Here is a 57,671-nt window from a genome sequence, read left to right as displayed (position 1 = left end):
CTCAAGGAATACTTCCGTGAAGTCGACGCCGGCCCGGAAATCCTGCAGGAGAAGATTCGCCGCGAGGCCTCGACCTGGCAGTGGAAGCTGCTGCGCATGTACGCCAAGCCGACCATCGCCATGGTCAACGGCTGGTGCTTCGGCGGTGGCTTCAGCCCGCTGGTGGCCTGCGACCTGGCCATCTGCGCCGACGAAGCGACCTTCGGCCTGTCGGAAATCAACTGGGGCATCCCGCCGGGCAACCTGGTGAGCAAGGCCATGGCCGACACCGTGGGCCATCGTCAGTCGCTGTACTACATCATGACCGGCAAGACCTTCGGTGGGCAGAAAGCCGCCGAGATGGGCCTGGTCAACGAGAGCGTGCCGCTGGCGCAACTGCGCGAGACCACCATCGAACTGGCGCGTAACCTGCTGGAGAAGAACCCGGTGGTGATGCGTGCGGCGAAGATCGGCTTCAAGCGTTGCCGCGAGCTGACCTGGGAGCAGAACGAAGACTACCTGTACGCCAAGCTCGACCAGTCGCGCCTGCTGGACAAGGAAGGTGGTCGCGAGCAGGGCATGAAGCAGTTCCTCGACGACAAGAGCATCAAGCCGGGCCTGCAAGCCTACAAGCGCTAAACGTGTGCTCGGGGCGGTTGCGTGGCCGCCCCTGAATAACAATCACAAGATGGAGCCAGACCATGTTCGAAGTGCCTTTGCTGATCGCCGGGCAGTCGCGCCCGGCCACGGGCGGCGCAGTGTTCGAGCGCCGTAGTCCCTTCACCGGCGAGGTCGTCAGCCGCGTCGCCGCCGCCACCCTCGAAGACGCCGATGCCGCCGTCGCTGCCGCGCAGGCGGCCTTCCCGGCCTGGGCCGCGCTGGGGCCGGGTGAGCGCCGCGCGCGCCTGCTGGAAGCCGCCCGTTTGCTCGAGGCCAACCGCGAGCGCTTCATGGCCATGGCCGTGGAGACCGGCGCCACCGCCGACTGGTATGGCTTCAACGTCAAGCTGGCGGCCAACATGCTGCGCGATGCCGCCGGCATGACCACGCAGATCAAGGGCGAGGTGATCCCTTCCGACGTACCCGGCAGCTTCGCCATGGCGCTGCGTCAGCCCTGCGGCGTGGTGCTGGGCATCGCTCCGTGGAACGCGCCGATCATCCTCGGCACCCGCGCCCTGGCCATGCCGCTGGCCTGCGGCAATACCGTGGTGCTCAAGGCTTCGGAAAACAGCCCGGCGGTGCATGCGCTGATCGGCGAGGTGCTGCAGCAGGCCGGCCTCGGCGATGGCGTGGTCAATGTCATCAGCAACGCCCCGGCCGATGCCGCCGCCATCGTCGAGCGCCTGGTGGCCAACCCGGCGGTGCGCCGCGTCAACTTCACCGGCTCCACCCATGTCGGGCGCATCATCGGCCAGCTCGCCGCGAAGCACTTGAAACCGGCCGTGCTGGAGCTGGGCGGCAAGGCGCCGCTGCTGGTGCTGGACGACGCCGACCTGGAGCAGGCCGTGGCCGCTTCGGCTTTCGGGGCCTACTTCAACCAGGGGCAGATCTGCATGTCCACCGAGCGCCTGGTGGTCGACGAGCGCGTTGCCGACGACTTCGCCGCGCGCCTGGCCAGCAAGGTTGCCACCCTCAAGGCCGGCTTGCCCGGCGAAGCGGTGCTCGGTTCGCTGATCGATGCCGCTGCTGGCGAACGCATCATGACCCTGGTGCAGGACGCCGTGGACAAGGGCGCCGTGCTGCTGGCCGGCGGGCAGATCGACGGCAGCGTGATGCAGCCGGTGCTGCTCGACCGCGTGACCCCGGCCATGCGCCTGTACCGCGAGGAGTCCTTCGGCCCGGTGGCGGTGATCCTGCGCGGGCAGGGCGATGAGGAACTGCTGAGCCTGGCCAACGATTCGGAGTTCGGTCTGTCTTCGGCGATCTTCAGCCGTGACGTGTCCCGCGCGCTGAACCTGGCGCAGCGGGTGGAGTCGGGCATCTGCCATATCAATGGGCCGACCGTGCACGACGAGGCGCCGATGCCGTTTGGCGGCGTGAAGTCCAGCGGTTACGGCAGTTTCGGCTCCAGCGCGAGCATCGACCACTTCACCCAGTTGCGCTGGGTGACGATGCAGAACGGCCCGCGCCATTACCCGATCTGAACGATCAGAAACGCCTTGCACAGCTCCAGCCCGTGAGTCTTTGAACGGGCTGTGAGCGCCCCGAATCGAGTTTGCCGGAAAGCCCCGGCGTCGCGTCGTGCCCGAACCGGCACGACCGGAGGTGATAACAAGTGAACAATGCACCCTCCCAATCGCTCGCTGCCCGCTATCGTCCGGTAGCCCTCGGCTCGCCCGACGTGCACATCGAGGAGCGGGCCGGCAGCGTCTATCTCAATGCCCGCGAACCCCTGGCGACCTTGCCCGCACGCCTGCTCGACCGCCTGCTGCACTGGGCCGAGGTGCGCGCTGAGCACACCTTCGTCGCCCGCCGTGGCGGCGATGGGCAATGGCAGCGCATCAGCTACCGCGACATGCTGGCACGCGTACGCTGCATCGCCGCGCACCTGCTCGAGCATGACCTGAGCGAACAGCGCCCGCTGGTGATCCTTTCCGGCAACGATCTGGAGCACCTGCAACTGGCCCTGGCCGCCATGTACATCGGCGTGCCCTATTGCCCGGTGTCGCCAGCCTATTCCACCGTGGCCCGCGACTACACCAAGCTGCAGCACATCTTCGACCTTCTGCGTCCGGGCCTGGTGATGGCGGCCGATGGCGCCGCCTTCAGGCGTGCCATCGAGGCCGTGGTGCCGGCTGAGGTGCCGCTGCTGCTGGTGCAGGGGGAGGTGGCGGGGCGCCAGGTTCTGCGCTTCGAGGATCTGCTGACGCCGCGTGACCTGACTGGTGCCGATGCCGCTTTCGCCCGCACCGGGCCGGACAGCATCGCCAAGTTCCTCTTCACCAGTGGCTCGACCAAGCTGCCCAAGGCCGTGGCCACCACTCAACGCATGCTTTGCGCCAACCAACAGATGCTGCTGCAGACCTTCCCGGTGTTCGGCGAAGAGCCGCCGGTACTGGTGGACTGGCTGCCGTGGAACCATACCTTCGGCGGCAGCCACAACGTCGGCATCGTCCTGTACAACGGCGGCAGCCTGTACCTCGACGACGGTCGCCCGACGCCGCAACTGTTCGGCGAAACCCTGCGCAACCTGAAAGACATATCGCCCACCGCCTACCTCACCGTGCCCAAGGGCTGGGAGGAACTGGTGGTGGCGCTGGAGCAGGATGGCGAATTGCGCGAGCGCTTCTTCGCCCGCGTAAAGCTGTTCTTCTTCGCCGGTGCCGGCCTCAGCCAGCCGATCTGGGATCGTCTCGACCGGGTGGCCGAGCAGCACTGCGGCGAACGCATCCGCATGATGGCCGGCCTGGGCATGACCGAGACGGCGCCGTCCTGCACCTTCACCACCGGGCCGCTGTCCATGGCCGGTTATGTCGGCCTGCCGGCGCCGGGCTGCGAGGTCAAGCTGGCGCCGGTGGACGGCAAGCTGGAGGCGCGCTTCCGGGGCCCGCACGTCATGCCTGGCTACTGGCGCCAGGCCGAACTCAACGCCGAGGCCTTCGACGAGGAGGGCTTCTATCGCTCCGGTGATGCCCTGCGTTTCGCCGATGCCGCCAACCCGCACTGGGGCCTGATGTTCGATGGGCGCATCGCCGAAGACTTCAAGCTCAGCACCGGCGTCTTCGTCAGTGTCGGGCCGCTGCGTACCCGCGTCATCCTGCAGGGCGCGCCCTATGTGCAGGACGTGGTGGTCACCGGACCGGATCGCCAGCGCATTGGCCTGCTGGTATTCCCCAGCGTGCCGGCCTGCCGGGCACTGGCCGGGTTGCCGAGCGACGCCCGCGTCGAAGCGGTGCTGGCCGCCGAGCCCGTGCGGCAGTGGCTGGCCGGGCTGCTGCAGGAGCTCAACCGTGAAGCCACCGGGCTGGCCTCGCACGTCGCCTGGGCTTGCCTGATGGCCGAGGCGCCGAGCCTGGATGCCGGCGAGATCACCGACAAGGGCTCGCTCAACCAGCGTGCGGTGCTCAGCCGCCGCGCCGAGCTGATCGAGCGCCTGTACGCCAACCCCGCCGCACACTGCGTGCTGGCGCCGGAGCAGGCATGAAGGGTCAGTTCGAGGCCTTCCGCGACGTGGCCTTGCTGGCCGCCGTGCGCACGCCCTGGGTCGACTACTGCGGCCCGCTGGCCCAGGTATCGCCCATCGATCTCGGCATCCATGTCGCCCGCGTCGTGCTGGCGCGGGCTGGCATCGGTGGCGAGCAAGTCGACAGCGTGCTGGCCGGCAGCATGGCCCAGGCCAGTTTCGACGCCTACATGCTGCCCCGGCATATCGGCCTCTACGCCGGTGTGCCGATCGAGGTGCCGGCGCTGGCGGTGCAGCGCATCTGCGGAACGGGCCTGGAGCTGTTGCGCCAGGCCGGCAACCAGCTCGAACGCGGCAGCGCCAGCCTGGCGCTGTGCGTGGCGGCGGAATCGATGTCGCGCAACCCCATCGCCAGCTACGAGCACCGGGGCGGTTTCCGCCTTGGCGCGCCGGTGGGTTTCAAGGATTTTCTCTGGGAGGCGCTGCTCGACCCGGCCATCGCCCAGACCATGATCGACACCGCGCAGAACCTCGCCCAGCGCTACGGTCTGCGTCGCGAGGAAGTGGATGCCTTCGCCCTGGGCAGTTTCGACAAGGCGCTGGCGGCGCAGGCCGAGGGTTGGTTCGACGCCGAGATCGCGCCCGTCAGCAGTAGCTGTTTCGAGCTGGCTGGCTATCAACCGCGTCACCTGAGCCTGCCGCGCAAGGTTACCCATCTGGATCGTGACAGCCATCCTCGACAGACCAGTGCTGAGGCCCTGGCGGCGCTGTCGCCGGTCAGCCCAGGCTCGGTGCAGACCGCTGGCAACAGTTGCGCGCTGGTCGATGGCGCCGCTGCCATGCTGGTGGGCGATGCCCGCAGCGCCGCCGCGCCTTTGGCGCTGCTGCGCGCCAGTGCGGTGGTCGGTGTGCCGCCGGAAATCATGGGCATCGGCCCGGCGCCGGCGATCCGCCTGCTGCTCGACGGCGCCGGCCTGAGCCTGAACGCCATCGACAGCCTGGAGATCAACGAGGCCCAGGGCGCTCAGGTGCTGGCCGTGCAGCGCGAGCTGGAGCTGGATCCGGCGCGCCTGAACCGTCATGGCGGCGCCATCGCCCTCGGCCACCCATTGGCCGCCACCGGCCTGCGCCTGGCCCATAGCGTCGCTCGGCAACTGGCGGCGCGCGGCACCCGCTACGGCATCGCCGCCGCCTGCATTGGCGGCGGGCAGGGCATGGCCCTGTTGCTGGAAAACCCCTCTCATCGCTGAAGGATTCGCGCATGACGCATTACCGTGCCCCGCTGGATGACATGCGTTTCGTCATCGAACACTGGCTGGACGCCGAACAGGACTGGGCACGGCTGCCGGCCTTCGCTGAGCTCGATCACGCCCTGGCCGCCCAGGTGCTGGAGCAGGCCGCGCGCTTCGCCGAGGAGCGCCTGGCCCCGTTGAACACCCCCGGCGACCGCCAGGGTTGCCGGCTGGAGAATGACCGGGTGATCACCCCGGACGGCTTCGCCGAGGCTTACCAGGCGTTCGTCGAGGGCGGCTGGCCATCGCTGGCCTGTGCGCCTGAGTGCGGCGGCCAGGGCTTGCCGCAACTGCTTAACGTCGGCCTGCTGGAAATGCTCTACGCCGCCAACCATGCCTGGGCCATGTACCCCGGCATCGCCCACGGCGCCTACGAGGTGGTGCGCCGCTTCGCCAGCGCAGAACTGCAGGCCGCCTGGTTGCCGGGGTTGGTGGACGGCACCTGCGTGCCGACCATGTGCCTCACCGAACCCCAGGCCGGCAGCGACGTCGGCCTGCTGCGTTGCCGCGCCGAGCCGGCGGAGGCGGGCAGCTACCGCCTGCACGGCAGCAAGCTGTTCATTTCCGGCGGCGATCATGACCTGGGCGAGAGCATCGTCCACCTGGTGCTGGCGCGCCTGCCTGAGGCGCCCGCAGGCACCCGTGGCATCTCCCTGTTCCTGGTGCCACGTGAGCTGGACGGTCAGCCCAACGGCGTGCTCTGCGACGGCCTCGAACACAAGCTCGGTATCCGTGGCAGCGCCACCTGCAGCCTGCGTTTCGACGGTGCCCGTGGCTGGCTGCTGGGCGAGCCGAATCAGGGGCTGGCGGCGATGTTCGTGATGATGAATGGCGCGCGTCTGCACGTCGGCCTGCAAGGGCTGGGGCATGCCGAGTTCGCCCGCCAGCAGGCCAGCGCCTATGCCGCCGAACGCCGGCAGATGCGCGCCGTGCCGCGCCCGGCTGGAGCGAGCGGCGAGGCCGACCCCATCGCCGCGCACCCGGCCATGCAACGCATTCTGCAGACGCTGGAGGCACAGACCCAGGGCATGCGCATGCTCGGCTACTGGGCCGCGCACCTGCTGGATATCGCCGAGCAGGCGGAGGAAGCGGCGCAGCGAGCCGAGGCCGAAGCCTTGGCGTCGCTGCTGACGCCGGTGGTCAAGGCCTGGTTCACCGAGCAGGGCTTCCAGCTCGCCAGCCAGGCGCTGCAGGTGTTCGGCGGCTATGGCTACTGCAGCGAATACCCCATCGAACAGACCCTGCGCGACAGCCGCATCGCCATGATCTACGAAGGCACCAACGAGATTCAGGCCAACGACCTGCTGCTGCGCAAGCTGCTGCCAACAGGAGCGCCAGGCGTGCCCGTGCTGGTACGGCTGATCGCCGAGGAATGCCAGCGTGGCGAAGGCTCGCCCCTGCAAACGCAGGCCGAAGCGTTGGCCGAGCTATTGGTCGATTGGCAAGCGGCGCTGGCGCAACTGCGTGAAAGCCAGAGCAGCGCACCGCAACGCCCCTACGAGGCTGCCGTGGATATGCTGCAGGTGACGGCCTTGCTGCTGTTGGGGCATGCCTGGCTGCGTGCCGCCCGTATCAGCCGCGAACGGGGCCTGGGCGAGGCGCGTGAGGTGACGGCGCGGTTCTTCTTCCGTCGCCTGTTCCCGCAGGCCCGGCATCGCTTGCACCTGGCCATGGCCTGATGGCCATGGCGGTGCGGTGACGGGGCTTACTCCACGGCTTCGTAGGGCAGGCCGACGTAATTTTCGGCGATAGTGCGGCGCCCGGCTTCGGAGCCGACGAAGTAGTCCAGCTCGGTCTGCTGCATGCGCTGGCTGAAGGCGTCGGTGTCGGGGAAGCGGTGCAGCATCGAGGTCATCCACCAGGAGAAGCGCTCGGCCTTCCAGATGCGCCGCAGGCAGATTTCCGAGTACTTCTCCAGCAGCTCCGTGCGGCCTTCGCGGTGCACTTTGAGCAGGATGCGGTACAGCGTGCTGACGTCACTGGCCGCCAGGTTCAGGCCCTTGGCGCCGGTGGGCGGAACGATGTGCGCGGCGTCGCCGACGAGGAACAAGTTGCCGTACTGCATCGGCTCGACCACGAAGCTGCGCAGCGGCGCGATGCTCTTCTCGATGGACGGGCCGGTGATCAGTTTGGCGGCAGTGTCGGCAGGCAGGCGGCGCTTGAGTTCGTCCCAGAAACGCTCGTCCGACCAGTCCTCGACCTTCTCCCCGCTGCTGACCTGCACGTAGTAACGGGTGCGGGTTGGCGAGCGCATGCTGCACAGGGCGAAGCCGCGTTCGTGGTTGGCGTAGATCAGCTCTTCGTTGACTGGCGGGGTATCGGCCAGCACGCCGAGCCAGCCGAAGGGGTAGACCCGCTCGAACTCCTTGAGCACACCGTCGGGAATGGATTGGCGCGATACGCCATGGAAGCCGTCGCAGCCGGCAATGTGCTGGCAATCCAGGCGTATATGCTGGCCGTCGTGGACGAAGGTGACATAGGGCTGCTGGCCCTTGAGATCGTGCAGCTGCACATCGCTGGCGCTGTAGAAGCTCGGCGCGCCGCAGGCCGTGCGGGCTTCCATCAGGTCGCGGGTGACTTCGGTCTGGCCGTAGACCATGACCGTCTTGCCACCGGTCAGGCCGCGCAGGTCGATGCGCTCCAGGCGGCCATCGAAGGCCAGCTCGAAGCCATCGTGCACCAGGCCTTCGCGATCCATGCGCTCGTTCACGCCGGCTTCGCGCAGCAGGTCGACCATGCCCTGTTCGAGCACGCCGGCACGGATGCGGCTGAGCACGTAGTCGGGGCTCTGGCGTTCGATGATGACGTTGTCGATGCCGGCCTTGTGCAGCAACTGGCCGAGCAGGAGGCCGGACGGACCGGCGCCGATGATTGCAACTTGGGTTTTCATTGTTGTTGTCCCTTGGGTAACAGTCGTGTGCAAGACACAGAATTAGGTTCTGTATGAAAAGTGCCTGCGCTCGGTGATGCTTCGTTAAAAGCAGGTTCGGAATGCTCATTTACAGCTCGTAAACTCCGCTTCCTCACCTGCTTTTGCCTCGCCTGACCTTCGCTCGACGACTTTTCGTACAAGAACCTAGGAAGCAGTATTTTTGATGCATCGTTGTGGCGTATGAAGGCACTATCTGCTTGGTTACTTGGACTTTTCGAGGATTGGCATGGCCGGTCAGGTTCCTGTGTTCAAACTCTACGGCGAGGATCGCGCCTGGCCGACGCCAGACCTGCTCCACTGCGAGTCCATCGCCGAACGCAGCCGCCTGCACGGCTGGGAAATCAGCGCTCACCTGCACAGCGATCTGCTGCAGGTGCTGTACATCCAGAGCGGGCATGCCGAGGTGGAGATCGACGGCCAGACGCGGGTGCTCGAACAGTCGGCGGTGCAGGTGGTGCCGGCGCTATGCGTGCATGCCTTTCGCTTTTCCGAGGACATCCAGGGCCATGTGCTGACCCTGGCCCAGCCGCTGGTCGACGAGCTTGGCGCCGTTCTGGAGCGGCCCCCACTGACGGCGGCGGCCTGCTACCTGGTCGAGGCTCATCGGCAGCGCCTGGACATGCTGTTCGGCACCCTGGCCCACGAGTACGGGCGGCATGAGGCCGGGCGCGAACTGATGCTGCAGTCGCTGATCAGCGCGCTGCTGGTGTGGCTGGCGCGCCAGGCTCTGGCCGGCGAGCGTGCCGAGGCTTCGATGAGCGACCGGGGGCGTAATCACCTGCGTCGCTTTCAGGGGCTGGTCGAGCAGCAGTATCGCGAGCACCGCCCGCTGGATTGGTACGCCTCGCAGCTGGGCCTGAGCGTGGCGCATCTCAACAGTCTGTGCCGACGCCTGGCTGGGCAATCGGGCTTGCAGTTGATCCACCAGCGCCTGTTGCTCGAAGCCAAGCGCAATCTGGTCTATACCTCGATGACGGTGGCCCAGGTGGCCGACAGTCTGGGGTTTTCCGAGGCAGCGTATTTTTCGCGTTTCTTCCGGCGCGCGACGGGGCTTTCGCCGAGGGCGTTCCGTGATCAGCGCTGAGCTTGCAGCAACCTGGCTGAGCCTGTCTGCGCCGCGGGTTCTGGCATTGCGGATCACGCTATATTTCTCTCGGCAGGTCTCAAGCGGACTCTGGGCATGCCGATAGCCTGTTAGATCGTACTCGCCAAGGCGTTCTTGCCGATGGCGGATTTCCCACTCTCGAGAGCAAGTCGAATGAATATCAAGCAGAAGCTGACCTGGGCATTTGCCGCTATCGCGTGCGTGCCCATTCTCCTGGTTGCCGCTGTGGTCATCTACAACCTGCGCGCGCAGGCCGAGGCCGACTTTCTCGACGGTAGCTCTCGCGAGATCCGCCAGGTCGACAACGCCATGGGCATGTTCTTCAAGGGCATCAGCGAGAACATCGATTACATCGCCAGCCTGCCGGAGATCCTGGCAGCCCCGACCCTGAAGAACTACTCGTCGGCTGACGCCCCCAGCCAGCCCTTGCCGGCAACCAACCAGGCGCTGGAAAGCCTCTTCGACCGCTTCGCCAAGGCGCACCCGACCACGGCTTACATGTCCTATGGTCGGGTCGATGGCGGCTATGCCATCTGGCCGGGCGACCCAGGCCTGAAGAGCTACGACCCGCGCGTGCGCCCCTGGTACAAGACCGCCATGGCTTCGCCAGGCAAGACGGTGCGCACCGCTGCTTATTACTGGGCACCGGATGACGCCGTGCTGATCGGCACCGTGCGCGCCGTCAACGATACGCAGGGCAACCTGGCTGGCGTGGTCGGGCTGGACGTGTCGCTCAAGCAGCTCACCGATCTGGTCAAGCAGATCAAGATCGGCGAAACCGGTTACCTGATGCTGGTCGAAGACAGCGGCAACGTGCTGGTCGACCCGAGCAACGCGCAGCACAACTTCAAGCTGCTTTCCGACCTGGGCGGGGACTACGCCAAGATGGCCGGCGCCAATGGTCTGCTGGAGGTGGAGATTGGCGGTACTCATTACATGGCCAACATCTGGTCGTCGCCCACGCTGGGCTGGCGCTTCATTGGCCTGATCGAGCGTGGCGAGGTCATGGCCAAGGCCAACGCGCTGGCCTGGCAGATCGGTGTGATCGTGCTGCTGCTGGCGATTGCCTTCGCCGTGGTCGGTACCGTGTTCGCCAACCTCATCGTCAACCCGATTCGCAGCGTGGCCAACGGCCTGGAAGGGATCGCCCAGGGCGAGGGTGATCTGACCCGCAGCCTGACCGTGCAGGGCAAGGATGAAACGGCACTGCTGGCGCGCTGGTTCAACCAGTTCCTCGGCACCATCCGCCAGCTCGTGCAGAACATCATCCAGGCTTCTGCGGCGCTGCGGCAGACCTCCGAGGGTTCGACCCGCGTGGCGCACGACATGAACGACGTGGCCGAGCGTCAACGTGGCGCCGTGGAAATGGTCTCCACGGCCTTCAACGAAATGGTCGCCACCGCCAACGAAGTCGCGCGCTCCTGCAGCGAGGCCGCCAGCTCGGCCGACGACGGCCAGCGTCAGGTGCATGCCGGGCAGACGCAGATCGAAGATGCCACCGACAGCGTCACCCGCCTGAGCGACAACCTGAAGCAATCGGCCCTGGCGCTGCAGGCTCTTGAGCAGGACAGCCAGAACATCAACGCGATCCTCGGCACCATCCGCTCGATTGCCGAGCAGACCAACCTGCTGGCGCTCAACGCGGCCATCGAGGCGGCGCGTGCTGGCGATCAGGGCCGTGGCTTCGCCGTCGTTGCCGACGAGGTGCGAGCCCTGGCGCGGCGTACCGCCGATTCCACCGGTGAAATCGACAGCCTGCTCGGCGGCCTGGCGCGGCGTACCCAGGAAGTGACCCGGCAGATGCAGAACAGCCTGGAGATGTCCCAGTCCAGCGTCGAGCGCATCAGCCTGGCCAGCCAGAGCTTCGAGCAGATTCGCGGTTCGGTGGATCACATTCGTGACCAGAACACCCAGATCGCCACGGCCGCCGAGGAGCAGCATCAGGTTGCCGAAGAGATCAACCGCCACATCGCCCAGATCCAGAGCGATGCCCTGCTGGTGGAAAACCTCGCGCAGTCTGCGCACCGCGACTCGCAGGAACTGGCGCAGCTTTCTGAACAGCTGCACGGCCTGGTCGGACGCTTCCGCGCCTGATGCAGCAGCTTGCCAGGCCGGTTCCGTTGGAGCCGGCGCAGCCTGGCGGATTTCTTCAAAACCCCTGAAACCGTAAGCGGTTCAGGGGTTTTGTGTTTGTGGTCTGCCGCCTGACGGTTCAGGCCTGGACATGGCGTGTGCTGGTCGCTGTATCACATGAGGCGATACCTGCTAGCGATAAATGCGACTAACGAGCTCTGGCAGGGGTTCGGTAGCCTGCTCAGGCTGACCCCAACTACAAGAAGAAAGGCTGCCTGATGAAGTACCTGCTGCCGCTTGCCGTTCGATGCCACTCCATTCACCTACCCGTATCTGGCGCCCCATCGATCAACGGGGGCCTGCAGCCATGAACAGGTTGAAGAGTGGCTTGGGTAATCTTTCCGTAGGCGCCAAGTTGTGGCTGGGCTTCGGCCTCGTGCTGCTGCTCACGGCGGGCGTCGCAATCACGGCCTTCACCTCCATTGCGTCCCTGCAGCAACGCAGTGAACGGCTGCGTGCCGAGCTGCAAGTGCAAGCGCGCGTCTTGCAGGCGCGCCTCGCCGAAAAGGACTTCGCGTTGTTGCTCGATGAGCGTTTCGCCGAGCAGGTACAGGCGATCATGGCGCAGTTGCAGGAGGGCGCACTGGGCCGCAACGAAAAACTCGCGCCCGTGGCCCAGGGCTACCTGCATGAGTTCGAGCAGTACGCTCAGGCGTTGCGTCAGTTGCAGGCGGCTCGAATCCAGATGCAACGCACGGCACGGGTCGCCTCGGAAAGCTTCGTGGCGGTCTTTTTCGATCAGCTCGATGCGCTCTCCTCGGCTGCAGAACAGGCTGCGGATGCTTCTGAGCAACTCACGCTGCTGGAGCAGAGCGCCGCGTTGCGCGACAAGCTGGCGCAGGTGCGTGACAGCGAGCTGAATTACAGCCTGGACAATGATCAGAACCGCCTGGCCGAGTGGGAAATGGGCATGAGCGATGTGCTCGCCGCCATCGATACCCTGGCGTTGAGAGTGACGGAGGAGGGTCAGACATCCTTGCGCGAAGCGCGGGATGCACTGGCGACCTATCGCCAGTCATTCACTCAGTTCGCCGACAGCCGCAGCCGCATCGTCGAGGCCGCCGCTGGCATGCAAAAGCAGAGTGCCGAGCTCGCGGGGTTGTTGGCCGAGCTGGAGCAAGAGCAATCCACCGCCATCGTCGAGGAGGGTAGTGCGGCGTTCTGGCAACTCGTTCTGATTACGTTGCTGGCATTGAGCCTGGGCGTTGGCGCCAGCTTGTTGATTCGCCTGGCCATTCTGCGGCCGTTGCGTGAGGTCGTGACGCTGGCCCGACGTATCGCCGCTGGCGATCTCGCTGCGGAGCCTGCGCAGGTGACGCGCAAGGACGAACTGGGTCTGCTCCTGCAGGCCTTTGGCGGCATGCTCGATAGTCTGCGAGGGCTGGTGGCAGGCATTGGCCAGGGGGTGGCGCAACTCAACTGTACTGCCGGCACCCTGACGGCTGTGATCAGCCATAGTCATGCGGGCGTGGAGCAGCAGCGCCAGGAGACCGAGGTGGCGGTGAGCGCCATGCAGCAGATGAGCGCCACCGCGCGGGAAGTGGCGCGCAATACCGCCGAGGCCAGCGAGGCCGTGCAGCAGGCCAACGAGCAGGCTTCCGGGGGCAGCCAACTGGTGCAGCAGTCCGCCGCGCGAGCCGAGTCGCTGGCCGAGGAAATGAGCGGCTGCGCTGCGGTGATGCATGAGCTGTTGGGCGAGTGCTCGGCGATCAATGGCGTGCTCGATGTGATCAAGGCGGTGGCCGAGCAGACCAATCTGCTGGCGCTCAACGCCGCGATCGAAGCGGCGCGGGCCGGTGAGCAGGGGCGCGGTTTTGCCGTGGTCGCCGATGAGGTGCGCGCGCTGGCGCGACGAACCCAGGCGTCCACGGGCGAGATCGAAGGGCTCATCACGCGCCTGGGGCAGGTTGCACAGCAGGCCGCCACACGTCTGCAGCACAGCCGTGTACAGACTGACGAATCCGCCAGGCTGGCGAGCCAGGCCGCCAGCGCATTGCTGCGCATCACTGAGGCGGTGGCCACCATCGAGAGGATGAATCAGCAGATCGCGACTGCCGCAGAGCAGCAGAGCGTGGTGGCTGACGACGTTCATCACGGCATTGCCCGTGTGCGTGCCGTGGCCGAGGAGAGTTCGAGGCAGAGCCAGTCGCTGCAGGCATCGACCGTGGAACTGCAGCAGGTCAGTGATGCGCTGAAAGTGGCCGTTGGCCATTTCAGAACCTGAGGGTGTCGCCAGGCGATGCTCTGGGCGTTGGCGCCCTGCGTCGCTCCACCTCCTGCATCCCTGAAGTCGTCGCGGTATCCAGGCTGCGCGACGTCTTCCGCGACGATTCCGTTCACTCTGCTGAACGGGCTCTGCACTCGCCTGAACCCAGGGTAATTCTCCACAGGGGGTAGCCGTAGGGCGGGACTCAGGAGCGCCAGCGAACAGTCCGCCGGGCCATGTCGAGTCTGGCACCACGGGGACGACTTCCTCTCCTGCATCGCTCTACCTCCTGTCGCGTACTTGGCGGGTGGAGCATTGGGCGTGAGGCGTGACCGGGCATGGCGCCTGAATGGCGCAGAGCAAAAAAAACGGCAGGGCTTGCGCACCTGCCGTATAAGCACTGCTTAGCGTCGAAGCTACTCAGTGAGGCGTATCAGGCCACTCGGCCGCCGAGGGTTTCCGCGACCCAGTCGGCGATGTACTGGCCGGCGTTGATGCTGTTGTCGAAGCTGGAGTGCTGCACGCCACCAGTACGCTCGTCGAAAATCTTCAGCTCACGTTTGGGGCTGTTGACCAGTTGCTCGTAGGTGCGCTCGGCCCATTTCAGCGGGATCTGCGAATCCTTCAGGCCGTGGGTGACCAGGAACGGTACCTTGATGCGATCGAGTACGCCGTCCAGATGAACGATCTCGGCGATGCGCATGAAGTCGTCCATGTCCTTGGCACCCCAGACCCACTGCACGTGCGCCCAGTAGTGCGGCACCGGGAAGCTGCCTTCCTTCTCCAGGCGGCGTTTCTGTACATCGCGCCAGTCATGGTTGGCGCCCCACACCACGCCGCAGGCGAAGCGCGGCTCGAAGGCCACCGCGCGCGGGCAGTAGTAACCGCCGAGGGACACGCCTTCCATGCCGATGCGCTTGGCATCGACATCGCTGCGGGTTTCCAGCCAGTCGAACACGCGGCTGGCCCAGTGCTCACTGTCGTAGCGCGCGGTCAGGTTGTGCAGGCGCAGTGCCTCGCCTGTGCCCGGCTGGTCGATGATCAGCGAGGACACGCCGCGCTTGGCCAGCCAGGCCGGCAGGCCGACGCGGTATTTCATTTCCTTGGTCGAATCCAGACCGTTGACCTGCACCAGCAGAGGCGCCGGGCCGGTGACGCCTTCGGCACGCACGTAGAGGCCGGAGATGTGCTTGCCCTCGTAGGGGATTTCGACCCGCTCGCAGTTTTCCTTGGACAGCGCGAGGCCACGGGCGAAGGTGTCGAGGAAGCGCTGGTACAGCTCCGTGCGACCGGGTGCGCCGTGGGCCTGCAGGCGCTCGCAGGTCAGGTAGTAGGTGGCGGCGCGGTTGTATTTCTCGCCGGCGGAGAGCAGGCGGCCCAGCTCCTCGTCTTCCTTGGCCATGCTGCACAGCTTGTCGGCCATCTTCGCCCAGGTTTCGCGGAAGGCGGCGGTGCCGGCGGCATCCGGCTGCTTGGCGGCTTCGACCAGAGGCTTGCACATCTCTTCGATCTCGCCGATGCGCGCGCCCATCTCGATGGCCAGGTTGACGGAAAGATCCCAGACGTAATTGGTGGGGAAGTAACGGAACATTCTTGTTGTCCTTGTAGGTCGTCTGCTGCGCCCAGCGCGTGGGCGCAATGGCAGATCACCTTAGAGACGAATCAAGGCAGTTGGCCAATCGTTACTTGGGATGCGAGGTATCGCCTTATGCGATGCCTGGGGCAGCCATGTCCACCGTCTTGATCAGCTCATGGATACGCTCACGCAGCCAGCGGTGCATGGGGTCGCCGTCCATGCTGCGGTGCCAGAGCATGAATTCACGCATGGCGGGAATCTTCACCGGCGCCGGCAGAATGCGCAGGGGCAGGTAGCGGGCATAGAGCAATGCCAGGCGGCGGTGCATGGTGGCGATGCGCTGGGTGCCGATGACCAGTTGCGGCAGGGTATTGAAGTCGTGGGTGATGACTTCCAGGCGGCGGTTGAAGCCATATTGGCTGACGAACCAGTCCTCGATGCTGAGGCTGCGGTTGCGGCCGAAGCCCACCGAGACGTGGCCCATCTCCATGTACTGTTCCAGTGTCAGTTGCTCGCCGACCTGCTTGTTGCCTTGCCAGACCACGCAGACGTGCTCTTCCTCGAACAGCAATTGCGCCGGATGGCCCTCGATCACGTAGCGCTCGGGCACGATCATCAGGTCGATCTCGCCACGTACCAGCAACTCGCCGTCGTTGGGCGCGAGCATGTCGAAGGTGATGTGCGGCGCCTGCTCGTGGATCTTCTGAATGACCCGCGAGAACAACACGGTGATCAGGTAATCGGAGGCCGTCAGCTTGAAGTGGCGCTTGCTCGAGGCCGGGTCGAATGCCTGCTTGGTGGTGATCGACGAGCGGATGGTCAGCAGCACTTCACGCACGGGGGTGGCCAGTTCCAGGGCATAGGGCGTGGGCTGCATCTTGCGGCCGACCTGCACCAGCAGTTCGTCCTCGAAGAAGGCGCGCAGACGACCAAGCACGCCGCTGGTGGCCGATTGCGTCATGTGCAGGCGTTCGGCGGCGCGGGTGATGTTCTGCTCTTCCAGCAGAATATCCAGCGCGACCAGTAGGTTCAGGTCGAGATGGTTGAAACGCATGGCACGGTTCCTACTTGTTGTATTTATTTTCGAGATACCTTTGCGCCCGGCCATCGATTAGTCAATCGGGGCTCATCGGGTGATGGTGCATTGCCGCTCTAGATAAGCCCTGCGCTTGGTATCGCGTTTCTCGATAGGTCGCATCCCGACACGCGATTGGTCAGGTGTGCCCCTCCTGCTCCATCTTGCCTGCCACGTCGGGCAGTACCGTGCTGCTCCGATCTCCACCACCAGCGCTTCGCCAAGGCGCTGGCAGAACAATTTCAATGGAGTGGTAGCGATGAAGATCATTGGCCTTGACGCGCTGGTATTTGGCGTCGATGACCTCCAGGCCTGTGCCGATTGCCTGCGCGACTATGGCCTGACTGCTGTCGAGTTGAACGAGCAGGGTGGGCGTTTCGAGGCGCTGGATGGCACCGCCATCGTCATCCGTCGGCATGACGACCCAGCCTTGCCGCCGGCCCTGGGCCCTGCGCCTTCCCTGCGTGAAACCCTGTATGGCGTCGAGTCCGTCGCCGACCTCGACGCCATCGCCGATGAGCTGGGGCGCGACCGTGAAGTGCGTCGCGATGCTCAGGGTGTGTTGCACAGCGTCGATGACATGGGCTTTGCCCTAGGCTTCCAGGTCACCTGCCGGCGTCCGTTCGCGGCCGCTGCCGACCTGACCAATGCGCCAGGCTCAGCACCGCAACGCCCGGCCAACGTGCCTGGCATCACGCCGGACATGCCGGCGCTGCCGCGTACCCTGTCGCACGTCGTGTACTTCGTGCCCGATGCCGCCAAGGGCGAGGCGTTCTACCGTGAGCGTCTGGGCTTCGTGACCACTGACACCTTCGTCGGTGTCGGCCCCTTCATGCGCACCGGGGCGATGGCCGACCACCATTGCCTGTTCATGATCCAGACCCCGCCGCACATGAAAGGCTGCGAACACTTCACCTTCCACATGGGCAGCGGCACTGAGGTGCTGCTGGCCGGGCGGCGTTTCGAGCAGAAGGGCTGGAGCAGTTTCTGGGGGCCGGGGCGTCACCTCTTCGGCTCCAACTGGTTCTGGTACTTCAACAGCCCGCTGGGTTGTCACATCGAGTACGACGCCGACATGGACACCCATGATGACCAGTGGGTGGCACGTCAGGCGCCGATGTCCGCCGACAACTCGCAGCTGTTTCTCTTCTCCTCTCGGGAGAAATGGGCACCAGGCGGCCCGCCGCCCAAGCAGGGCTGACCGTGCTGATTGCGCTCTGCCGCCTCGACGAGGTGGCGGACGGCTGTGCGCGTGGGCTCGACCCCCTGCAGCGCGGAAGGGACAGCCTGTTCGTTCTGCGCTGTGCGGGTGAAGTACGCCTGTATCGCAATAGCTGCCCGCATCAGCAGGTACCGCTGGAGTACCGCAAGGATCGCTTTCTCTCGGCCGATGGCTCACGGGTCATCTGCTACGCCCATGGCGCGCACTTCCTGCCGGACAGCGGCGTATGCGTATACGGGCCATGCCTGGGGGAGCGACTGACGTCGTTGCCGTGGGTCGAGCAGGACGGCTGGTTGTTGGTCGATGAGGCGGATTTGCTCTGAGTTGAGGTATCGCCATTGGCGATACATCGAATCCGAACATGCGATTAGTCAAATTCCCGGATAGGTCGGAAGCTGGTTTCAAGGGATGCGCGACACCCAGGCCAGCGGCCATTTCAAAACACAAGAACAACAAGCGAGAAGTGCCATGAATGCAATGAACAAGGTTCTGGTCGTCGGTGGTGGCATCGGTGGTCTGTGCGCCGCCATCGCCCTGCGCCGCAAAGGTATCAGCGTTGATCTGGTCGAGCTGAAATCGGAGTGGACCGTCTACGGTGTCGGCATCATCCAGCAGAGCAATGTGGTGCGCGAGATGTCGCGCCTGGGCCTGCTCGATGCCTATCTGGAGGCGGCTTATGCCTTCGAGGACGTGGCCATCAACACCACCGAAGGTCAGCAGTTGGTGCGTATTCCCGGCCAGCGCCTGGCCGGCCCGCAGTATCCGGCCAATGTCGGTATCTCCCGGCGCGCGCTGCACAAGGTGCTGAGCGAAACCACCCTCGAGTTGGGCGCCACCGTGCGCCTGGGCACCAGCGTGGAGTCCCTGGAGCAGGATGACAACGGTGTCGATGTGCTGCTGACCGATGGCACCCGTGCACGCTACGACCTGGTGGTGGGGGCCGACGGCCTGTACTCCAAGGTGCGCGAGATGCTCTTCGGCAACCAGTACCTGCCGCGTTTCACCGGCCAGTCGGTATGGCGCTACAACTTCCCGCGTCTGCCGCAGATCGATCACCTGGCCAACTTCCAGGGCCCGGCAGGCAATGCCGGCCTGGTGCCGCTCTCTGACGACCTCATGTACATGTTCACCACCTCGCACGAGCCAGGTAACCCGTGGATGCCTCATGACTGCCTGGCCGCCGAGATGCGCAAGCGTCTGCAGGACATGGGCGGGCTGATCGGCGAGCTGCGCGAGCAAATCGTCGATAACGACGAGGTGGTCTACAAGCCGCTGGAAGCCGTGTTCGTCGACGAGCCCTGGTATCGCGGCCGTGTCCTGATCATCGGTGATGCCGCACATGCCACCACGCCGCACCTGGGGCAGGGCGCCGGCATGGCCATCGAGGACGCCCTGGTGCTCAGCGAAGAGCTGACAGGCGAAGGCGATTTGCCGCAGCAACTGGCGCGCTTCATGGCGCGTCGTTTCGAGCGCTGCAAATACATCGCAGAGAAATCCCTGCTGGCCGGCGAGAAGGAGATGGCGCGCGATCGCGACTTTGACCGTATCGGCCTGGTCAAGGAAATGCTGGCCGTCACGGCCCAGCCTATCTGACCCCAAAAGACGGCCGGTCTCGCCAGCCGGCCGTCTGCGTGTGTTGCGGCGGCGCTTTGCACGACCCGCGTTGCCTTGCTGCGGTGTGCGAAGAAAGCAAGAAAACTCTCACAAGAACAACAAAGAGGTTTACATCGATGACAAATCGAGAGCTCGTTGCACCTCGGCAAAGGCTGACTGCCGGTCGCCTGACCCTTGCCGCGGCGCTGGTGGCCTGCGCCAACCAGGCATTGGCCTTTGAGATTGAAACCGGCAATCCGGATTTCAGTCTGCGCTGGGATAACACGGTCAAGTACAGCACCGCCTGGCGGGTGAAGGATCGCAGCGACAAACTGAGCGCCGGACAATCCACGCTCAACCAGGACGACGGTGACCGTGCCTTCGGCAAAGGCCTGATTTCCAATCGTCTGGATATTCTCTCCGAGCTGGATATGGGTTTCCGCGATGTCGGTGCCCGCGTCAGCGCCGCCGGCTGGTACGACACCGAGTACCAGAAAGACAACGACAACGGCGATGCCACCCGCGCCAACCAGCGCTCGGTAGCCTATGACGAGTTCACTGACGATGCCCGCCACCTGCATGGCGGCGACGGTGAAATTCTCGACGCCTTCGTCTACTGGAACGGTGAGCTGGCCGACCGCGCGCTGTCGGTGCGCCTGGGCCGCCACGGCCTGGTCTGGGGCGAGAGCCTGTTCTTCGGCGCCAACGGCATTGCCGGCGGCATGGCCCCTGTCGACGTGGTCAAGGCGGTTTCCGTACCCAACACCCAGTTCAAGGAAATCACCCGTCCGGTCAACCAGATCTCCGCCACCTACCAGCTCACGGATGATGTGTCCCTCGGCGCCTTCTACCAACTGCAGTGGGAAGAAACCCGTCTGCCAGGGGCGGGCAGCTATTTCTCGGTGAGCGACACCATCGGTGAAGGCAACGAGCGCCTGATCGTCGGCGATCCGTTCCCTGACTTCCTTGGCGGCAACCCGGACAGCCCGGCAGCGTTCTTCCACGGCAAGGACAAGAAGGCCAAGGACTCCGGGCAGGGCGGTTTGCAGTTACGCATCACCGACGACACCGTGGAATATGGCCTGTACGCCATCCAGTATCACGACAAGTCGCCCAAGCTGTACCTGAAACCCAGTGCCAGCCCCGAGTTCAGCACCGGCAAGATCGGCGAGTATTACTGGGTCTACCCGGAAGACATTCGCGCGCTGGGTGCCAGCTTCATCACCACGGTGGGCGAGTACAGCTTCGCCGGTGAAGCCTCGATGCGCTGGAACATGCCGCTCATTTCCGGTGGCCAAACGGTGCTCGCCGGCATGGACGCGGACAACGATGACGACCCGCTGTACGCCGTCGGTCGAACCGCCCACGTCAACCTCAACATGATCGCGTCGTTCGGGCCGAACTTCATCGCCCAGGAATCCGGTCTGGTCGCCGAGGTTGCCTGGAACCGTCTGCTCAAGGTGACCGACAACCGCAACGCGCTGGATCCGAATGCCACCGACGACGCCATCGGCTTGAAGCTGGTGTACACCCCGACCTACCGCCAGGTGATGTCGGGCATCGATATCAGCGTGCCGGTCGGCCTCAGCTACTTCCCGATGGGCAAGTCCGCCGTGGTCAGCTCGTTCGGCCCGGACAAGGGCGGCGACTTCAACATCGGGGTCAATGCCACCTACCTCGATCGGGTCACCTTCGGTCTGACCTACACCCACTACTACGGCCCCGAGGATGCCAACCTCAACGCGGCCAGCGAGTTCAATTACAAGCAATCGTTGAAGGACCGCGACTACGTGGCCTTCTCCGTGAAAACCACTTTCTGAGGATCGCGCAGATGACCCTTCCGTTCACACTCAAGACCTTCTGCCTGGCCCTCGCCGGTGTCGCGGCGCTGAGCCTGCAGCCGCTCATGGCGGCCACCGCCGATGACCTGGGCAAGAGCCTGACGCCGTTCGGCGCGGAAAAGGCCGGCAACGCCGATGGCAGTATCCCGGCCTGGACTGGCGGCCTGACCACGGTCGACCCGTCCTTCAAGCCGGGCGGCAAACGCAGCGACCCGTTCGCCGCCGAGAAGCCGCTGTTCAGCATCACCGCGCAGAACATGGCGCAGTACGAAAGCAAGCTCAGTGACGGCGTCAAGGAGATGCTCAAGCGCTATCCGGACACCTACCGTCTGGATATCTATCCGACGCACCGTACCGCCGCAGCACCGCAGTGGGTCTACGACAACACCGCCAAGAACGCGCGTAACGCCAAGCTGGTCGAGAGCAGCGCCGGCCCCATCCCGCAGGGCGCCTATGGCGGTATTCCGTTCCCCATCCCGAAAAATGGCGACGAGGTGATGTGGAACCACATCCTCAACTGGCGCGGCACCTCGCTGGCTCTGGATTTTCGTCAGTACCTGATCACCGCCGACGGCACCTCGGTGATGACCACCGATGGCAAGGCCATTCAGGAGATGCCCTACTACTATCCGGAGGGTTCGGCCGAGAGTTTCGATGGTGATTACTGGCTGTTCCGCCTGCTCAACGTCGGCCCACCCCTGCGTGCCGGTGAGCAGATTCTCGGGCGTACCAACCTCAACGGTGACAAGACCCAGACTCACGTCTATCTGGCTGGCCAGCGGCGGGTGCGCAAGCTGCCCAATGCCTGCTGCGACACGCCGACTCCGTCGACTGCGGGCGTCATGTCCTTCGATGAGCTCAGCGTGTTCCAGGGACGTATGGATCGCTTCAACTGGAAGCTGATCGGCAAGCAGGAAATGTACATCCCGTACAACACCAACAAGGTACAGGCCGCGGATAAGCCTGAGGACGTGATTGGCAAGCACCACATGAACCCGGATTACATGCGCTGGGAGTTGCACCGCGTCTGGGTGGTCGAGGCTGATCTGGCGCCCGGTAAGCGCCACCAAATGCCCAAGGGCCGCTATTACATCGACGAAGACACCTGGCAGGCCCTGCTGGGCGACCGTTGGGATGCCAACGGCCAGCTCTCCAAGAGCCTCTGGTCGCTGCCGTCGGTCATGCCGGATATCCCGGCCGTGGCGCAGCTGTCCTCTGGCTTCTACGACCTGACCTCCAATACCTGGTTCCTCCAGAACCTCTATACCGGCAAGGCCCAGCAGTACGTGGTCGTCGATCGCTACAAAGCCTCCGAGTTCTCGCCAGCGGCGATGGCTGGGCGAGGCGTGCGCTAGCAGGTCGTTGAAAAACGTAGGCCAGGCCGCGCAGGTGGTTTTCCAACCGCCTGCCCAAGCCTGAGCGGGAGGGCCCGCAGGCCCTCCCTGTTCGATGCAGTTCGAGGTGAATGATGAGCAGATCGACTTGGGCAAGTGGCCTTCTCCTGGCACTTGCCTTGCCCTTTGCGTTGACGACTCAGGCACAGTCCCTGGCGGTCAGCGGGGTGCTGCAAAGCCCGGCCATGCAGGTGCCGAATGCCGCTCATGCGGTGTTCAGCAGTGTCGTGCGTGCCGGTGAGCGCCTGGTTGCCGTGGGCGAGCGTGGGCTGATCCTGTTGTCCGATGACAACGGCCAGCAATGGCGCCAAGCCCATGTGCCCGTCTCGGTGGGGCTGACCGCCGTGCAATTCGTCGACGCGCGCCATGGCTGGGCCGTGGGCCACGCCGGCGTGGTGCTGGCCAGCAGCGATGGAGGGGAAAACTGGCAGGTGCAGCTCGATGGCGTGCGTGCTGCGCAACTGGAACTGAGCGCTGCTCAGGACGCCCTCGCCAGCGCCAGCGACAGCGATGCCGCTCAGGCTCGTATCGATGCGGCCCAGCGCCTGGTCGATGACGGCGCGGACAAACCCCTGCTCGATCTGCACTTCAGCGATGCACACCATGGCATGGTCGTCGGCGCCTACGGTATGGCGCTGCAGACCCACGATGGCGGGCAGAGCTGGCAGTCGATGGTCGGCCAGATCGACAACCCCATGGGCCTGCACCTGTACGCACTGGCGCAACAGGGTAGCGACTGGTACCTGGCCGGTGAGCAGGGCTTTCTGGCGCATTCGGCTGATGCCGGGCAGCACTTCGAGCAACTGCAAAGCCCTTACGAGGGCACGTTCTTCACCCTGGTGGCGCGCGAGGACGGCTCGCTGTTGCTGGGCGGTCTGAAAGGCAACGCCTTCCTCATCCGTGATGGCGGCGACTCGATCGACGCGCTGGCGGTGCCGATGCCGGTGTCCTTCAGCGATGGCACGCGCCTGGCCGATGGCCGGGTGCTGCTGGCTAACCAGGCAGGCGCCGTATTCGTGCTGGATGACGCCGGCAAGCGCCTGAAAATCCTGCAACCCGCACAGGGCAAACCCCTGGCTGGCCTGACCCAGGCCGCCGACGGCAGCCTGGTCGTGGCGGGCTTCGCCGGCCTGTCTTCGCTGTCTCTGTCGGCCGCCAAGGCTTCGGAGTGATTTCATGACATTCGACACACCTGCCAGTCAGGCAACCTTCGATCCGCGTTCCGGCTCGCTGATCGAGCGCGCCCTGTTCAACCATCGTCACTGGGTGCTGTTGCTGTGCCTGCTGACCACGCTGCTGCTCGGTTGGCAATCGACGCGCCTCGAACTCAATGCCAGCTTCGAGAAGATGATTCCCGCCGGGCATCCGTACATCGTCAATTACCTGGCCAACCAGAAGGAGTTGTCCGGCCTCGGCAATGCCCTGCGTATCGCCGTGGCCAACCAGCAGGGCGACATCTACGACCCTGCCTATCTGAAGACCTTGCAGGCGCTGAGCGATCAGATCTACCTGCTGCCGGGCGTCGACCGCGCGTATATGAAGTCGCTGTGGACACCGGCCACCCGCTGGGTGTCGGTCACCGAAGAGGGCCTCGATGGCGGCCCGGTGATCCCCGATGAATACGATGGCAGTCCAGCGTCCTTGGCCAAATTGCGGCACAACGTGCAGCTCTCCAACGAGATCGGCCAGCTCGTCTCCTTCGACCAGCGCTCCAGCATCATCTACGTGCCGTTACTGGCGCGCAGTGCCGATGGTCAGCCGCTGAACTACGCGCAGCTGTCCGACGAGATCGAGAAACTGCGCAGCCAGTACCAGAGCGACAGCATCGCCATCCACGTCACCGGTTTCGCCAAGAAGGTCGGTGACCTGATCGCCGGTCTGCAGCAGATCCTGCTGTTCTTCGCCGCCGCCATCCTCATCACCACCCTGGTGCTGTACGGCTACACCCGCTGCATCCGCAGCACCCTGCTGGTGGTGATCTGCTCGCTGGTGGCGGTGATCTGGCAGCTCGGCCTGTTGCCGTTGCTGGGCTACGAGCTGGATCCGTACTCTATCCTGGTGCCGTTTCTGGTGTTCGCCATCGGCATGAGCCATGGCGCGCAGAAGATGAACGGCATCATGCAGGACATCGGTCGTGGCATGCATCGCCTGGTGGCGGCGCGTTTCACCTTCCGCCGCCTGTTCCTCGCCGGCCTGACCGCGCTGCTCTGCGATGCCGTGGGTTTTGCCGTGCTGATGATCATCAAGATCCAGGTGATCCAGGATCTGGCCATCATCGCCAGCCTCGGTGTCGCGGTGCTGATCTTCACCAACCTGATCCTGCTGCCGGTGCTGCTCTCCTATGTCGGCGTCAGCCCCAAGGCGGCCGAGCTCAGCCTCAAGAGCGAGCGCGCGGAGCAGAGCGGCCAGGCGCGCCATCCGTTCTGGCGTTTCCTCGATCTGTTCACCCGTCGTCCCTGGGCCGGCCTGTGCGTGGCGGTGAGCCTGGCAATGGCAGTGCTGGGCTTCATGGTCAGCCTGCACCTGAGCATCGGCGACCTCGACCCGGGTGCCCCGGAGCTGCGCGCCGACTCGCGCTACAACCAGGATGACGCCTTCATGACCCGTCATTACGGGGCCAGCAGCGACCTGTTCGCGGTGATGGTGCGTACCCCATCGGGCGCCTGTGCGCGCTACGACATCCTGCGCAAGGTCGATGAGCTGGATTGGCAACTGCGCAGCCTGCAGGGCGTGGATGCGACCAACTCGCTGGCGCTGCTCAACCGCCGCATGCTGGTCGGCCTGTCCGAAGGCAGCCCCAAGTGGTACGAGCTGCAGAACAACCAGGCGACCCTGAACATGATCACCGCCAGCGCGCCGCGTGGTCTGTACAACGAGTCGTGCAACCTGCTGACCCTCTACGTCTACCTCACCGACCACAAGGCCGAGACGCTGACTCGCCTGGTCGATCACGTCGAGGCCTTCGCCGCCGCCAACAACACCGACGAGGTGCAGTTCATGCTCGCCGCCGGCAATGCCGGTATCGAGGCGGCCACCAATATCGTGGTCAAGCAGGCCAACCGCGAGATGCTGTTCTGGGTCTATGGCGCGGTGATCCTGCTGTGCCTGATCACCTTCCGCTCCTGGCGCGCGACGCTCTGTGCGGTGATTCCGTTGATGCTCACCTCGATTCTCTGCGAGGCGCTGATGGTCTGGCTCGGCATCGGCGTGAAGGTCGCGACGCTGCCGGTGATCGCCCTGGGTGTGGGCATCGGCGTGGATTACGCGCTGTACGTCATGAGCATCATGCTCAGCCACCTGCGCGAGGGCTCCAGCCTGTCGCAGGCCTATTACCGCGCGCTGCTCTCCACCGGCAAGGTGGTGATGCTCACCGGCTTCACCCTGGCCATCGGTGTTGGCACCTGGGCCTTCTCGCCCATCAAGTTCCAGGCCGACATGGGCATCCTGCTGGCCTTCATGTTCGTCTGGAACATGGTCGGCGCACTGCTGCTGCTGCCGGCCCTGGCGTATTTCCTGCTGCCCGCCGGCACGCGCAAGGCCCAGGTGGTCGAGCTTGCGCCTGAGCATCCGGCAGGCACTGCTCCTACCGAACCTGTGGCGCGCGTCGCCCACGGCTGAAGCGTTCATTTACCTAAAACAACAACAGGCACCGCCAATGAAATCACTGACCTTGCTGCTCAACGGCCTCCAAGAGGGGCTGATCGCCTATGGCGCCATGTTCTGGGGCATCCTGCCGGAGGAGGTGCAGCATGAGCGCTGATCGCCAGGCGGGGCTTGGACAATCCGCGCTGCTGCTGTTCGGTAGCTGTCTGCCGGTGCTGGGGGCGGTGCTGATCGCGCCGATCCTGCCACGCATGCAGCAGCATTTCGCGGGTACGCCGGGCGCCGAGGTGCTGACCCCCATCGCCTTGACCATCCCGGCCCTGATGATCGCCTTGCTGGCGCCCTTTGCCGGCATCATCGCCGACCGCCTGGGCCGCAAACCGCTGCTGCTCGGTTCGCTGGTGCTTTATACGCTGTGCGGTCTGTTGCCGCTGTGGCTGGAATCGCTGCCAGGCATCGTCGCCAGTCGCGCCGGACTCGGTTTGGCGGAGGCGGGCATCATGACCTGCTGCACCACGCTGATGGGCGATTACTACCAGGGCGCGCGGCGCGAACGGCTGTTTGCCTTGCAGATGGTCGCGACCTCGCTGTCGGCAGCGGTGTTTATCGCCCTCGGCGGCGCCCTGGGCCAGGACGACTGGCGCGTACCCTTCGTGCTCTATGCCTCGGGTCTGGTGCTGTTACCGATCATGGCCTGGATGCTCTGGGAGCCGCGCGCTGCCGAGGTGAGCCATCAGCACAGCGAGAGCGAAGGGTTTCCCTGGAGCGCACTGCTGCCGCTGTACGCCCTGACCATCCTGGCCGGAGTCAGCCTGTTCATCGTGCCGGTGCAGGCGGGCTATTTGCTCAACCTGCTGCACGTAAATTCGCCGCAGCAGATTGGCATGACCATGGGCGCGAACCAGCTGGGCGTGCTCGCCGGCGCGCTGCTGTTCCGCCTGCTCAGTGGCCTGCGTCGGCAGCACCTGATGCTGCTGGCCTTCGCCACCGCCGGCCTGGGCGGCTTGCTGATGGCGCAGGCGGGCAACCACGCCCTGGTGATCGTCGCCGTGCTGATCAACGGTCTGGGCATCGGCCTGATGCTGCCAACCCTGATCACCTGGATCATGAGCCGCGTCAGCTTTACCCAGCGCGGTCGCGCCAGTGGCGGTTTCACCGCCGCGCTGTTCGCCGGTGAGTTCATCAGCCCGCTGGTGGTGATTGCCATCACCGGTGGTCAGCTCGGCGCGTTGCCCATGGCCCTGACCTACATCGCCAGCGCCCAACTGATTCTGGCGGCGTGCTGCCTGGCCCTGCATCGCCTGTTCCGCGCGCTGCACGAGCCCGCGCCCCTAGCCGCCTGACGCCAGAGAGATTTGCCATGGCCGATATGCTCAATACCGCCACGCTCAATCAACTGTTCCTGCATGCGCGTTCGCACAATCAGTGGCAAGCGCGCGAGGTGTCCGATGAGCTGCTGCGGCAGCTTTACCAGACCCTGCGCCAGGGCCCGACCAGCAACAACTGCTGCCCGGCACGCTTCGTCTTCGTGCGCAGTGCCGAGGCCAAGCAGAAGCTGCTGCCCGCGCTCAAGGGCCACAACGGCGAGAAGATGCTGCAGGCACCGGTGACCGTCATCGTTGCCTGGGACAGCCAGTTCTTCGAGCACCTGCCGCAGTTGTTCCCGATCTACGACGCCGGCGCTGCTTTTCGTAACGACCCGCAAGCGACCTTCGTGGCCGGCTTGCGCAACAGCAGCCTGCAGGGCGCCTACCTGATCCTCGCCGCCCGCGCACTTGGGCTGGATTGCGGCCCCATGTCCGGTTTCGATGCCGAGCAGGTGGACGCCACATTTTTCCCCGATGGCCGTTGGCGCAGCAACTTTCTCTGCTGCCTGGGTTACGGCAATGAGGCCGGTCTGCGCCCCGCAGGCCCGCGCCTGTCCTTCGAGCAAACCTGTCAGGTGATATGAACATGCAGTCACTTCCCCCTTTCCGTCGCATCGTCACAGGCCATGACGGCGCAGGCCGCGCGCTGGTCGCCATGGCTGGCGCAACACCCAACACCTTTCCGCTCAAGGCCGTGCCCGGCACGGTGTTCTACGAGGTGTGGAACAGTGCCACCAGCCCGGCACCGCTGGATAACGGCGCAGACCCTACCGACAAGCCGCTGCAGCTCAGCCCAGGTGCGCTGGGTAGCGTGATCCGCGTGGTGGATATTCCGCCGGACAGCATCCAGAACCAGGTCAGCGCCGAGGATGCCGCTGCGGTCTTTTCTGAAATCGGCGAATCGCACGCCGGCACCGGCAAGGCCGATTCGAAGCACAAGCTGATGCACCGCACCGAAACCCTGGACTACGGCATCGTCACCGAAGGCGAAGTCTGGCTGGTGCTGGACGAGGAGGAGGTGCACCTCAAGCGCGGCGACATCGTCGTGCAGCGCGGCACCAACCATGCCTGGAGCAACCGCACTGACGCCATGGCGCGCATGGTGTTCATTCTGCTCGATGGCCGTTATGCCCCCGAACTGCTGGAGGTGCTCGCATGAAATTAGCCACTCTCGCCGATGGCAGCCGTGATGGACGGCTGCTGCTGGTGTCCCGCGATCTGACCCGTGCGCTGCTGGTCGCCGACCTGGCACCGACGCTGCAGGCGGCAATCGACAACTGGAGCAGCGTCGAGGCCGATCTGCAACGCCGTTATGAGGCGCTCAATCGTGGTGAAGCGGCGGAGGCTTTCGACTTCGACCCGACCCAGGTAATGGCGCCGCTGCCACGCGCCTGGCAATGGCTGGATGGCTCGTGCTTCCTCAGCCACGGCGAGCTGATGCAGAAGGCCTTCCACCTTGATCCCATCGAAGGCGTGGAACACACGCCGCTGATGTACCAGGGCGCTGGCGATGACTTCATCGGCCCGTGTCAGGACATCCCGCTGCCCAGCGAGGCCCATGGCATCGACTTCGAGGGCGAGTTCGCCGTGCTGGTCGACGAGGTGCCGATGGGCTGCAGCGCCGAGCAGGCGCGCCAGCATATCCGCCTGCTGCTGCAACTCAACGACGTCAGCCTGCGTGCCCTGGCACCGCGTGAAATGCGCACCGGCTTCGGCTTCGTCCAGGCCAAGTCGTCGTCGAGCTTCGCCCCCGTGGCGGTGACCCCGGACGAGCTGGGCGAGGCCTGGCGCGATGCACGCGTGCAGTTGCCGCTGCATATCGAGTGGAACGGCGAGTGGTTCGGCCATCCGCACGGCGGCGCCATGCACTTTGGCTTCGATCAGTTGATCGCCCACGCGGCGCTGACTCGGCGCCTGAGCGCCGGCACCCTGATCGGCTCGGGCACGGTCTCCAATAACGACCGTAGCGTCGGCTCGGCCTGCATTTCCGAACGTCGCGCCATCGAGATGATCGAGCACGGCGTGGCGAAAACCGGCTTCATGCATTTTGGTGACCGCATCCGCATGGAGGCGCGTTGCGCCGATGGCAGCCCGTTGTTCGGCGCCATCGATCAGTGCGTGGTGCAAGAGGTATCGCCATGCGCGTGATGATCACCGGAGCCAATGGTTTCATCGGCCGTGAGCTGGTCAAGCGCCTGCTGGCGGGCAGCGTGCTGCGCGGCCAGCCGATCGAGGCGCTGCTGCTGCTGGATCAGGAGCTGTCCGGCTTGCCCGACGACCCGCGCATTCGCCGTCACTTCGGCAGCGTCACCGATGCGGCCCTGATTCGCCGCGCGCTGGCCGATGGGATCGACGTCGTCTTTCACCTGGTCAGCGTACCGGGCGGGGCTGCCGAAGCGCGCTATGAGCTGGGTTACCAGGTCAACCTGCAGGCCAGCCTGGAACTACTCAATCAACTGCGCAATTGCAACCGCCCGCCGCGCCTGGTGTACGCCAGCAGCGTGGCGGTGTATGGCGCCGACCTGCCGTCGCGTATGGACGAAGCGTCGCTGAGCCAGCCCAAACTGTCCTATGGCAGCCACAAGCTCATGGTGGAAGCTCAACTCACCGATCTGGCGCGGCGCGGCGACGTGGATGGCATCGCCCTGCGCCTTCCCGGCATCGTCGCCCGGCCGCGCCAGGCCAATGGCTTGAAGTCGGCCTTCATGAGCGACCTGCTGCATGCCGTGGCCGCAGGGGAGCCCTACACCTGCCCCGTGTCACCCCAGGCGACGGCCTGGTGGATGTCCGCCCGTTGCTGCGTGGACAACCTGATCCATGCCGCCGAGTTGCCACGCGGCAGCGCCAACCCCGTGCAGCAACTGCCGGTGCTGCACCTCTCCATCGAACAGGTGCTCGACGCGCTGGTAGGCATCCTGGGTGAGCCGCGCCGGGCGCTGGTCAGCTTCGCCCCGGAGCCTGAGCTGGAGGCGCTGTTCGGCCGCTATCCGCCACTGCGCACCCCGCAGGCCAAGGCCTTGGGCTTTCGTCATGACGGCTCGGCCAACGCCTTGATCCGCAATGCCCTGAATCTGTCTGCTACGCGGTCGTCTCGCCGCGTCGTGCCCACTCTTGCAGGAGCTCCGCTATGAGCCAGAAAACTCGCCGCCTGGTCGACCTGTCCGTGACCCTCGACAACAACCCTTACACCGATCCGCCGCCGCTGCTGCCGAAGATCGATTACATGGATCACCAGCAGGGCTGGCCGGAAATGGCCGCGATGTTCCCCGGCCTGCGCAAGGAGCAGTTGCCGGGCGATGAGTCCTGGGCCGCCGAACGCTTGAGCATCACCACCCACAGCGGCACCCACATGGATGCGCCCTGGCATTACGCCTCGACCACCGATGGCGGCAAGCCGGCCTTCGGCATCGACGAGCTGCCGCTGGAGTGGTGCCTGCAACCGGGCGTGAAGCTGGATTTTCGCCATCTGCCCGATGGCCACGTCGTCACCGCCGCCGAGGTGGAAGCGGAGCTGGCGCGCATCGGTCATGAGCTGCAGCCGCTGGATATCGTGCTGGTCAACACCCGTGCCGGCAGCCTGTTCGGCCAGCCGGGCTATCTGGAGGCCGGTATCGGCATGGGCCGTGAGGCCACCCTGTATCTGCTGGAGCGCGGCGTGCGCGTGGTCGGCACCGATGCCTGGAGCTGGGATGCACCGTTCAAGTACACCCGCGAACGCTTCGCCGAAACGGGCGATGCCGCGCTGATCTGGGAAGGGCACAAGGCCGGACGCGACATCGGCTACGGCCAGATGGAAAAACTGGCCAACCTGGAGAGCCTGCCGGCCCATGGTTTCCAGGTGTCATGCTTCCCCTACAAGATCAAGCACGCCTCGGCGGGCTTCGTGCGCGCCGTGGCCATCTTCGAGGAGTAAGCGCCAGCACTATCACGCCTGTGGGCGTACCGCTGCCTGCCAAGGTCAGGCAGCCTTTCGGGCGGCTCTTGCCGAGCTGCCGTGCAGCCAGAACGGAGAGACTCTGATGCGTTTTGATTCATTACGGATAGCTGTGCTGGCGACCCTGGCCTTGTTCGGCACCGCCCATGCCGAGGACGAGCAACAGCGCTCGCTCGAACTGCTGCAGCGGGCTGTCGAGTATTACCGGCTACAGGGCGATGCGGCGTTCGCCGCGTTCAGTCGCCAGGGTGAATTCATCCAGGACAACCGTTACGTCTTCGTGGTCGACAGCGCCGGCACCATGCTGGCCAGCGGCGGCCCGTCGGTGGTGCTCATCGGCCGTGACGTCAACGCCGTGCTGGAGCCGGAACTGCGTGAGGCCTTTGCCCAGGCACTGGAAGCGACCGAGGGCGTGCAAGTGGCCGACTACCGCTGGATGAACTGGCGGGATGGCCGCGAAGAACTCAAGCGCGTCTACTTCCAGCGCGTTGGGGATCGTTTCATCGCCGTCGGCCACTACCTGCCGCGCGCCTCCGAGCAGCAGGCTCAAGGGCTGTTGCAGCGCGCGGCGGAGGCCATCGAGCAGGATCCCGATGGCAGCTTCGATGCGATCAACAGCCTGTCGGCGAGCTTCCGCGAAGACGATCTGTACGTGTTCGTCATCGACCTGCGCAATCAGCGCTACGTCGCCCATGGCTACAACAAACGCCTGCTGGGGATGGATTTCGCGACCATCCGTGACCCCGATGGGCAGCCAGTCGGTGAACCTATCCTGAAGCTGATGCAGAACGCCAAGACGGCAGAGTTCGACTACCGCTGGAAGAACCCGGTAACCAGCAAGGTGGAGAACAAACACGCCCTGTTGCGCAAGGTCGGCCACTATCTGGTGGCTGTCGGTTACTACCAGAAGGGCTGAGCGAATCCTTAGCGGCTGGCCACCTGTTCGGCCAGGCGCTGATCCTCCATACGCCAGGCAATCAGCAGCGGTAGCATGGCCAGCCCGGCACACATCAGCAGCACGTGCTCGAATGCCTGGGAGGCTTGGCTGTCGCTCAGGGCGACGAACAGACTCATCAGCAGCGCTGCGCCCAGCGCTCCTCCCAAGCCGCGAACCAGGCCGCAGCAGGCGGTGGCAACGCCCAGTTGGGCGCGTGGCGCGGCGTTCTGCACGGCCACCAGCGCGGTGGGAAACTGCAGCCCCAGTGCCACGCCGGTCAGCAGCAGAAAGACCAGCAGCAGGGCCTGACTGCTGCCGGCCCAGGCGACACCGGCCAGACAGAAGGGCAGGGCGCTGCAACCCATCAGGATCAGCGGCTTGTAACGTTTCAGGCGGGCGCTGAGGCGTCCGCCGGCAAAGGCGCCGAGGGGCACGCCCGCGGCCAGGGCCGTGAGCAGGGGCGTGGCGTCGCTGCCCTGGGCCTGCAGCGGGATCAGTACGGCGAGGCCTACCGCGAGAAAACTGCTGAACAGCATCACCGTCAGGCTGGCGCGCAGGGTGCTAATGCGCAGCAAAGCCGGTGGGATCAAGGGCTCGCTGGCGCGGGTTTGCCAGAAGGCAAAGGCCAGGCTGCCCACTGCGCCCAACAGCAGCAGGCAGGCATGCTCGGTGCTTTGCCAGGGCTCGCCATGGCCGATGCGGGTGATCAGCAGCATCACGCTGCCCAGGCCGAGGGTCAGTAGCAGGCATCCCAGATAATCGACCTGCTTGCCTGTCTGGCTATTACCCAGCCCCTGCAAACCACGACGAGCCAGCAGCAGGGCCAGCAGACCCAGGGGCAGGTTGATCAGGAACACACCCCGCCACGACCACTGCCCGAGCCAGGCGCCCAGGAGTGGCCCCAACAGGCCGGCGATGGCGAACATACCGCTGAACCAGGCCTGGTAGCGGCCTCGTTCGGCCGGAGCAATCAGCTCACCGATCAGGCTCTGGATGCAGTTCATCATCGCCCCGGCCGCGATGCCCTGCAGGGCGCGCGCGGCGACCAGCTCGCCGGTGTCGCGGGCCAGGCCGCACAGCAGGGACGCAAGCATGAACAGCAGGATGGCGCCCTGCAGCAGGCGAGTACGGCCGAACAGATCGCCCAGCTTGCCGGCAATCGGCACGGCCACCGTCATGGCCAGCAAATAGGCCGAAACCACCCAGGGCAGGTAGTCGGGCAGCGCCAGGGTGCGGGCCATGTCCGGCAGCACCACCGCCACGATGGTCTGATCCAGAGCGGCGAGAAACAGGGCCAGCATCAGGCCGCTGAGGATGCGGCGAAGCCGGCTTTCGGAAATGCGTTCGTTCATGAGGGCTCTGGCTGGCGCGTGGGTATGGCTTCAGGTGCGGTAGCGTAATTGCTGAGAGATGGTCGGTGCGCGGGTAATGACTGGCAATGACGAACGGAGAAAAGAGGCGAGTGCAGGGCGCAAACGGATCGAGCAGCAGGGCAAGCCTGTCTCAGGGGCACGGCATCTTCCTTGTCGTTTAAGGCGCATAGGGTGAGCGTCGTCCGGGCTCCTGTGAGCCCGGGCCAGGTGCGTTTCGGCGGGTAACCCAACGTGCCTGGCAGACGCGCTTTTGAGATGACCGGCAGCCCTCTCGTGGAGGGCGCCGGAGCCCGTCGTGGCGAGCCGCAGGCACGATAGAGCGGCGTGCGGCTTTCCTCAATATGGCCGTGGAACCGGGGTGCGATTAACGCCCTGTTTCATCAGCTGTGGCGTCCGACCTGATGCAGTTCCTGCATCGCCAGCGACATCTTTTCTGCGTCAGCGAGGTAGTCGCGTCTGATCATCCGATCGAGCAGGCCGGTATGGTCGAAGACCCAGTCGCGCAGCTTTGCCAGTGGATAGGGCAATTGATGGAAAACGTTGCCCAGTTTCCTGGCGAACTCGACGTGGTGGTTGACGTAGGCCACCCGCTGTTCCTCGAAGTCATGAAAGGCTGCGCTGATCTGCTGCTCATCGCCCAGGTTGGCGCCGCTCAGCGCCCTGGCCAGGAAGTAGCCGTCCTCGATGGCCATGCCCATGCCATAGGCCGCGTAGGGCGAAACAGGGTGAACGGCGTCACCCAGGCAGACCACGCGGCCGCTGCTCCAGCGCTGTAGTGAGGGGCGGTTGTAGATATCCCATTTGAATATTTGCGTTCGCGGGTTGGTGGCCTGTAGCAAGCGCGGCAATGGATCGGGGAAGTGGCGCAGGATCTTGCCGAGGTAATCGCCAACATCCTGCGGCGCAGGCGCGTTTTCCTTGCAGGGTTCGACGATCCACCATTCATAGCCAGGCTTACCGTCATGCAGCATCGGGAAGAAGCTGGCCTGGTACTTGTGAGAGTGGATGATGCGCCCGGTCTGCGGGGGAATCCCTTCTATGGGATCGCACCAGGCCAGCCAGACGCGTAGACCGACGTGGAACAGCTCGGGCTGCCCGAAGGCCTGGCGTGATACGCCGGAACGGATGCCGTCGGCGCCGACCAGGATATCGGCATCGATGCGCTTGCCGTCCTTGAAGGTGATGCTCAGGCCATCCGTGGTCTGCGTGTAGCGTTCGAAGTCGGCATTGGCCACCAGCATGCCTGCCGGCAGCAACTCCATCATCCGCGCGAAGGCATTGGCGCGTAGCATGCCGTAGTGCCAGCCCTCGATACCGAAGGATTTTCCCACCGATTGGTTGAAGGGCAGGCGCGAGCGTAGACGGTTCTTGTTGTTGCGAAACTCGGTGACGGTGAACGAGCCGAAGTTGTCCAGATCGACGCCGTAATCACGCAGCACTGCCAGCACCGGCACACTCAGCAGCACGGCCCCGCCCAGAGGTTTGGGGGCGGGCTGCTTCTCGAAGATCCGTACATCGAAGCCCTGCTTGTGCAGGGCCAATGCGGCAGAAACCCCGCCCGGCCCTGCGCCGATCACCGCGACTCGTTTTCCAGCACGCCATTGCAGGCCAGCTTCGACAGCCATTTGCACACCCTCCGGTTTGTTGTTGTGCCGGATATTCTGGAAGTCGATGCCTGGACATTAAATGCCTTTAAAGCCGAATATTCGGATGAATACTCTCGATTGCGTGTGCCATGGATTTGCTCAGTCACTTCCTGTCGATGTTGAAGGTCGAGTCGACCAGCATCTCCAGCTGGCACCTCTCGGCGCCCTGGGGCGTGCGCGTGCACGACTACCAGCCCGGTTTCTGTTTTATCGTCACCGAGGGCGCATTCGTGGTGGAGACCTCCACGGGCGCGATCTTGTGGCTCTTCGAGGGGGACACGCTGCTGGTGCCACGCGGTGGCGAATGCAAGCTGCTGTCGCAACTGGGCGTCGCGACCACCGACCTGCAAGCGCTGAACTGGAGCGAGTCGCGCTCGCCCAGGTTGGATCGCAGTGAACAGCCCGGGTCGGCGATCACCGTGGTGCACGGCGGGGGCGGTGTGGCGTGCCGTTTACTCGGGCTGGCGTTCAACATTCACAGTGGGCAGGGTGGCTTCGTACTCGCGGCACTGCCGGATTTCATCGTGCTGCGCGACGAAGAGGCCAGCATCCTCAGCCTCATGCGTCCGACCATCGAGGCGTTGTTGGCTGACGCCAGGTCCGGTTATTACGCCGTGGCTAAGCAAATGGCCGAACTGATCGTGGTTGGCCTGCTGCGCAACTACATCCTCAGCGACAAGGGCTTCTCGCCAGGTTGGTTGAAGGGCCTACAGGATCCTTACATCTCCAAGGCCATGCTGGCCATTCACGAAGCGCCGGAGCGCCAATGGAGCGTGCCGCAACTGGCTGCAGTGGCTAACCTGTCACGCTCGACCTTTGCGGCGCGCTTCTGCCGGTTGATTGGTCAGTCGCCGATCGACTACCTCAATGCCTGGCGTATCACCCTCGCTGCCGAGCTGCTGCGTGCTGGCAATGCCTCGGTGGCACAGATCGCCGCACAGGTTGGCTACCAGTCCGACCGGGTGTTCCGCCAGGCGTTCCGCCAACGCCTTGCCATGTCGCCCAGGCAATACCGCAACCAATCGACTGGGTGATTAGGGTATTGGCCTTGCGGATTCTGCCTCGGCTATATCGGTTACTTGTGTGCAAATCCGAGCGTTACTGGCGCTGGCGTGTTGCCGAGGATGAACCAGGTCGTGAGGCGCGAGGCTAACCCTCTCTCAATCATTTGGCGCCTTTTCGACGCCCAAAGAAAAACCCCTGACTTTCTCTAGGAAAATCAGGGGTTTATTTGGTGGAGTCGGGGGGATACGACCTAACTCGTCGAGTCCATAGGCTGCTACCGCAAGGTTCAAGCCGGCACATGGAAAAGATCCTGTGCTGTCTGGCTTTCTCAGTGCTCAAACATAGGCGGATTTTTTCGAGCGTCAAGGGCGTAACAAAATAGATCGCCGTTTTAGGACGAATCGTGTTGGGGTGGAGGGGCTGAGTTCAAATCCTCCGATGGGATCTGAACCCAGGCGGATGATTGTAGAAGGCACCGATAGTCAAATAGCCTAACGCAGCCCTCCAGCTCAAACCCCATGTAGCATATAAAGCCAGGGTTACAGGCGTTCTGACAGGTGGTAGAGGCAACCACATAGGGGGCATTGCTGATCAGCTTCCCTCGCTACGCGTTCTAGCGACCCACATCACCTCAGCCCGTATCCTACATTGCGTTCGCTGCCGTGTTGTTCCAAATGGTTGTCACGGCGAGATCACCGAAGTGCTGTTCCGGGGGCGCCTGGCTTCGGTCAGTTTGGTTGCATCCATCATCGTGGCACGGCCATGTTCGCTGGCGAGTTCCACGATCTGGAGCTACACCTCGGGCGTCGCGATCAGCACGATTTTTTCGCGTTCGACCTTCTTCTAAAGGTAGTCAAACTGTCACCCTGAAATGGGTGTTAATGGGTGTGATATTGGTTTGCTCTGAATCGATGCGTTACGTGCCCGCCCCATACAGTTGCAGTGGGGGGCGAGGAACTTGGTTCAAATCCTTTAGGGGGATCCGAGCTAACTCGTCGAATCTATGGATTGCTGCCTTGAGGTTCAAGCCGATTCAAGGCGAATGCCCTATGCTGTCTGGTTTTCTCAGTGCTCAAACATCGGTGGATTTTTTCGAGCGTCAGTGGTGCAACCAAATAGAGCGCAGGGGTTGATCTTCGGCGTGGATCAACCTCTGTGCGCCATCAGCATCTGTGGTAATCGATCAAATCTTTACACTTCCAAAGGTGGACTCGCCTTGGGCGCGATCAAGGGCAACGCCGGCGGTGGTCTGTGGGGCGTGTAACCTGTCAGAAGCGGGCATCAACTCCGTCAAATTCGCGTTTGGGCCTACGCGCTCGTCGCGCGGTGCGATGCCGAAGTGCTCGCGGTAGCATTTGGAGAAATGCGGGGTGGAAATGAAACCGCATATCGAGCCTATTTCGATGATGGGCATGGCGGTCTGCTTGAGAAGTTGGCGCGCGCGAATCAGGCGCAGTTTGAGGTAGTAGCGCGACGGCGAGCAGTGCAGGTATTTCTGAAACAGTCGTTCCAACTGGCGGCGCGAGATTTTGACGTAGCAGGCCAACTGGTCGAGGTCGATTGGCTCCTCGAGGTTGGCCTCCATCAGTGCGACCATTTCCTGCAGTTTTGGTTGGTAGGTACCTAGCTGGTGTTTGAGGGGCACGCGCTGATGATCCTGCTCGTTGCGAATGTGTTCGCAGATGAACATCTCGGAGATGGACGCTGCTAGTTCGCGGCCGTGCGCGCGGGCGATCAGATGCAGCATCATGTCCATCGGCGCCGTGCCGCCAGAGGATGTATAGCGGTTACGGTCGATGGAGAACAGTCGGGTACTGACATTGGTACGTGGAAAAGCTTCCTGCATTGCTGCAAGAATCTCCCAATGCACGCTGCAGAAGTAGCCGTCGAGCAACTCGGCTTTGGCCAGCGCCCAACTACCGGTGCACACCGCGCCGAGTTGACAACCTTTGCGGCCCTGAACCTGCAACCAGTGCAGGTGCTCGCGTTTAACGCTGTGCAGGATGTCGACGCCGCCGCAAACGATCACTGCGTTCAGGGCCGGGGCGTTGTCCAGGCTGGCATCTGGGGTGATCTGGAGGCCATCGCTGGCGTGTACTGGCAACCCGTTCTTGCTCAGGGTAAACCACCGATACAACTCCTGGCCTGATAGTTGGTTGGCCATCCGCAATGGCTCCACCGCGGAGGCTAGGGCGATCAGGGTGAAATCGTCGAGCAGCAAGAAGCCAATCGACTGGAGAACCTGATTCTGCCGGTGGGAAGGTGTCCCCTGGGTGAACTGAGACATTTGCTAACCCTCAGACTAGGCCCATCGAGTCTGTGACGAGTGGCAGTCGGCGGGTAACCGTTCAGGCCTAAACCCTTAGCATGTCAGCTGGCGGCCTGAACACGATGCCAACAACCCTCTTGGCGTTAATCGGAGACCCCGCTGGTAACCACAGTGAATTTCCGGCTGAACTCGAAGACCTCGCAAACCCCAGTATGTCCGGCCGGAATCGAGACGGCATCACCCGCGCCCATCTCGAATCGCTCGCCGGTGTCCATGGTGATTGCGATACGCCCTTCGATCAGTACGAAGGCTTCATCGTTGTCGAAGCGCCAGTCGAACTTCGAAGGTTGTGATGTGAAAAACGCCACGGCCTTGTACGGGGTTTTCACGCCAACGGTCCGCAGAAGCTTCATGCGGGTATCGGGATTGCCTTCTATCACATCATTACCCAGCGGGTATTCAAGCCAGCCGTTGGGAGCGTTCAGCGATGCCAGGGCTACGGAGTCGATCGGATTGGGGAGCGTAGGACGAGCGGTCATCTTTCGGTGCCTCGCATAGGAATAGGTGGATAGTAGCTATGACAAATGGCATAGTCGAGCTCAAGGCTACATCAGAATATGACAGATGGCATAATTTTTTAGATGAACACTTCTACTCGTGATCGAATGATTGTGGGGGCGGCAGATCTGTTGCGCCGCAAGGGAATGACGGCGACCAGCATGCGCGAGGTGGTGCGCCACTCGCATACGCCGCGAGGCTCTATTGCGCACCACTTCCCCGGAGGTAAGCGCCAACTGCTCGAAGCCGCTATTGAACATGCCGGCCGGGAGGTCAGCGAGCCGTTAACACTGTTGTTGAAGAAACATGGTCCGCTGAAGGGCTTGGAGCTATTCGTTGCTTCGTGGCGGAAAATACTCGAAGAGACAGCCTTCCAGGCTGGTTGTGCGGTACTGGCGGTGGCGGTTGAGCAGTACATATCTGATCAGCGCGGCGAGTCTGCACCCGAGCTAGAAGCGCAGATCCAACAGCAGCTTCTCGATCAGGCCGACACCATCTTTGTGCAGTGGCAGGAAATCATCAGCCACTCGCTGCAGAACGCAGGCGTTGGGCAAATCCGCTCTCGCAGTTTGGCATTAATGACGATTACCTCTATCGAGGGCTCTGTCGCTCTATGCAGAGCCGCTCGCAACGCTGAACCGCTCGATCTGATCTGGCAGGAATTGAAGCGCAGTTTCGAGCAGGCTTTGGTTTAGGCATCTGCGTAGGCGGATTTCACTTGTACAGGCTGAGTTCGATCTCTGCATATATGTAACTCGGGTTGCCTGTAGATGTACGCCAGCAGGATGATCCGCTCAACAGCTACCGCGCCAGCGTATTGATGTCGACAGTGCTATGTTGGCCGCTCTGGCCCTCGCTTCCAGTGAATATGAGCGCAACGAGGATATCCACAGCGTGTTGTCAGCGGTGATTCAAGCACCGTGTCAGCAGCAGCCTCCGCTTAGGGGAACTGAAGGGTAACCTGATCATGGCCAGAGCAACCGGTATGGAGCAGCGTTTCTATCATTGCTGCGCCCAGCATGCCAGCGCATAGGGATTCAATCTCCTAACACCGGCTACCGAGGTGTCGGCGAGTCTGCCGCCAAGTCGTTGAAGGGCCTCGTGATATTTTACGTGGGCTGGGGCTCTGATCGTAATGGGCTCTGACAAGAGCGGCCCGTCAATGGAGCTGGGGCCTCGCTGTCCTGGCTGCAGCACTGAAAGTACATTCTTCGATGAGGTTGCTATAACGTAATAGCACCATTTTGTATGGTACTGTACTGTACGTTTTAGCGTGCCAAGGTTTTAGGAGGTTTAAGGAGATGCTAGATGGCGACTGAGCGGTTTGATTGTCCTCGCAAGCATCGGACAGCCAAAGGTGCGAAACGCATTGATGACCTGACCGCTGTTGCCGCCGAGCTGTTTCTGGAGCGCGGCTTTGAGGCTGTTGCCGTGGACGACCTGATAACGCGTGTAGGCGGCTCAAGAAGCAACGTCTATACGTACTTCGGTGGTAAGGAGGGCTTGTTTGAGGCTGCCATGCTAAAGGTCAGTGCCGAAATGGCCGAGCCGTTCGAGCGGTTGCGCACTGATTGCTCTGAGCCGGAACGGGTGCTTTCCTCCTTCGGCGTTGAGTTAGTCAAGATCGCGTTGTCTCCACGCACTTTGGCCGTACATCGTCTACTTACCACGGAGGGCGCGCGCTTTCCAAGGATTGCTCAGGCGATGCTGGAAACGAGTTATCTGAAGGCTGTTGGGTTTCTTGCGAGCTGGATTGAGTCCCAGCAGAGCGAGCCTCATTGCAAGTTTGCCAGCGATGTGCCGTCGTTGGTCCTCGCAGAGCAGTTCGTCAACATGGTTTCCAGTGGTGTGAAACTGCGCGCCATTGTTGGACTTGTGCATCCACCCTTGCCGAAGAAGACGATGGGCGAAATCGTCGATCATGCCGTAAGAACCTTCCTATACGGCGCGCTGACGAGCACCTCCACGGCTGCCAGGGGAACGAAGTGATCAGCTCGCATGCTTCCGTACTCAGCTTTTTTGCGTCAAACGGCGCAAGGGAATGGGGTTACGGCCGTGTTGATTGAGCGAACGAGACGTAGTCTCTTGGTGATGGCGTTTTCTGCCGTTCTTGTTGTGGGAGGAGCCCTGCTGAATGCGTGCGCGACGGTGAGAGTCGAGGTGCCGTCCCCCCAGACCGCGATATCTTTCGCCGATTATCAGAAGAGCAGTTTGGCGCTCCTACGCGAGCGGCGCGTCTTTCAACATCAGTCCAAGGACTTCGAGCTTGTCTGGAATGCGCCGCACGAGTGGCGTCCCTCTGTTTTGAAGGCAGGCATGCGGCCAGGTAAGGGTATCCTGCTGGTGCACGGGTTGGGCGACTCGCCATGGTCTTTCCATGACATCGGACAGGCTTTGGCCGAGCAGGGCTTCCTGGTTCGCTCGGTGCTGCTGCCTGGCCACGGCACGCGCCCCGAAGATCTGATGGATGTAACGCTCGCCCAGTGGCGCCAGGTCGTGTACGAACAAGCGTCGGCACTTCAGCGCGATGTCGGGCAGGTCTACCTGGGCGGGTTCTCCACGGGGGCAAACCTAGTGCTCGAATACGCCTACGCGCATCCAGAGATCGCGGGGTTGGCGCTTTTCTCGCCGGGCTTCCGCTCCAACAGTTCGTTGGATTGGCTGGCGCCCGTGGTCGCCAGATTCCGCCCATGGCTGTTCGAGCCTGATGGGCGCATGCCCACGCAGAACACCGTGCGCTACCTAAGTACGCCGACCAACGGTTTTGCGCAGTTCTATCGCAGCAGCCGCATGGCTCAGCACCTGCTTCACCTCCGTGTTTACGATAAGCCCGTTTTCATGGCCGTGGCACAGCACGATTCTGTACTCGACACGGACTACTTGCTCGACGCCTTCCAGGCGCGCTTCACGCATCCGGCCAGCCGCCTAGTCTGGTATGGCACGCGACCGTCTGCTCTGACCGATGCTGCGCGTGTACTCGTGCGCGAAGACCGGCTTCCCGAACAGCGCATCAGCCAGTTCTCCCATATGGGACTGCTGTTCTCTCCTGCCAACGCGCTGTATGGCGAGCACGCCAATCAACGTTTTTGCTGGAACGGCCAAGACCTACAACAGACGCAAGCGTGCGAGAACGGAGCGCCGGTCTGGTACTCGGACTGGGGCTACCGCGAGGACGGAAAGGTTCATGCGCGGCTGACCTTCAACCCCTATTTCGATTGGCAGATGTCGGTCATGGCGACCGTGCTCAGCCATCGCGATGTCCCCTCCGCAGGTTCCGGTGAGGTACAGGCGGTTTCACGTTATTCATCCTTGGAGAGTCAACCATGAAAGCAGTCCGTATTCACGCCTACAACGAAGCCCCGACCCTAGAGGACGCCCCGATCCCCGAGATCGGGGCCGACGACATTTTGGTACGGATTCAGGCTGCCGCGCTTAATCCGCTCGACGCCCTCCTGGTATCGGGGGTCGCCTCGCGCTTCTTCACCATCAGGCTGCCGCTCACACTCTCTAGCGATTTCGCCGGTACCGTGGAGCGCGTTGGAGAGGCGGTCTCTCAGTGGAAGCCCGGAGATGCTGTGATCGGTTGGGCCGACGCCGGTACCAGTGGCGGCCTAGCCGAGCTTGCAGCGGTGCCAGCTTCTGGCGCAGTGGCTTTGCCATCCAGCCTGTCAATGGCCCAGGGCGCTGCGATTCCAACCGCCGGTAGTACAGCATGGCATGCTCTGTTCTCAGTGGCGAAGTTGCAGGCGGGGGAAACCGTGCTGATCCACGGTGGTGCGGGCGGTGTTGGCAGCTTCGCCGTCCAGTTCGCGCACAAGGCTGGTGCGCGGGTGATCGCAACCGCCTCGGGCGATGGCCTGGAGCTGGTACGACGCCTGGGCGCCGCCGAAGTGATCGACTACAAGACGCAGGACTTTGCCTCCCTCGTCTCAGGCGTGGATGTGGTGCTCGACCTGGTCGGCGATGAAACCCAGATGCGTTCATTCTCCGTGCTGCGCAGGGGTGGCCGGCTGGTCTCTACGGTCGCTGCTGCACCCGTCGACGAAGTGGCCATGCAGGCGCATGGCGTCAGCGCCAGCATCATCTACGTCAAGGCCTACGCTAGCCGCCTGGACGAAGTGGTCGCGGCCGTGGCCGAGCAGGGCATTGAGGTGGTGCTCGACCGCAATCTGCCGCTGGCGCAGTTCGCCGAGGCCTGGGAGCGCCAGATATCCCGCCGGGCACGCGGCAAGATCGTCGTGTCGCTGGCCTGAGCAGACCCGTACTCAAACCAGTCAGAGGAAATCCGCATGACGACGACAACTCTCGGTGGCACCTTCACCCTTCCGGGCACCTCGTTGCACCTCAAGCGCATCGGCTATGGCGCGATGCAACTGCCCGGCCCGCACGTCTGGGGCCCGCCACGCGACAAGGAGGCGGCGCTGGCCGTGTTGCGCGAGGTGGTCGCCCTGGGCGCCAACCATATCGACACCGCCGAGTTCTACGGCCCGCACGTCTCCAACCAGCTCATCCGCGAAGCGCTCGCACCCTATCCCGAAGACCTGGTGATCGTTACCAAGGTCGGCGCGGTACGTGGCGAGGACGGTTCGTGGATTCTCGAGCGCACCCCCGACAGCCTCATTCGCCAGGTGCATGAAAACCTGACCAGCCTCGGGCTGGAGACACTGGAGGTGGTCAACCTGCGCCTAGGCAACCAGCAAAGTCCGGAAGAGCCGGAAGATGGCTCGCTCGTCGAGCCGCTGGGGGTGTTGCTGGAGCTCCAGAGTCAGGGCCTGATCCGCCATATCGGCCTGAGCAGCGTGACGCCTGCGCAGTTCGCCGAGGCCCAGGCGTTGACCAACATCGTCAGCGTGCAGAACCAGTACAACTTGGCGCATCGCGGCGATGACGCCTTCATCGATGAGTTGGCCAAGCAGGGTGTGGCCTATGTGCCGTTCTTCCCGCTGGGCGGCTTCTCGCCGCTGCAGTCCTCGCTGCTGGCCGATGTCGCCAAGGCGCATGGCACCTCGCCGAACCAGGTGGCGCTGGCCTGGCTGCTGCAACGCTCGCCTAACATTCTGGTGATCGCCGGCACCTCCTCGGTGGCGCATTTGCGCGAGAACTTCAAGGCTGCGGAGCTGGAGCTGTCTGCCGAGGATATCGCGACACTCGACCGGATCGCAGGCGAGGCGCAGTGAGATCGCGAGCCCGGCGTTTCGTGTGCCGGGCTTGTCGAAGTGGTGACGGGGGCTAGGTTCAACGACGGAGCTTCATTCTCAAGAACCGGTCACCGTCCGCTTTCGGTGGATCGCCGCGTTGATCTCGGCCACTTCCTGATCGATGCGTTGGTGGTACTCATCGCTTGGATGCAGCCAGTCCTTGATACGCCGAAGTAGTACGGGATCTTTCGAAGCGAAAAACCTTGCGCGCTCAAAAGCCCGTGTGCTCACGTCGTCAGACGACGCAAGCTCTGCGACGAGCCCCCATTGGTAGGCCTCGGCCCCGGTGAATGTCTCACCACCCAACAGCAAGCGCTTGGCGCGAGGCAGCCCGACGGCTCGCTGCAACAACTGTGAGCTTGCCGCCTCCGGCGCGATGCCTAGTTCGATGAACGGCAACTTGAAGGTGGTTTCAGCACTGGTCACCACCCAGTCGGCATGCAACAGCCATGTCACCCCGATTCCGGCAACTGAGCCATGCGCTGCAATTACCAAAGGCTTTCTCACGTCGGCGATTGCGTGCAAGAAGGTTGGCACAGGGTCATGTGGCTGCTGAGGCCACTCCTCGAAGGCTTTCAAATCATGTCCTGCGCAGAACACGCTGCCGTTTCCTGTTACCACGATGCAGCGCACATCGTCTCTTCGGTCAGCGTCCCTGAGAGCCTCGGTGATGGCTGTGAACATGGGCATGGTGAGCGCGTTGCGCTTCTCGGGTCGGTTGAAACTGATCTGTAATATCCCGTCCAGAACGTCGCATGTCACGGATTCGATCTGTCCCATAGTAGCTCCCCTGTGAACGCTCAAAAGTTCAAAACACTACCTCTTTATTAGACAAACTCTTCGTTCTGGCATGCAGTGTCTAATATGACACTGCATGTGAGAATTCAGACAAAAATGTCCCGCCTGCAGTCTTTATTGGGGGGGAGTGACTCGAATGCACGAGATCGGTGGCACTATCTCGGCGTTTCAGAGAAAAGCAATTCTTCCACGCCGTGAAGCCGCGCCAGATCCAAGAGGCGAGGCGGAGCATTGATCACCTCGAAGGATCTGGCGCTGCGCTTGGCGCGACGGCATGCCTCCAGGAGCAATGCCAGAGTGGCCGTATCGAAACGCTGTAGCGCAGATGCATCGATGAGGCTGGTGTCATCCAGTTGACCGAGCAGCGCATTGAATTGCGCGCTGGTCGCTTGCTCGGGCAAGCGCCATGTCGAAGAAGGGTTCACGATCTGCGTCCTTTGCGATTCTGCTCGGCCAGGGCCGCGATCAGGCCATCGATCCCGCCTCTGGCCAGGTGCTCGGCAAACTGCGAGCGGTAGCTCAGCGTCACCCAGATGCCGTCCAGGCTCAGGTCGATGATCTTCCAGTTTTCCCCTATCCTGTCCAGGCGATAGTCCAACTGATGCGTCTCCCCGCGGCCCGATACCCTGGATCGCACGACCACTTGCGTGGGACGGTTCGGAACCGGCAGCGTTTCGGTCACTTCCACCTCGTAGTCGCTGACCTGGCGGATGCCTCCGGCATAGAAGCTGGTCAGCAGGGTCTTGAATTCCTCCTGCAGGCGCTGTCGCTGCTCGGCGGTCGCTTCGCGCCACCGGGGCCCGACAGCAGAGCGGGTGGCGGTCTGGAAGTCGACAGCCGGCATGACCGTGGCCTCTACCTGCTCGATGAGGCGAGAGAGGTCACTTTGCTGCGCGGAGGACTCGCTCTTGACGGCTTCGATGACGCCGTTCGAGATATCGCGTACCAATGCTTCAGGCGAACGCTGTGCATGCGCTGGACTCGGCAAAAGCAACAAGGCTGCCGCAGCGAGGATGAAACCCGCAAGGGTTGAGAGGGTTGCTCTGACACACATCTGTTGTTCCTCAATTAACTGGAGCGTGGGTTGGCTCGTCAGGTACGGATGCACCAACGTCCAACGGCTTCACTGTGATGGCTGTAGGTCGTTGGCCGCAGGGCTATCCTCGATGTCATCGAAGTCCCCGAGTTCCATCGGCGGCGATCCGTCATGCACCTGGTTCTTGCGCCGCTGGAGATAGGCGTCACGGGTGAAGCTGTAGCGATCCAGCGCCACTTCATCGAGCAGCGCGGTGGTGTCCAGCAGCTCTGATCGCGTCTGCACCACCTGTAGTCCAGTGATCCCGACGCGCCAGCCCGTCGAGTCCGACAACTGGGTTGGCGATGCCAGCGAGAGTTGCGTCGCCAGGCCCGCGCTATCGCGCACGGAAGATGGCCCCAAAAGCGGCAGCACCAGGTAGGGGCCGCTCGAGAGTCCCCACACGCCCAAGGTCTGGCCGAAGTCTTCCGGCCGGCGTGGCAGCCCCGCCGGGGTCGCCACGTCCATCACGCCGAGCACGCCGAAGATCGTGTTCATGATCACTCGTGTGCCCATCTCCGCGCCTTGTCGCGGTTTGCCCTGGAGCAGGTGATTAGCGGTCGACCACAGATCCGAGACGTTGTTGAAGAAGTTGCCGACGCCGGTGCGGATGGGGGGCGGAACATGCTCGCGGTAGCCTTGAGCCACTGGTACGAGAACTGTGCGGTCGACGGAGTAGTTGAATGCATCGACCTTGCGATTCCAAGGCTCCCAGGGATCCACGCGTTGCGCCGGTGTTTTCTGGTCGGTAGGAACGGAGGCGCAGCCAGCGAGCACGAGTACAAGAGCCAGCGGGGTCGCTACGCGGATCATGGCTCGCTCCCTGCGTCAGTACCGCGGCCGGTGAGGAATTGCCCGATCAGGTTCTCCAGCACGACGGCTGATTGCGTCTGGGTGAGCGTGCCGCCATTGGCAATATCGGCGTCATTGCCTCCGGGCTCCAGCCCGATGTACTGCTCGCCCAGGAGTCCCGATGTCAGAATCTTCGCGGCAGAGTCCGTCGGAAACCGATAGCGCTCGTCGATGCTCAGCGAGACCACCGCTTGGAAACGCACGGGATCGAACGCGATCGCCTCCACGCTGCCCACGCGTACTCCAGCGCTCTTGACCGGTGCTCGTGGTCTCAGGCTTCCAATATTGGAAAAGTGCGCGGTCAATGAGTAGGTTCGGCCGACCTCGAAGCTTCCCAGGTTGGCGGCCTTGAGAGCCAGGAAGACAAGTGCCAGGAGTGCCAGCAGCACGAACAGGCCAACGAGAGTTTCGGTTCTTTTCAGGGGCATGGATTGGCTCCTAGGGGGTGCTGAACATCAGCGCGGTCAAGATGAAATCCGTGCACAGGACGCACAGCGAGGAAATGACGACGCCCCGTGTGGTTGCGGCGGAGACTCCTTCGGGCGTCGGGCGCGCTTCATAGCCCTGGTAGAGCGCGGTGGCCGTGACCAGCGCGCCGAAGACGAAGCTCTTGACCAGGCCGTTGCCGACATCGCGCCAGACATCGACGCCGTTTTGCTGGATCGACCAGAAATTGCCGGCATCCACGCCGAGCATCGGCACCGCGACCACATAGGCGCCCAGGATGCCCACGGCACTGAACAGCATGGCCAGCAGCGGCATGACCAGGATGCCGGCGAGGAAGCGCGGCGCTAGCACGCGCGCCAGTGGGTCGATGGCCATCAGCTCCATTGCCAGGAGTTGCTCGCCGGCTTTCATGAGGCCGATCTCCGCCGTGAGCGAGGTTCCCGCGCGGCCGGCGAACAACAAGGCCGCGACCACGGGACCCAGCTCGCGCACCAGCGCAAGATTCACCACTAGGCCCAGGCTTTCGGTCGCGCCATAAGTGGAAAGTGTGTAGTAAAGCTGCAGCGCTAGAACCAGCCCCACCGCCGCGCCGGAAGCAAGGATGAGTGCCAGCGAGCGATTGCCCGTGGTGTAGATCTGGGCGACGACCAACGAGAAGCGACGCAACGCCACAGGGGCGCTGCGCAGCATATCCAGACCGAAGAACGTCGCATGGCCCAGCGCCTGCAGCCTGCCAAGCGAGAGGCGGCCGAGTGTCTGAAGCACCGTCATCTCTGGACATCCAGTTGTTCGCCAATTGGCGCGGCCGGGTAGTGGAACTTCACCGGGCCGTCGGGTTCGCCGCGGATGAACTGGCGCACTTCGGGGTCGGTGCTGGCCTCCAGCTCGACGGGCGTGCCGCGAGCGATCACGCGCCCGCCGGCAGCCATTAGGTAGGCGTAGTCGCAGATCGCAAAGGACTCGCGCACATCGTGCGTGACCATCAGTGTGGTGGCGCCGGTGGCACGGTTCAGGTTACGAATGAGGTTGGCGATGACGCCCATGGAGATCGGATCCAGTCCCGAGAAGGGCTCGTCGTACAGCACGAGCTCCGGGTCCATCACGACCGCTCTGGCCAACGCGATCCGCCGCGCCATGCCACCGGAGACCTGATCGATGCGCAGTTCCGCCGCGCCGCGCAGCCCCACGGCATGCAGCTTCATCAGCACGATGTCGCGGATGGCACTCTCGGGCAGATCGGTGTTCTCGCGCAGCGCGAAGGCCACGTTCTCGTACACCGTCAGGTCGGTGAACAACGCGCCGAACTGGAGCAGCACGCCCAGCCTGCGCCGCAGCGCGTAGCGTTGGGCCCTGTCGTTGGTGTCGAAGCGCTGCCCCTCGATGATCAACTCGCCGGATCGAGGAGCATGGACGCCTGCGATCAACCGCAGCAGCGTGGTCTTGCCGCAGCCAGAGCCGCCCAGTATGGCCGTCACCTTGCCAGGCGCGAATCGCATGGAGACGTTGCTGAGGATGTCGCTGTCCCCATAGCCGAACGAAACGCGATCCAGTTCGATGAAGGCGTCACCGCCTCGCGCCGCATCGGGCTGGCTCCTGGGGGACGCACGGGTTGCAGTGGCATTGGCGGGGTCTCCCGCCGCCGATGAACCGGATCCCGGTGACGGTCGGGTTGGAATGCCGCTGCGCGGTCTCATCTGGAGGTCACCTCCACTCGCTTGTCGCCTGCGGTTTCGGTGTGCCAACCACCGCCCAGTGCCCGGAACAGGGTAGCGAGTGCTGCCTGCCGTTCGGTGCGAATCGTGATGAGCGCGGTCTGGTTGGCGAAGTCACGCCGCTGAGCGTCCAGGTAGCGCAGGTGGTCGTCGACGCCGGCCCGGTAGCGCGCTGCGGAGAGTTTGAGGGCTTCGGCGCTGGATTGCGCCAGGGCGTTCAGGGCACGCTCCTCGCGCCGTAGCGTGTCACTGGCCGCCAGCGCGTCGGATACTTCGCGGAAAGCGGTCTGGATGGACTGCTCGTAGGCGGCGACGGCGATGTCCTTGCGCACCTGGGCCAGGTCGAGGTTGGCGCGGTTGCGGCCCCCATCGAAGATCGGCAAGGTCAATTGCGGCGTGAAGGACCAGGCTCTTTGGCCCGATTCAAACAGGTTCGACAGTTCCGCACTGGAGCTGCCGAACATCCCGGTCAGCGAGATACGCGGAAAGAACGCGGCCCGCGCCGCACCGATGCTGGCATTGCGCGCTAGCAATTGTTGCTCGGCCGCGCGGATGTCCGGACGGTGGGCCAGCAGCTCCGACGGCGTGCCCGGCGCGATGTCCTGCACCAAGGCGAAATCCGTGTTCGGTCGTTCGGGCAGTTGCGGGCGCACGGCGGCAACGCCGGCCAGCAGCGCGAGGGCATTGCCTGCCTGGCGGAGCTCGCGGTCGATGCGCTCCAGATCCGCCTGCGCCTGCTCGGCCAGCCCGCGGGCCTCCTCGTAGTCCAGTGCGCTGGCGGTGCCGGCCTGCCGGCGCTGGCTGATGAGATGCAACGAGGCCTGGCGGGCTTCCAGGTTGCGGGTGGTCAGCAGATGGCGGTGCTGAGCGCTTTCGCGCGCCAGATAGGTCTGGATCACTTCGGCGATCAGGCTGATCCGCACGCCGCGGGCGGCCTCCTCGCTGGCCAGGTACTCGCGCAGGGCGGCCTCGGAGAGGTTGCGCACGCGGCCGAACAGATCCAGCTCGAACGAGGTTAGCCCCACGCCGGCCTGATAGCTCTCCTGAATGCCGGCCTGGCCGTTGCTGCTCAGATCGGCGGGAACGCGTTGCCGCGTGCCATCGCCTTGCACCTCCAACCCTGGCAGGCGATCGGCGCGCTGGATGCGGTATTGCGCCCGTGCCGCCTCGATGTTGAGCAGGGCCTGGCGCAGGTCGCGGTTGTTGGCGAGCGCCAGGTCGATCAGTTGGCGCAGATCGTCGTCACCGACGAACGCCTGCCAATCGAGCGTGGCCGCCGAAGGGGCGGCTACGCCCTGGGTCGCCGCGGGCGTGACGCCATCGGTCCAGCGTTCAGGGACAGGCGCAGTAGGCCGCTCATAGGTGGGTGCCAGCGAGCAGCCGGCCAGCAGCAGGCTGGCGGCCAGCAGTGTGATGGGCGGGCGTGAAAACAGGCGGACGGTCATTGCGGAGCCTCCTCGGATGCCGTGAATCCGGCGGGGTGACGGTCGCCCTCGCGGTTGTTCTTGAACCTGGAAAGCACCCAGACGAAGAAGATCGGAACCAGGATCACGCCCAGCGTGGTCGCGGTCAGCATGCCGCCGATCACCCCCGTACCGATGGCGCGCTGGCTGGCTGCGCCGGCGCCCGTGGCGATGGCCAGCGGCACTACGCCGAGGATGAACGCGAGCGAGGTCATCACGATCGGGCGGAAGCGCAGGCGTGCGGCCTCGATCGCCGCATCGACCAGCGACAGCCCCTGGGCACGTAGATCCTTGGCGAACTCCACGATCAGGATGGCGTTCTTCGCCGACAGGCCGATGATGGTGATCAGGCCGACCTTGAAGTAGACGTCGTTGGGCATGTTCAGCGCGGTCACTGCCAGCACCGCGCCCAGCGCGCCGACCGGCACGATCAGCATCACCGAGGCGGGGATGGCCCAGCTCTCGTACAGCGCCACCAGCACCAGGAACACCACCAGCAATGCCAGGCCCAGCAGGATGGGCGCCTGGGCGCCCGCGGAACGCTCCTGAAGCGACAGCCCCGTCCACTCCAGGCTGATGCCGGTGGGCAGTCCGGCGGCGATGCGTTCCAGTTCGGCCATGGCTTCGCCGGTGCTGCTGCCGGGGGCGGCGTCGCCGACGATGCGGATCGACGGATAGCCGTTGTAGCGCGATATCTGCACCGGCCCGTGCTCCCACGACGTGGCGGCGAAGGCCGACAGGGGTACTTGCTCGCCCCGGATGTTTGGAACGTTCAGATCCATGATGTTTTCCGGGGTCGTCCGGGACGCTTCGCCGGCCTGAACGACCACGCGTTGCAGGCGACCGGCATTGGCGAAGTCGGCCGCGACGGCCGAGCCGTAGGCCGTGGACAGTGCATCGCTGATGCTGCCGAAGCCCACGCCGAGCGCCTCGGCCTTCTCGCGGTCGATGTTCAGGCGCAACTGCGGCGCATCCTCCAGACCCTCCATGCGCGCATAGAGGATGGCGGGCGAAGCAAAGGCCTGCTGCATGAGCTGGTCGCGGGCGGCGAGCAAGGCCTGCCGGCCGACGCCGCCACGATCCTGCAGGCGCAGCGCGAAACCGCTGGCGTTGCCCATGCCGGCGATCGGCGGCGGGTTTACCGCCATCAGGCGCCCGTCCTTGTTGCCGGCGAATCGCGCGTTGAAGGCGGCCACCTCGTCGTTCGCGCTCTGCCCGCGACCGCGTTCGGACCAGTCGCGCAGCACCGGGAAAGCGATCCCCGCGTTCTGGCCGGTACCGGAGAAGCTGAAGCCGGTGACCAGGGTGGCCGCGGTGACCAACTCGCGCGCGAGCAGATAGTCCTCGATCTGCCGGCTCACCGCCTGTGTACGGGCATGGGTAGCGCCAGGGGGCAGTTGCACGTCCACGATGAAGCGGCCCTGATCCTCGATGGGCACGAAGGCTTCGGGCAGCCGCACGAACAGCAGGCCCACCAGAGCGACAACACCCGCATAGACCAACATGTAGCGCCCGGTACGCCGGATCAGTTGCGCGTTCAGGTGTGTGTAGCGGGCGGTCAGCGCGGAGAAACGGCGGTTGAACCAGCCGAAGAAGCCGGTTTTCTCATGGTGGTGGCCCTTGGGGATCGGCTTCAGCAGGGTTGCGCACAGCGCCGGGGTCAGCGTCAGCGCCAGGAAGCCGGAGAACAGGATCGACACCGCCAGCGACAGCGAGAACTGTCGATAGATCACCCCCACCGAGCCGCTCATGAAGGCCAGCGGCAAGAACACCGCTGACAGCACCAGAGTTATACCGACGATCGCGCCGGACACCTGCTGCATGGCCTTGATCGTCGCCTCGCGTGGTGACAGGCCTTCTTCGGCCATGATCCGCTCGACGTTTTCCACCACCACGATGGCATCGTCGACTAGGATGCCGATGGCCAGCACCATACCGAACATGGTCATCATGTTCACTGAGAAGCCCAACGCGTACATCACCGCCAGCGTGCCAGCCAGGCAGACCGGCACCACGATGGTGGGAATCAGCGTGTAGCGGAAATTCTGCAGGAACAGGAACATCACCAGGAACACCAGCACTACCGCTTCGATCAGCGTCGTGATCACCTTGCCGATGGCGGCGTCGATGAAGGTCGAGGTGTCCAGCGGCACAGCGTATTCGATGTCCGGCGGGAAGGTCTTGGACAGTTCCGCCAGGCGCGCCTTGACGGCTTGCGCGACCTGCAGGGCATTCGCGCCGGGGGCCAGTTGTACTGCGGCAGCCACCGCGTTTTGGCCGGAGCTGCGCACTTCGAAGTTGTAGTCCTGAGGGCCGATCGCCAGGCGTGCCACATCTGCTAGCGTGACCTTGGAACCGTCGGGGTTGGCACGCAAGACGATGCGGCCGAACTCCTCGGGTGTGTCGAGCATGCCTTTGACCGCGATGGTGGCCGTCAGCTCCTGCTCGGGCGAGCCGGGGCGGCTGCCGAAGCTGCCAGCGGGTACCTGCAGGTTCTGCGCGGCGATGGCGCGGTTGACGTCGGTGACCGACAGACCGTAGCCCAGTAATTTCTGGGGATCGACCCAGACCCGCATCGCTGCTTGTGCGCCGAACACCTGGACGCGCCCGACACCATCGATGCGGCGGATTTCGTTAGTGACATTACGCGCGGCGAAGTCGGCCAGGCCGATGACATCGCGGTTGGCGGCATCGCCCTTGTAGCGCAGCGAGTAGATCACCAGAAAGCCAGTGCTGGCCTGGCGGATCTGCAATCCTTGTTGGGTCACGGCCCTGGGCAGCCGAGCCTCGGCGGCCTGGATGCGGTTCTGTACGTCCACCTGGGCCAGGTCGGGATCGGTACCTGGCGCGAAGGTGACCGTGATCTCGCCAGAGCCGGACGAACTACTGACCGACTCGTAATACAGCATGCCCTTGGCGCCGTTGAGTTCCTCCTCGATCACGCTGATGACCGAGTCCACAACGGTGTTGGCGGAGGCGCCGGGGTAGGTTGCTGTGATCACCACCTGCGGCGGTGCGACTTCTGGGTACTGCGCCACGGGCAGCGATGGGATCGCCAGTAGGCCGGCGAGGGTGATGAAGATGGCGACTACCCAGGCGAAATTGGGCCGGGCGATAAAAAACTTTGACATGAGAAATCCTCTGGATAGGGCAGCGGGCCGCGGTATGGATCAGCGGGCCGTCGCGCCGGCAGAGGCTGGGGTGGGCGGGGCATTTCCAGCAGGAGCAGCGGTTGCAACCGTCACCGGAGCGCCAGGCCGTGCCGCGCCGCCGACGATTACCCGCTCGCCAGGCTGCAGCCCGTCCAGGATGTGCCATTGCGATCCCCGCATCACGCCGGTTTCGACGCTGCGCGGTTGCGCGGTGTTGTCCTCGCCTACCACCAGCACCTGGGCCTTGCCGTCCAGACCGCGGCGCACCGCACGCTGCGGGATTAGCACGGCCTGGGGACTGACGCCCTGGGGCGTCTGCACGCGCACGTACATGCCCGGTAGCAGCAGCCCGTCGGCGTTGTCGAACTCGCCGCGCAGGACGACCTGGCCGGTGCCTGGGTCGACGCTGACGTCGGAGAACAGCAGGTGGCCTTCACGAGTTTGATGGGTGCCGTCCACGCTGAGCGAGATGCGCGCGCCCTTGCCCTGGTGATCCTGCACGTGGCCCAGGGCCAGCGCCTCGCGCAGGCGCAGCATGTCGGCGACCGGCTGGCGGAAGTCCGCATAGATCGGATCCAGTTGCTGGATGAGCGCCAGGGGCGTGGCCTCGCCCTGGCCGACCAGCGCCCCCTCGGTTACCAGCGCGCGGCCGACCCGGCCGGAGATAGGCGCGGTAACCGTGGCGTATTGCAGATCCAGTTGCGCCGTCTCGACGTTGGCGCGCGCGGACTGTCGTTCGGCCTGCGCCCGTTGGAAGGCGGCCAGCGCGGCGTCGTAGTCCTGCTGGCTCACCGCTTCGATCTTGACCAGCGGCTCGTAGCGTCTGACCAAGGCACGGGCTTCCGTCAGCGCCGCCTCGGCGCGGGCCAGCTCGCCTCTGGCGCGCGCTAGGGCCGCCTGGAACGGGCGCGGATCGATGCGAAACAGCACCTCTCCCTGCTTGACGTCCGCGCCCTCCTCGAAATGGCGGCTGAGTACGATCCCGGCGACGCGAGCGCGCACTTCGGCCACCCGCACGGGCTCGATGCGGCCGGGCAGTTCACTGTATTGGGCGAAAGGCTGCGTTTGTACCGTCACGACCTCGACCGACACAGGAGCCAGGCCGGAACGCGGTGGTGTTCCATCACTGCAGCCGCTGACAAGCACGCTGGTGACAATGGCAAGCAGAGCCCAAGGCTGTGCTCCTCGGTGACTGATCATGCTTCGAGACCTTAATTCATGAGTGGCGGGCGGCAAATATTGATTGCGCCTTTTATGTTGTTTATGAATCGATAAAGTATCAATATTGGTTTTGGTTTCAAAATGATTCTAAGTGGATTCATTTGTGGTGCGGTGGTTGGAGTGCAATGGTGAAGTCGATATCTGAGCTTGATATGATTCACCGCTACGATTGAATTGGTTGCATTGGAGATTTTGTGGCGAGCATGGAAATTCAAGCCGACGACAGCCCGCTTCTGGCGTCGTTGGCGATGGCGATGGTGGAACGCCCACGCAGCACCTTGATGGAATTGGCCAAGGCGGTTGGCATCAGCAAAGCCACGCTGTATCGCTACTGTCGGACACGCGATGCGCTGGTCGCACGGCTGATGGCTCATAGCCTGGGCCTGCTGACCCAGGCTATGCGTGCGGCGCAACTCGATGCTTCCCCTCCTCTGGACGCGCTCAGGCGATTGAATGCCAACTACCTGGAGCACCGCGAGTTGATCGCATTTCTGGTGTACTTCAGGCGCGAGAAGTACGCAGCCAAGCCTCCGACCGGGCAGTCGGAGTGGGAGGTATCCCTGGATCGGTTTTTCCTGCGTGGCCAGCGCGAGGGGGCTTTTCGCATCGACATCCCGGCTCCCGGGCTGACCGAACTATGGGCTTCTTCGATAGTCGGGTTGGTGGACGCTGAGCGGCGTGGCCGCGTTGCCCGGGCGGGTCTGGCCGAACTGATCGAACAGGCGTTTCTGGAAGGCGTATCAGCTAGGTGACTGTCTGCGGAGCGCAGGCATGGGCCCGCGCCTGACGGGCCAACTCAGTCTTGGGGCATCTTGGCTCGCGTGACCTGCGCGCTGGCGGCATCGAAGCGTTGGCGGGCATCCTGGATGTCCCGGTGATGTTGGTCGGCCCAGGTGATCAACACACCCAGCGGGCCCAGCAGCGACTGTACCAAGGGGGCGAGCCGGTATTCGACGCTGGGCGGCTTGGTGGCAAACACATGCCGTTCGATGAGGCCGTCGCGTTCGAGATCCCTCAGCGTCTGGGTCAGCATGCGCTTGGAAATATCGGGGATGGCCCGATGCAGCGCACTGAAGCGGCGCGGCCCGCCGGCCAGGGCCGACACCAGCAGTGAACTCCACTTGTCCCCGACACGGTCGAGCACGTCGCGCACGGGGCATTCGAGCGGGTGGTCGCCCAGTGCTTCGAGCATGCGGAACGTCGCCGCCAGCGACGGGGTTGGTTCCTTCGGTGTTACCTGGGTACTCAAAACTGCCTCCTTCACGCTTTGCTTGTTGGTCTCTAGCATAGACCATGATCCGTTTGTAGGCCGTGCTCGGGCGCGTTCCGGGCGAGCGGCGTGCGAGCGGTGACGGTGCAGGCAGCGACCGGTTGCCGCGCTTCCCAATTGCATTGCCGATACAAGGATCGCTGAACATGGCACAGACTCAATCCGCAAACCTGCTGTCGCCCTGGCGCCTGGGGGACCTGACCCTCAAGAACCGCCTGGTCATGGCACCCATGACGCGCAGCCGCGCCCTGGTGGAGGGCAGCGTGCCCAACCCGCTGGCTGCGACCTACTATGCGCAACGCGCTGGCGCCGGGCTGATCGTCTCCGAAGCCGCCCAGGTCAGCCCGCAGGGCGTGGGCTACATCCGCACGCCGGGGATTCACACCGCGGAGCAGGTGGCGGGGTGGCGCCAGGTGACCGATGCCGTGCACGCCGCCGGTGGCCTGATCTTCGCCCAGCTCTGGCACGTGGGCCGTGTCTCGCACCCGGACTTCCACAATGGCGAGTTGCCGGTCGCGCCTTCCGAAATCCGCGCCGAAGGCGAGGTGTTCACTTGGAACGGCAGAACGCAGATGGTCACCCCACGTGCCCTGGAGACCGACGAAATCCCCGGTATCGTGGAGCAGTTCCGCCAGGGGGCCGTCAACGCCAAGGCTGCTGGTTTCGATGGCGTGGAAATCCATGGCGCCAGCGGCTACCTGCTCGACCAGTTCCTGCGCGACGGCTCGAACCAGCGCACCGACCGCTACGGCGGCAGCATCGAGAACCGCACCCGCCTGCCCCTGGAAGTCGCGGCAGCCGCCATCGAGGTGTTCGGCGCGGCGCGCGTGGGGTATAAGCTCAATCCCAATCTGCCGCTGCACTCCATGTCCGACAGCGATCCGAAGGCGACCTTCGGCTACCTGGCCGGCGAACTGAACAAACTCGGGCTGGGCTATCTGCACGTCGCCGAAGCCGTTACCGGCCCGATGGCTCCGGCAGAAGGTGTCGAGCGCGTGGCGCCGCATCTGCGCCAGGTCTTCCGCAACACGCTGATCCTCAACGGCGGCTACGACGCCGCGTCGGGCGAGCACGCACTGGCTGGCGGTGAAAGCGACCTGATCTCCTACGGTGTACCGTTCCTGACCTCGCCCGATCTGCCCGAACGCTTCCGCCAGAGTGCCCCGCTGAACCCGCCAGACTATGCGAGCTTTTATGCCACGGAAAAAGGCGACGCGGCCGGTTACATCGACTACCCCGCGCTCGACGCCGCAAGCGTCTGATCCCTCTGCTCGCTTGGCTTGAAAGAAGAACGACACCCATGAATGCCATGGTCAATAT

48 protein-coding genes and 3 pseudogenes (2 of these 51 cut by a window edge) are annotated in these 57,671 nt (G+C 64.0%); 33 read left to right on the top strand and 18 right to left on the bottom strand.

Going from position 1 to position 57,671, the window contains the following annotated elements:
• The 5 genes from VC352_RS21250 to VC352_RS21230 all read left to right on the top strand — a co-directional run.
• Positions 1-618, top strand: partial view of a p-hydroxycinnamoyl CoA hydratase/lyase gene (locus VC352_RS21250; protein WP_322981494.1) — the 3' portion only. Its footprint begins 213 nt before the window's first position; only the last 618 of its 831 coding nucleotides appear in the window; its start codon lies off the left edge, out of view; the stop codon is at positions 616-618.
• 62 nt (positions 619-680) lie between these two features.
• Positions 681-2,123, top strand: coding sequence for an aldehyde dehydrogenase (locus VC352_RS21245; RefSeq protein ID WP_322981493.1), 1,443 nt, complete (start codon positions 681-683; stop codon positions 2,121-2,123).
• Positions 2,124-2,254: 131 nt separating this feature from the next.
• Positions 2,255-4,123 (top strand): feruloyl-CoA synthase, encoded by a 1,869-nt coding sequence (locus VC352_RS21240; RefSeq protein ID WP_322981492.1) that lies wholly within the window; start codon positions 2,255-2,257, stop codon positions 4,121-4,123.
• The gene (locus VC352_RS21235) at positions 4,120-5,352 is read left to right on the top strand and encodes a thiolase family protein (protein WP_322981491.1); all 1,233 of its coding nucleotides are present in this window, start codon (positions 4,120-4,122) and stop codon (positions 5,350-5,352) included. Before VC352_RS21240 ends, VC352_RS21235 begins: the two co-directional genes overlap by 4 nt.
• An 11-nt stretch (positions 5,353-5,363) precedes the next feature.
• Positions 5,364-7,073: an acyl-CoA dehydrogenase gene (locus VC352_RS21230; RefSeq protein WP_322981490.1), complete on the top strand. Its 1,710-nt coding sequence runs from the start codon at positions 5,364-5,366 to the stop codon at positions 7,071-7,073.
• Between the two features lie 26 nt (positions 7,074-7,099).
• Here the strand turns inward: VC352_RS21230 and pobA are convergent, their stop codons facing one another.
• Positions 7,100-8,284 (bottom strand): 4-hydroxybenzoate 3-monooxygenase, encoded by a 1,185-nt coding sequence (gene pobA / locus VC352_RS21225; protein WP_322981489.1) that lies wholly within the window; start codon positions 8,282-8,284, stop codon positions 7,100-7,102.
• A 268-nt stretch (positions 8,285-8,552) separates the two neighbouring features.
• On the opposite strand from pobA, the gene VC352_RS21220 reads away from it, so the two are divergent.
• The 5 genes and pseudogenes from VC352_RS21220 (at position 8,553) to VC352_RS21205 (ending at position 13,788) form a co-directional block, all read left to right on the top strand.
• Positions 8,553-9,410: a helix-turn-helix domain-containing protein gene (locus tag VC352_RS21220; RefSeq protein ID WP_322981488.1), complete on the top strand. Its 858-nt coding sequence runs from the start codon at positions 8,553-8,555 to the stop codon at positions 9,408-9,410.
• 141 nt (positions 9,411-9,551) lie between these two features.
• A pseudogene (locus tag VC352_RS25590) lies at positions 9,552-10,670 on the top strand (cache domain-containing protein); the annotation flags it as partial.
• Positions 10,671-10,757: 87 nt separating this feature from the next.
• A complete protein-coding gene (locus tag VC352_RS25585; RefSeq protein ID WP_416340222.1) occupies positions 10,758-11,525 on the top strand; it encodes a methyl-accepting chemotaxis protein in 768 nt (255 codons plus the stop codon).
• A gap of 286 nt (positions 11,526-11,811) precedes the next feature.
• Positions 11,812-12,930 (top strand): annotated as a pseudogene (locus tag VC352_RS21210) (HAMP domain-containing protein); the annotation flags it as partial.
• Positions 12,925-13,788 (top strand): methyl-accepting chemotaxis protein, encoded by an 864-nt coding sequence (locus VC352_RS21205; RefSeq protein ID WP_322981506.1) that lies wholly within the window; start codon positions 12,925-12,927, stop codon positions 13,786-13,788. The pseudogene VC352_RS21210 and the gene VC352_RS21205, both read left to right, overlap by 6 nt.
• A 415-nt stretch (positions 13,789-14,203) precedes the next feature.
• On the opposite strand, the gene VC352_RS21200 is transcribed toward VC352_RS21205, so the two are convergent.
• Positions 14,204-15,361 (bottom strand): alpha/beta hydrolase family protein, encoded by a 1,158-nt coding sequence (locus tag VC352_RS21200; RefSeq protein WP_322981486.1) that lies wholly within the window; start codon positions 15,359-15,361, stop codon positions 14,204-14,206.
• A 115-nt stretch (positions 15,362-15,476) separates the two neighbouring features.
• A complete protein-coding gene (locus VC352_RS21195) occupies positions 15,477-16,400 on the bottom strand; it encodes a LysR family transcriptional regulator (RefSeq protein ID WP_322981485.1) in 924 nt (307 codons plus the stop codon).
• A 280-nt stretch (positions 16,401-16,680) separates the two neighbouring features.
• On the opposite strand from VC352_RS21195, the gene VC352_RS21190 reads away from it, so the two are divergent.
• The 14 genes from VC352_RS21190 to VC352_RS21125 all read left to right on the top strand — a co-directional run bounded on the left by VC352_RS21190 (position 16,681) and on the right by VC352_RS21125 (position 32,291).
• Complete coding sequence (locus VC352_RS21190; RefSeq protein WP_322981484.1) at positions 16,681-17,622, top strand: VOC family protein; 942 nt, start codon at positions 16,681-16,683, stop codon at positions 17,620-17,622.
• Between the two features lie 2 nt (positions 17,623-17,624).
• Positions 17,625-17,966: a Rieske (2Fe-2S) protein gene (locus VC352_RS21185; protein ID WP_322981483.1), complete on the top strand. Its 342-nt coding sequence runs from the start codon at positions 17,625-17,627 to the stop codon at positions 17,964-17,966.
• Between the two features lie 145 nt (positions 17,967-18,111).
• Positions 18,112-19,236, top strand: coding sequence for an FAD-dependent oxidoreductase (locus tag VC352_RS21180; protein ID WP_322981482.1), 1,125 nt, complete (start codon positions 18,112-18,114; stop codon positions 19,234-19,236).
• Positions 19,237-19,373: 137 nt separating this feature from the next.
• Positions 19,374-21,056 carry a DUF1302 domain-containing protein gene (locus VC352_RS21175; RefSeq protein WP_322981481.1) on the top strand — a complete coding sequence of 561 codons (1,683 nt, stop codon included), beginning with the start codon at positions 19,374-19,376 and terminating at the stop codon, positions 21,054-21,056.
• Positions 21,057-21,067: 11 nt separating this feature from the next.
• On the top strand, positions 21,068-22,432 hold the full coding sequence (locus VC352_RS21170) for a DUF1329 domain-containing protein (protein WP_322981480.1): 1,365 nt from the start codon (positions 21,068-21,070) through the stop codon (positions 22,430-22,432).
• Positions 22,433-22,545: 113 nt separating this feature from the next.
• The gene (locus VC352_RS21165; protein ID WP_322981479.1) at positions 22,546-23,643 is read left to right on the top strand and encodes a YCF48-related protein; all 1,098 of its coding nucleotides are present in this window, start codon (positions 22,546-22,548) and stop codon (positions 23,641-23,643) included.
• Positions 23,644-23,647: 4 nt separating this feature from the next.
• Entirely contained in the window at positions 23,648-26,089 is a 2,442-nt protein-coding gene (locus tag VC352_RS21160; RefSeq protein ID WP_322981478.1) for an efflux RND transporter permease subunit, read from the top strand.
• A 131-nt stretch (positions 26,090-26,220) separates the two neighbouring features.
• The gene (locus tag VC352_RS21155; RefSeq protein WP_322981477.1) at positions 26,221-27,417 is read left to right on the top strand and encodes an MFS transporter; all 1,197 of its coding nucleotides are present in this window, start codon (positions 26,221-26,223) and stop codon (positions 27,415-27,417) included.
• Between the two features lie 17 nt (positions 27,418-27,434).
• On the top strand, positions 27,435-28,025 hold the full coding sequence (locus VC352_RS21150) for a malonic semialdehyde reductase (protein WP_322981476.1): 591 nt from the start codon (positions 27,435-27,437) through the stop codon (positions 28,023-28,025).
• Positions 28,026-28,027: 2 nt separating this feature from the next.
• Positions 28,028-28,600, top strand: coding sequence for a cupin domain-containing protein (locus VC352_RS21145; RefSeq protein ID WP_322981475.1), 573 nt, complete (start codon positions 28,028-28,030; stop codon positions 28,598-28,600).
• Complete coding sequence (locus VC352_RS21140) at positions 28,597-29,589, top strand: fumarylacetoacetate hydrolase family protein (protein ID WP_322981474.1); 993 nt, start codon at positions 28,597-28,599, stop codon at positions 29,587-29,589. The genes VC352_RS21145 and VC352_RS21140 overlap by 4 nt, the downstream gene beginning before the upstream one ends.
• Entirely contained in the window at positions 29,580-30,572 is a 993-nt protein-coding gene (locus VC352_RS21135; protein ID WP_322981473.1) for an NAD-dependent epimerase/dehydratase family protein, read from the top strand. Before VC352_RS21140 ends, VC352_RS21135 begins: the two co-directional genes overlap by 10 nt.
• Positions 30,569-31,354 (top strand): cyclase family protein, encoded by a 786-nt coding sequence (locus tag VC352_RS21130; RefSeq protein WP_322981472.1) that lies wholly within the window; start codon positions 30,569-30,571, stop codon positions 31,352-31,354. The genes VC352_RS21135 and VC352_RS21130 overlap by 4 nt, the downstream gene beginning before the upstream one ends.
• 106 nt (positions 31,355-31,460) lie before the next feature.
• Positions 31,461-32,291 (top strand): cache domain-containing protein, encoded by an 831-nt coding sequence (locus tag VC352_RS21125; protein ID WP_322981471.1) that lies wholly within the window; start codon positions 31,461-31,463, stop codon positions 32,289-32,291.
• An 8-nt stretch (positions 32,292-32,299) separates the two neighbouring features.
• Here VC352_RS21125 and VC352_RS21120 read toward each other — a convergent pair whose 3' ends face one another.
• Positions 32,300-33,664 (bottom strand): MFS transporter, encoded by a 1,365-nt coding sequence (locus tag VC352_RS21120; protein ID WP_322981470.1) that lies wholly within the window; start codon positions 33,662-33,664, stop codon positions 32,300-32,302.
• A 401-nt stretch (positions 33,665-34,065) separates the two neighbouring features.
• Entirely contained in the window at positions 34,066-35,310 is a 1,245-nt protein-coding gene (locus VC352_RS21115; RefSeq protein WP_322981469.1) for an NAD(P)/FAD-dependent oxidoreductase, read from the bottom strand.
• A gap of 110 nt (positions 35,311-35,420) precedes the next feature.
• Between VC352_RS21115 and VC352_RS21110 the strand changes: the two genes are divergently transcribed.
• The gene (locus VC352_RS21110; protein ID WP_322981468.1) at positions 35,421-36,365 is read left to right on the top strand and encodes an AraC family transcriptional regulator; all 945 of its coding nucleotides are present in this window, start codon (positions 35,421-35,423) and stop codon (positions 36,363-36,365) included.
• 1,154 nt (positions 36,366-37,519) lie between these two features.
• On the opposite strand, the gene VC352_RS21105 is transcribed toward VC352_RS21110, so the two are convergent.
• Both VC352_RS21105 and VC352_RS21100 read right to left on the bottom strand, forming a co-directional pair.
• Positions 37,520-38,623 (bottom strand): GlxA family transcriptional regulator, encoded by a 1,104-nt coding sequence (locus tag VC352_RS21105; protein ID WP_322981467.1) that lies wholly within the window; start codon positions 38,621-38,623, stop codon positions 37,520-37,522.
• Positions 38,624-38,748: 125 nt separating this feature from the next.
• Positions 38,749-39,144 carry a cupin domain-containing protein gene (locus tag VC352_RS21100; RefSeq protein WP_322981466.1) on the bottom strand — a complete coding sequence of 132 codons (396 nt, stop codon included), beginning with the start codon at positions 39,142-39,144 and terminating at the stop codon, positions 38,749-38,751.
• A 102-nt stretch (positions 39,145-39,246) separates the two neighbouring features.
• On the opposite strand from VC352_RS21100, the gene VC352_RS21095 reads away from it, so the two are divergent.
• From VC352_RS21095 to VC352_RS21075, 5 genes are all read left to right on the top strand, one after another.
• The gene (locus VC352_RS21095; RefSeq protein ID WP_322981465.1) at positions 39,247-39,858 is read left to right on the top strand and encodes a helix-turn-helix domain-containing protein; all 612 of its coding nucleotides are present in this window, start codon (positions 39,247-39,249) and stop codon (positions 39,856-39,858) included.
• Between the two features lie 613 nt (positions 39,859-40,471).
• On the top strand, positions 40,472-41,152 hold the full coding sequence (locus VC352_RS21090) for a TetR/AcrR family transcriptional regulator (protein ID WP_322981464.1): 681 nt from the start codon (positions 40,472-40,474) through the stop codon (positions 41,150-41,152).
• Positions 41,153-41,254: 102 nt separating this feature from the next.
• Positions 41,255-42,490: an alpha/beta hydrolase gene (locus VC352_RS21085; RefSeq protein ID WP_416340221.1), complete on the top strand. Its 1,236-nt coding sequence runs from the start codon at positions 41,255-41,257 to the stop codon at positions 42,488-42,490.
• Entirely contained in the window at positions 42,487-43,416 is a 930-nt protein-coding gene (locus VC352_RS21080) for an NADP-dependent oxidoreductase (protein ID WP_322981462.1), read from the top strand. Before VC352_RS21085 ends, VC352_RS21080 begins: the two co-directional genes overlap by 4 nt.
• Positions 43,417-43,452: 36 nt before the next feature.
• Positions 43,453-44,340 (top strand): oxidoreductase, encoded by an 888-nt coding sequence (locus VC352_RS21075; RefSeq protein WP_322981461.1) that lies wholly within the window; start codon positions 43,453-43,455, stop codon positions 44,338-44,340.
• Positions 44,341-44,418: 78 nt separating this feature from the next.
• Here the strand turns inward: VC352_RS21075 and VC352_RS21070 are convergent, their stop codons facing one another.
• The 10 genes from VC352_RS21070 to VC352_RS21025 form a co-directional block, all read right to left on the bottom strand.
• Positions 44,419-45,141 (bottom strand): enoyl-CoA hydratase-related protein, encoded by a 723-nt coding sequence (locus VC352_RS21070; protein WP_322981460.1) that lies wholly within the window; start codon positions 45,139-45,141, stop codon positions 44,419-44,421.
• Between the two features lie 173 nt (positions 45,142-45,314).
• A complete protein-coding gene (locus VC352_RS21065; protein WP_322981459.1) occupies positions 45,315-45,584 on the bottom strand; it encodes an STAS domain-containing protein in 270 nt (89 codons plus the stop codon).
• Positions 45,581-46,213, bottom strand: coding sequence for an ABC transporter substrate-binding protein (locus VC352_RS21060; RefSeq protein ID WP_322981458.1), 633 nt, complete (start codon positions 46,211-46,213; stop codon positions 45,581-45,583). The genes VC352_RS21065 and VC352_RS21060 overlap by 4 nt, the downstream gene beginning before the upstream one ends.
• 69 nt (positions 46,214-46,282) lie before the next feature.
• Positions 46,283-47,047 (bottom strand): VacJ family lipoprotein, encoded by a 765-nt coding sequence (locus tag VC352_RS21055; RefSeq protein WP_322981457.1) that lies wholly within the window; start codon positions 47,045-47,047, stop codon positions 46,283-46,285.
• Positions 47,044-47,514, bottom strand: a complete 471-nt coding sequence (gene mlaD, locus VC352_RS21050; RefSeq protein WP_322981456.1) for an outer membrane lipid asymmetry maintenance protein MlaD — start codon at positions 47,512-47,514, stop codon at positions 47,044-47,046. Before mlaD ends, VC352_RS21055 begins: the two co-directional genes overlap by 4 nt.
• A gap of 10 nt (positions 47,515-47,524) precedes the next feature.
• A complete protein-coding gene (gene mlaE / locus VC352_RS21045; RefSeq protein WP_322981455.1) occupies positions 47,525-48,304 on the bottom strand; it encodes a lipid asymmetry maintenance ABC transporter permease subunit MlaE in 780 nt (259 codons plus the stop codon).
• Positions 48,301-49,227 (bottom strand): ABC transporter ATP-binding protein, encoded by a 927-nt coding sequence (locus VC352_RS21040; protein ID WP_322981454.1) that lies wholly within the window; start codon positions 49,225-49,227, stop codon positions 48,301-48,303. Before VC352_RS21040 ends, mlaE begins: the two co-directional genes overlap by 4 nt.
• Complete coding sequence (locus VC352_RS21035; protein WP_322981453.1) at positions 49,224-50,690, bottom strand: efflux transporter outer membrane subunit; 1,467 nt, start codon at positions 50,688-50,690, stop codon at positions 49,224-49,226. Before VC352_RS21035 ends, VC352_RS21040 begins: the two co-directional genes overlap by 4 nt.
• The gene (locus tag VC352_RS21030; protein WP_322981452.1) at positions 50,687-53,839 is read right to left on the bottom strand and encodes an efflux RND transporter permease subunit; all 3,153 of its coding nucleotides are present in this window, start codon (positions 53,837-53,839) and stop codon (positions 50,687-50,689) included. The genes VC352_RS21035 and VC352_RS21030 overlap by 4 nt, the downstream gene beginning before the upstream one ends.
• A 39-nt stretch (positions 53,840-53,878) precedes the next feature.
• Positions 53,879-55,060 (bottom strand): efflux RND transporter periplasmic adaptor subunit, encoded by a 1,182-nt coding sequence (locus VC352_RS21025; RefSeq protein ID WP_322981451.1) that lies wholly within the window; start codon positions 55,058-55,060, stop codon positions 53,879-53,881.
• Between the two features lie 224 nt (positions 55,061-55,284).
• On the opposite strand from VC352_RS21025, the gene VC352_RS21020 reads away from it, so the two are divergent.
• Complete coding sequence (locus VC352_RS21020) at positions 55,285-55,833, top strand: TetR/AcrR family transcriptional regulator (RefSeq protein ID WP_322981505.1); 549 nt, start codon at positions 55,285-55,287, stop codon at positions 55,831-55,833.
• A 44-nt stretch (positions 55,834-55,877) separates the two neighbouring features.
• Here the strand turns inward: VC352_RS21020 and VC352_RS21015 are convergent, their stop codons facing one another.
• Positions 55,878-56,369 carry a helix-turn-helix domain-containing protein gene (locus VC352_RS21015; protein WP_322981450.1) on the bottom strand — a complete coding sequence of 164 codons (492 nt, stop codon included), beginning with the start codon at positions 56,367-56,369 and terminating at the stop codon, positions 55,878-55,880.
• 128 nt (positions 56,370-56,497) lie between these two features.
• On the opposite strand from VC352_RS21015, the gene VC352_RS21010 reads away from it, so the two are divergent.
• The gene (locus tag VC352_RS21010) at positions 56,498-57,613 is read left to right on the top strand and encodes an alkene reductase (RefSeq protein WP_322981449.1); all 1,116 of its coding nucleotides are present in this window, start codon (positions 56,498-56,500) and stop codon (positions 57,611-57,613) included.
• A 43-nt stretch (positions 57,614-57,656) separates the two neighbouring features.
• Positions 57,657-57,671: pseudogene (locus tag VC352_RS25580) on the top strand (alcohol dehydrogenase catalytic domain-containing protein); its annotated part runs 246 nt beyond the window's last position; the annotation flags it as partial.

It is taken from the genome of Pseudomonas sp. C11, assembly GCF_034683865.1.
GTDB lineage: Bacteria > Pseudomonadota > Gammaproteobacteria > Pseudomonadales > Pseudomonadaceae > Aquipseudomonas.
The sequence above is the reverse complement of the archived record's forward strand: the minus strand, read 5'-3'. Positions and strand labels throughout refer to the sequence as shown.

Coding starts and splice junctions, on each gene's coding strand:
- VC352_RS21070 (WP_322981460.1), bottom strand. CDS start 45,141: ATGGGACAGATCGAATCCGTGACATGCGACGTTCTGGACGGGATATTA.
- VC352_RS21230 (WP_322981490.1), top strand. CDS start 5,364: ATGACGCATTACCGTGCCCCGCTGGATGACATGCGTTTCGTCATCGAA.
- VC352_RS21140 (WP_322981474.1), top strand. CDS start 28,597: ATGAAATTAGCCACTCTCGCCGATGGCAGCCGTGATGGACGGCTGCTG.
- VC352_RS21055 (WP_322981457.1), bottom strand. CDS start 47,047: ATGATCCGCGTAGCGACCCCGCTGGCTCTTGTACTCGTGCTCGCTGGC.
- VC352_RS21100 (WP_322981466.1), bottom strand. CDS start 39,144: ATGACCGCTCGTCCTACGCTCCCCAATCCGATCGACTCCGTAGCCCTG.
- mlaE (WP_322981455.1), bottom strand. CDS start 48,304: ATGACGGTGCTTCAGACACTCGGCCGCCTCTCGCTTGGCAGGCTGCAG.
- VC352_RS21020 (WP_322981505.1), top strand. CDS start 55,285: ATGGAAATTCAAGCCGACGACAGCCCGCTTCTGGCGTCGTTGGCGATG.
- VC352_RS21120 (WP_322981470.1), bottom strand. CDS start 33,664: ATGAACGAACGCATTTCCGAAAGCCGGCTTCGCCGCATCCTCAGCGGC.
- VC352_RS21195 (WP_322981485.1), bottom strand. CDS start 16,400: ATGCGTTTCAACCATCTCGACCTGAACCTACTGGTCGCGCTGGATATT.
- VC352_RS21085 (WP_416340221.1), top strand. CDS start 41,255: ATGGCGTTTTCTGCCGTTCTTGTTGTGGGAGGAGCCCTGCTGAATGCG.
- VC352_RS21145 (WP_322981475.1), top strand. CDS start 28,028: ATGCAGTCACTTCCCCCTTTCCGTCGCATCGTCACAGGCCATGACGGC.
- VC352_RS21095 (WP_322981465.1), top strand. CDS start 39,247: ATGAACACTTCTACTCGTGATCGAATGATTGTGGGGGCGGCAGATCTG.
- pobA (WP_322981489.1), bottom strand. CDS start 8,284: ATGAAAACCCAAGTTGCAATCATCGGCGCCGGTCCGTCCGGCCTCCTG.
- VC352_RS21010 (WP_322981449.1), top strand. CDS start 56,498: ATGGCACAGACTCAATCCGCAAACCTGCTGTCGCCCTGGCGCCTGGGG.
- VC352_RS21110 (WP_322981468.1), top strand. CDS start 35,421: ATGGATTTGCTCAGTCACTTCCTGTCGATGTTGAAGGTCGAGTCGACC.
- mlaD (WP_322981456.1), bottom strand. CDS start 47,514: ATGCCCCTGAAAAGAACCGAAACTCTCGTTGGCCTGTTCGTGCTGCTG.
- VC352_RS21025 (WP_322981451.1), bottom strand. CDS start 55,060: ATGATCAGTCACCGAGGAGCACAGCCTTGGGCTCTGCTTGCCATTGTC.
- VC352_RS21040 (WP_322981454.1), bottom strand. CDS start 49,227: ATGAGACCGCGCAGCGGCATTCCAACCCGACCGTCACCGGGATCCGGT.
- VC352_RS21125 (WP_322981471.1), top strand. CDS start 31,461: ATGCGTTTTGATTCATTACGGATAGCTGTGCTGGCGACCCTGGCCTTG.
- VC352_RS21080 (WP_322981462.1), top strand. CDS start 42,487: ATGAAAGCAGTCCGTATTCACGCCTACAACGAAGCCCCGACCCTAGAG.
- VC352_RS21175 (WP_322981481.1), top strand. CDS start 19,374: ATGACAAATCGAGAGCTCGTTGCACCTCGGCAAAGGCTGACTGCCGGT.
- VC352_RS21030 (WP_322981452.1), bottom strand. CDS start 53,839: ATGTCAAAGTTTTTTATCGCCCGGCCCAATTTCGCCTGGGTAGTCGCC.
- VC352_RS21205 (WP_322981506.1), top strand. CDS start 12,925: ATGCTCGATAGTCTGCGAGGGCTGGTGGCAGGCATTGGCCAGGGGGTG.
- VC352_RS21170 (WP_322981480.1), top strand. CDS start 21,068: ATGACCCTTCCGTTCACACTCAAGACCTTCTGCCTGGCCCTCGCCGGT.
- VC352_RS21245 (WP_322981493.1), top strand. CDS start 681: ATGTTCGAAGTGCCTTTGCTGATCGCCGGGCAGTCGCGCCCGGCCACG.
- VC352_RS21190 (WP_322981484.1), top strand. CDS start 16,681: ATGAAGATCATTGGCCTTGACGCGCTGGTATTTGGCGTCGATGACCTC.
- VC352_RS21235 (WP_322981491.1), top strand. CDS start 4,120: ATGAAGGGTCAGTTCGAGGCCTTCCGCGACGTGGCCTTGCTGGCCGCC.
- VC352_RS21200 (WP_322981486.1), bottom strand. CDS start 15,361: ATGTTCCGTTACTTCCCCACCAATTACGTCTGGGATCTTTCCGTCAAC.
- VC352_RS25585 (WP_416340222.1), top strand. CDS start 10,758: ATGAACGACGTGGCCGAGCGTCAACGTGGCGCCGTGGAAATGGTCTCC.
- VC352_RS21160 (WP_322981478.1), top strand. CDS start 23,648: ATGACATTCGACACACCTGCCAGTCAGGCAACCTTCGATCCGCGTTCC.
- VC352_RS21220 (WP_322981488.1), top strand. CDS start 8,553: ATGGCCGGTCAGGTTCCTGTGTTCAAACTCTACGGCGAGGATCGCGCC.
- VC352_RS21015 (WP_322981450.1), bottom strand. CDS start 56,369: ATGCTAGAGACCAACAAGCAAAGCGTGAAGGAGGCAGTTTTGAGTACC.
- VC352_RS21105 (WP_322981467.1), bottom strand. CDS start 38,623: ATGTCTCAGTTCACCCAGGGGACACCTTCCCACCGGCAGAATCAGGTT.
- VC352_RS21135 (WP_322981473.1), top strand. CDS start 29,580: ATGCGCGTGATGATCACCGGAGCCAATGGTTTCATCGGCCGTGAGCTG.
- VC352_RS21150 (WP_322981476.1), top strand. CDS start 27,435: ATGGCCGATATGCTCAATACCGCCACGCTCAATCAACTGTTCCTGCAT.
- VC352_RS21060 (WP_322981458.1), bottom strand. CDS start 46,213: ATGTGTGTCAGAGCAACCCTCTCAACCCTTGCGGGTTTCATCCTCGCT.
- VC352_RS21115 (WP_322981469.1), bottom strand. CDS start 35,310: ATGGCTGTCGAAGCTGGCCTGCAATGGCGTGCTGGAAAACGAGTCGCG.
- VC352_RS21075 (WP_322981461.1), top strand. CDS start 43,453: ATGACGACGACAACTCTCGGTGGCACCTTCACCCTTCCGGGCACCTCG.
- VC352_RS21035 (WP_322981453.1), bottom strand. CDS start 50,690: ATGACCGTCCGCCTGTTTTCACGCCCGCCCATCACACTGCTGGCCGCC.
- VC352_RS21180 (WP_322981482.1), top strand. CDS start 18,112: ATGAATGCAATGAACAAGGTTCTGGTCGTCGGTGGTGGCATCGGTGGT.
- VC352_RS21165 (WP_322981479.1), top strand. CDS start 22,546: ATGAGCAGATCGACTTGGGCAAGTGGCCTTCTCCTGGCACTTGCCTTG.
- VC352_RS21130 (WP_322981472.1), top strand. CDS start 30,569: ATGAGCCAGAAAACTCGCCGCCTGGTCGACCTGTCCGTGACCCTCGAC.
- VC352_RS21090 (WP_322981464.1), top strand. CDS start 40,472: ATGGCGACTGAGCGGTTTGATTGTCCTCGCAAGCATCGGACAGCCAAA.
- VC352_RS21155 (WP_322981477.1), top strand. CDS start 26,221: ATGAGCGCTGATCGCCAGGCGGGGCTTGGACAATCCGCGCTGCTGCTG.